The sequence below is a fragment of the Alicyclobacillus contaminans DSM 17975 genome (assembly GCF_000429525.1).
In the GTDB taxonomy this organism is placed as follows: Bacteria; Bacillota; Bacilli; order Alicyclobacillales; family Alicyclobacillaceae; genus Alicyclobacillus_A; species Alicyclobacillus_A contaminans.
The window spans coordinates 1-57,671 of sequence record NZ_AUCA01000014.1; the positions used below are offsets into that span (position 1 = coordinate 1).

General features: G+C 59.7%; 57 protein-coding genes and 1 riboswitch (1 of these 58 running past the window's edge). Of the genes, 53 read left to right on the forward strand and 4 right to left on the reverse strand.

Annotated features, from left to right (window positions below):
* Window positions 1-159: 159 nt before the first annotated feature.
* The 3 genes from G463_RS0107390 to G463_RS0107400 all read left to right on the forward strand — a co-directional run bounded on the left by G463_RS0107390 (window position 160) and on the right by G463_RS0107400 (window position 2,496).
* Window positions 160-768, forward strand: a complete 609-nt coding sequence (locus G463_RS0107390; RefSeq protein ID WP_026974656.1) for a hypothetical protein — start codon at window positions 160-162, stop codon at window positions 766-768.
* A 246-nt stretch (window positions 769-1,014) separates the two neighbouring features.
* A complete protein-coding gene (gene qcrB, locus G463_RS0107395) occupies window positions 1,015-1,686 on the forward strand; it encodes a menaquinol-cytochrome c reductase cytochrome b subunit (RefSeq protein ID WP_026974657.1) in 672 nt (223 codons plus the stop codon).
* Between the two features lie 48 nt (window positions 1,687-1,734).
* The gene (locus tag G463_RS0107400; protein WP_026974658.1) at window positions 1,735-2,496 is read left to right on the forward strand and encodes a menaquinol-cytochrome c reductase cytochrome b/c subunit; all 762 of its coding nucleotides are present in this window, start codon (window positions 1,735-1,737) and stop codon (window positions 2,494-2,496) included.
* A 36-nt stretch (window positions 2,497-2,532) separates the two neighbouring features.
* Here G463_RS0107400 and G463_RS0107405 read toward each other — a convergent pair whose 3' ends face one another.
* Both G463_RS0107405 and G463_RS0107410 read right to left on the reverse strand, forming a co-directional pair.
* Complete coding sequence (locus tag G463_RS0107405) at window positions 2,533-3,369, reverse strand: YitT family protein (RefSeq protein ID WP_035486194.1); 837 nt, start codon at window positions 3,367-3,369, stop codon at window positions 2,533-2,535.
* 55 nt (window positions 3,370-3,424) lie between these two features.
* Window positions 3,425-4,489: a YkvI family membrane protein gene (locus G463_RS0107410; protein WP_051322055.1), complete on the reverse strand. Its 1,065-nt coding sequence runs from the start codon at window positions 4,487-4,489 to the stop codon at window positions 3,425-3,427.
* 147 nt (window positions 4,490-4,636) lie between these two features.
* On the opposite strand from G463_RS0107410, the gene G463_RS0107415 reads away from it, so the two are divergent.
* Window positions 4,637-5,440 (forward strand): undecaprenyl-diphosphate phosphatase, encoded by an 804-nt coding sequence (locus G463_RS0107415; RefSeq protein WP_026974661.1) that lies wholly within the window; start codon window positions 4,637-4,639, stop codon window positions 5,438-5,440.
* Window positions 5,441-5,738: 298 nt separating this feature from the next.
* Here the strand turns inward: G463_RS0107415 and ylbJ are convergent, their stop codons facing one another.
* Entirely contained in the window at window positions 5,739-7,004 is a 1,266-nt protein-coding gene (gene ylbJ, locus G463_RS0107420) for a sporulation integral membrane protein YlbJ (RefSeq protein ID WP_026974662.1), read from the reverse strand.
* Window positions 7,005-7,207: 203 nt separating this feature from the next.
* Between ylbJ and G463_RS0107425 the strand changes: the two genes are divergently transcribed.
* The 14 genes from G463_RS0107425 (at window position 7,208) to G463_RS0107490 (ending at window position 22,406) form a co-directional block, all read left to right on the forward strand.
* On the forward strand, window positions 7,208-7,540 hold the full coding sequence (locus G463_RS0107425) for a nucleotide pyrophosphohydrolase (RefSeq protein ID WP_026974663.1): 333 nt from the start codon (window positions 7,208-7,210) through the stop codon (window positions 7,538-7,540).
* Window positions 7,541-7,607: 67 nt separating this feature from the next.
* Window positions 7,608-8,066 (forward strand): tetratricopeptide repeat protein, encoded by a 459-nt coding sequence (locus G463_RS0107430; RefSeq protein WP_026974664.1) that lies wholly within the window; start codon window positions 7,608-7,610, stop codon window positions 8,064-8,066.
* Window positions 8,059-8,874, forward strand: a complete 816-nt coding sequence (gene dapB / locus G463_RS0107435; protein WP_026974665.1) for a 4-hydroxy-tetrahydrodipicolinate reductase — start codon at window positions 8,059-8,061, stop codon at window positions 8,872-8,874. Before G463_RS0107430 ends, dapB begins: the two co-directional genes overlap by 8 nt.
* Window positions 8,875-8,891: 17 nt before the next feature.
* On the forward strand, window positions 8,892-9,302 hold the full coding sequence (gene mgsA, locus G463_RS0107440) for a methylglyoxal synthase (RefSeq protein WP_026974666.1): 411 nt from the start codon (window positions 8,892-8,894) through the stop codon (window positions 9,300-9,302).
* A gap of 47 nt (window positions 9,303-9,349) precedes the next feature.
* Window positions 9,350-10,480, forward strand: coding sequence for an N-acetyl-alpha-D-glucosaminyl L-malate synthase BshA (gene bshA / locus G463_RS0107445; protein ID WP_026974667.1), 1,131 nt, complete (start codon window positions 9,350-9,352; stop codon window positions 10,478-10,480).
* Window positions 10,480-11,769, forward strand: coding sequence for a CCA tRNA nucleotidyltransferase (locus tag G463_RS19290; RefSeq protein WP_051322056.1), 1,290 nt, complete (start codon window positions 10,480-10,482; stop codon window positions 11,767-11,769). Before bshA ends, G463_RS19290 begins: the two co-directional genes overlap by 1 nt.
* Complete coding sequence (locus G463_RS22800) at window positions 11,732-12,742, forward strand: biotin--[acetyl-CoA-carboxylase] ligase (protein WP_156900126.1); 1,011 nt, start codon at window positions 11,732-11,734, stop codon at window positions 12,740-12,742. The genes G463_RS19290 and G463_RS22800 overlap by 38 nt, the downstream gene beginning before the upstream one ends.
* A gap of 69 nt (window positions 12,743-12,811) precedes the next feature.
* Window positions 12,812-14,338, forward strand: coding sequence for a tetratricopeptide repeat protein (locus G463_RS0107460; protein WP_026974669.1), 1,527 nt, complete (start codon window positions 12,812-12,814; stop codon window positions 14,336-14,338).
* Window positions 14,339-14,411: 73 nt separating this feature from the next.
* Entirely contained in the window at window positions 14,412-17,273 is a 2,862-nt protein-coding gene (locus tag G463_RS19295) for an ATP-dependent DNA helicase (RefSeq protein ID WP_156900127.1), read from the forward strand.
* A 125-nt stretch (window positions 17,274-17,398) separates the two neighbouring features.
* Window positions 17,399-18,226 (forward strand): non-homologous end joining protein Ku, encoded by an 828-nt coding sequence (gene ku / locus G463_RS0107470; protein ID WP_245575724.1) that lies wholly within the window; start codon window positions 17,399-17,401, stop codon window positions 18,224-18,226.
* Window positions 18,227-18,269: 43 nt separating this feature from the next.
* Window positions 18,270-19,172, forward strand: a complete 903-nt coding sequence (ligD, locus tag G463_RS19300; RefSeq protein WP_051322067.1) for a non-homologous end-joining DNA ligase — start codon at window positions 18,270-18,272, stop codon at window positions 19,170-19,172.
* A gap of 68 nt (window positions 19,173-19,240) precedes the next feature.
* Window positions 19,241-20,062 carry an S-methyl-5'-thioadenosine phosphorylase gene (gene mtnP, locus G463_RS0107480; RefSeq protein ID WP_026974671.1) on the forward strand — a complete coding sequence of 274 codons (822 nt, stop codon included), beginning with the start codon at window positions 19,241-19,243 and terminating at the stop codon, window positions 20,060-20,062.
* Window positions 20,059-21,111 (forward strand): S-methyl-5-thioribose-1-phosphate isomerase, encoded by a 1,053-nt coding sequence (gene mtnA, locus G463_RS0107485; RefSeq protein ID WP_342663816.1) that lies wholly within the window; start codon window positions 20,059-20,061, stop codon window positions 21,109-21,111. The genes mtnP and mtnA overlap by 4 nt, the downstream gene beginning before the upstream one ends.
* On the forward strand, window positions 21,108-22,406 hold the full coding sequence (locus G463_RS0107490; RefSeq protein WP_026974673.1) for an amidohydrolase: 1,299 nt from the start codon (window positions 21,108-21,110) through the stop codon (window positions 22,404-22,406). The genes mtnA and G463_RS0107490 overlap by 4 nt, the downstream gene beginning before the upstream one ends.
* A gap of 23 nt (window positions 22,407-22,429) precedes the next feature.
* On the opposite strand, the gene G463_RS0107495 is transcribed toward G463_RS0107490, so the two are convergent.
* Window positions 22,430-22,630 carry a hypothetical protein gene (locus G463_RS0107495; protein WP_026974674.1) on the reverse strand — a complete coding sequence of 67 codons (201 nt, stop codon included), beginning with the start codon at window positions 22,628-22,630 and terminating at the stop codon, window positions 22,430-22,432.
* A gap of 91 nt (window positions 22,631-22,721) precedes the next feature.
* On the opposite strand from G463_RS0107495, the gene surE reads away from it, so the two are divergent.
* The 35 genes from surE to G463_RS19340 all read left to right on the forward strand — a co-directional run.
* Window positions 22,722-23,501, forward strand: a complete 780-nt coding sequence (surE, locus tag G463_RS0107500; protein ID WP_026974675.1) for a 5'/3'-nucleotidase SurE — start codon at window positions 22,722-22,724, stop codon at window positions 23,499-23,501.
* Window positions 23,501-23,671 carry a YpmA family protein gene (locus G463_RS22245; RefSeq protein ID WP_084171355.1) on the forward strand — a complete coding sequence of 57 codons (171 nt, stop codon included), beginning with the start codon at window positions 23,501-23,503 and terminating at the stop codon, window positions 23,669-23,671. The genes surE and G463_RS22245 overlap by 1 nt, the downstream gene beginning before the upstream one ends.
* Window positions 23,672-23,676: 5 nt before the next feature.
* Window positions 23,677-24,174 (forward strand): hypothetical protein, encoded by a 498-nt coding sequence (locus tag G463_RS0107510; RefSeq protein WP_026974676.1) that lies wholly within the window; start codon window positions 23,677-23,679, stop codon window positions 24,172-24,174.
* Between the two features lie 121 nt (window positions 24,175-24,295).
* On the forward strand, window positions 24,296-24,829 hold the full coding sequence (locus tag G463_RS0107515; protein ID WP_026974677.1) for a hypothetical protein: 534 nt from the start codon (window positions 24,296-24,298) through the stop codon (window positions 24,827-24,829).
* Window positions 24,826-26,370: an AAA family ATPase gene (locus tag G463_RS19305; protein ID WP_084171357.1), complete on the forward strand. Its 1,545-nt coding sequence runs from the start codon at window positions 24,826-24,828 to the stop codon at window positions 26,368-26,370. Before G463_RS0107515 ends, G463_RS19305 begins: the two co-directional genes overlap by 4 nt.
* Before the next feature lie 154 nt (window positions 26,371-26,524).
* Window positions 26,525-27,820 (forward strand): asparagine--tRNA ligase, encoded by a 1,296-nt coding sequence (asnS, locus tag G463_RS0107525; protein ID WP_035486203.1) that lies wholly within the window; start codon window positions 26,525-26,527, stop codon window positions 27,818-27,820.
* A gap of 93 nt (window positions 27,821-27,913) precedes the next feature.
* The gene (locus G463_RS0107530) at window positions 27,914-28,672 is read left to right on the forward strand and encodes a DnaD domain-containing protein (protein ID WP_026974679.1); all 759 of its coding nucleotides are present in this window, start codon (window positions 27,914-27,916) and stop codon (window positions 28,670-28,672) included.
* 126 nt (window positions 28,673-28,798) lie between these two features.
* Entirely contained in the window at window positions 28,799-30,256 is a 1,458-nt protein-coding gene (gene cls, locus G463_RS0107535) for a cardiolipin synthase (protein WP_035486204.1), read from the forward strand.
* A gap of 134 nt (window positions 30,257-30,390) precedes the next feature.
* Complete coding sequence (locus G463_RS0107540) at window positions 30,391-30,597, forward strand: DUF1657 domain-containing protein (protein ID WP_026974681.1); 207 nt, start codon at window positions 30,391-30,393, stop codon at window positions 30,595-30,597.
* A gap of 79 nt (window positions 30,598-30,676) precedes the next feature.
* Window positions 30,677-31,522: a DUF421 domain-containing protein gene (locus G463_RS0107545; protein WP_026974682.1), complete on the forward strand. Its 846-nt coding sequence runs from the start codon at window positions 30,677-30,679 to the stop codon at window positions 31,520-31,522.
* Between the two features lie 124 nt (window positions 31,523-31,646).
* Window positions 31,647-32,294 (forward strand): HlyD family secretion protein, encoded by a 648-nt coding sequence (locus G463_RS0107550; protein WP_026974683.1) that lies wholly within the window; start codon window positions 31,647-31,649, stop codon window positions 32,292-32,294.
* 66 nt (window positions 32,295-32,360) lie between these two features.
* Entirely contained in the window at window positions 32,361-33,953 is a 1,593-nt protein-coding gene (locus G463_RS0107555) for a DHA2 family efflux MFS transporter permease subunit (RefSeq protein WP_084171373.1), read from the forward strand.
* A gap of 29 nt (window positions 33,954-33,982) precedes the next feature.
* Window positions 33,983-34,231, forward strand: a complete 249-nt coding sequence (locus G463_RS0107560; RefSeq protein ID WP_026974685.1) for a hypothetical protein — start codon at window positions 33,983-33,985, stop codon at window positions 34,229-34,231.
* A gap of 239 nt (window positions 34,232-34,470) precedes the next feature.
* Window positions 34,471-35,166 (forward strand): response regulator transcription factor, encoded by a 696-nt coding sequence (locus tag G463_RS0107565; RefSeq protein WP_026974686.1) that lies wholly within the window; start codon window positions 34,471-34,473, stop codon window positions 35,164-35,166.
* Complete coding sequence (locus G463_RS0107570) at window positions 35,163-36,587, forward strand: sensor histidine kinase (protein WP_026974687.1); 1,425 nt, start codon at window positions 35,163-35,165, stop codon at window positions 36,585-36,587. Before G463_RS0107565 ends, G463_RS0107570 begins: the two co-directional genes overlap by 4 nt.
* A 9-nt stretch (window positions 36,588-36,596) precedes the next feature.
* Window positions 36,597-37,643, forward strand: coding sequence for a R2-like ligand-binding oxidase (locus tag G463_RS0107575; protein ID WP_084171361.1), 1,047 nt, complete (start codon window positions 36,597-36,599; stop codon window positions 37,641-37,643).
* Window positions 37,644-37,757: 114 nt separating this feature from the next.
* Window positions 37,758-38,093, forward strand: a complete 336-nt coding sequence (locus G463_RS0107580; protein ID WP_026974689.1) for an SCP2 sterol-binding domain-containing protein — start codon at window positions 37,758-37,760, stop codon at window positions 38,091-38,093.
* Between the two features lie 107 nt (window positions 38,094-38,200).
* Window positions 38,201-39,718, forward strand: coding sequence for a class I adenylate-forming enzyme family protein (locus G463_RS0107585; protein ID WP_245575725.1), 1,518 nt, complete (start codon window positions 38,201-38,203; stop codon window positions 39,716-39,718).
* 210 nt (window positions 39,719-39,928) lie between these two features.
* Window positions 39,929-40,693, forward strand: a complete 765-nt coding sequence (locus tag G463_RS21675; protein WP_051322058.1) for a L,D-transpeptidase — start codon at window positions 39,929-39,931, stop codon at window positions 40,691-40,693.
* Between the two features lie 114 nt (window positions 40,694-40,807).
* On the forward strand, window positions 40,808-41,821 hold the full coding sequence (locus G463_RS0107595) for a phosphodiester glycosidase family protein (protein ID WP_051322059.1): 1,014 nt from the start codon (window positions 40,808-40,810) through the stop codon (window positions 41,819-41,821).
* Window positions 41,818-42,570: a hypothetical protein gene (locus G463_RS0107600; RefSeq protein WP_026974692.1), complete on the forward strand. Its 753-nt coding sequence runs from the start codon at window positions 41,818-41,820 to the stop codon at window positions 42,568-42,570. Before G463_RS0107595 ends, G463_RS0107600 begins: the two co-directional genes overlap by 4 nt.
* 204 nt (window positions 42,571-42,774) lie before the next feature.
* On the forward strand, window positions 42,775-43,932 hold the full coding sequence (locus tag G463_RS0107605) for a glycosyltransferase (RefSeq protein WP_026974693.1): 1,158 nt from the start codon (window positions 42,775-42,777) through the stop codon (window positions 43,930-43,932).
* 198 nt (window positions 43,933-44,130) lie between these two features.
* Window positions 44,131-44,324, forward strand: a riboswitch (cobalamin riboswitch).
* 166 nt (window positions 44,325-44,490) lie between these two features.
* Window positions 44,491-45,309: a sirohydrochlorin chelatase gene (locus tag G463_RS19315; RefSeq protein ID WP_051322060.1), complete on the forward strand. Its 819-nt coding sequence runs from the start codon at window positions 44,491-44,493 to the stop codon at window positions 45,307-45,309.
* Between the two features lie 4 nt (window positions 45,310-45,313).
* Complete coding sequence (gene cobA, locus G463_RS19320) at window positions 45,314-46,102, forward strand: uroporphyrinogen-III C-methyltransferase (RefSeq protein WP_051322061.1); 789 nt, start codon at window positions 45,314-45,316, stop codon at window positions 46,100-46,102.
* The gene (cobJ, locus tag G463_RS0107620; protein WP_211227396.1) at window positions 46,096-47,772 is read left to right on the forward strand and encodes a precorrin-3B C(17)-methyltransferase; all 1,677 of its coding nucleotides are present in this window, start codon (window positions 46,096-46,098) and stop codon (window positions 47,770-47,772) included. Before cobA ends, cobJ begins: the two co-directional genes overlap by 7 nt.
* Before the next feature lie 20 nt (window positions 47,773-47,792).
* A complete protein-coding gene (cobK, locus tag G463_RS19325; RefSeq protein ID WP_084171365.1) occupies window positions 47,793-48,635 on the forward strand; it encodes a precorrin-6A reductase in 843 nt (280 codons plus the stop codon).
* A complete protein-coding gene (locus G463_RS0107630; protein WP_035486207.1) occupies window positions 48,592-49,236 on the forward strand; it encodes a precorrin-8X methylmutase in 645 nt (214 codons plus the stop codon). Before cobK ends, G463_RS0107630 begins: the two co-directional genes overlap by 44 nt.
* A gap of 15 nt (window positions 49,237-49,251) precedes the next feature.
* Window positions 49,252-50,346 (forward strand): cobalt-precorrin-5B (C(1))-methyltransferase, encoded by a 1,095-nt coding sequence (locus G463_RS0107635; RefSeq protein WP_035486241.1) that lies wholly within the window; start codon window positions 49,252-49,254, stop codon window positions 50,344-50,346.
* A complete protein-coding gene (locus G463_RS0107640) occupies window positions 50,327-51,583 on the forward strand; it encodes a bifunctional cobalt-precorrin-7 (C(5))-methyltransferase/cobalt-precorrin-6B (C(15))-methyltransferase (protein WP_026974697.1) in 1,257 nt (418 codons plus the stop codon). The genes G463_RS0107635 and G463_RS0107640 overlap by 20 nt, the downstream gene beginning before the upstream one ends.
* Window positions 51,580-52,293: a precorrin-2 C(20)-methyltransferase gene (gene cobI / locus G463_RS0107645; RefSeq protein WP_026974698.1), complete on the forward strand. Its 714-nt coding sequence runs from the start codon at window positions 51,580-51,582 to the stop codon at window positions 52,291-52,293. The genes G463_RS0107640 and cobI overlap by 4 nt, the downstream gene beginning before the upstream one ends.
* Window positions 52,290-53,078 (forward strand): precorrin-4 C(11)-methyltransferase, encoded by a 789-nt coding sequence (gene cobM / locus G463_RS0107650; protein WP_026974699.1) that lies wholly within the window; start codon window positions 52,290-52,292, stop codon window positions 53,076-53,078. Before cobI ends, cobM begins: the two co-directional genes overlap by 4 nt.
* Complete coding sequence (locus G463_RS19330; RefSeq protein ID WP_035486209.1) at window positions 53,078-54,199, forward strand: cobalt-precorrin 5A hydrolase; 1,122 nt, start codon at window positions 53,078-53,080, stop codon at window positions 54,197-54,199. Before cobM ends, G463_RS19330 begins: the two co-directional genes overlap by 1 nt.
* Window positions 54,196-55,614, forward strand: a complete 1,419-nt coding sequence (locus tag G463_RS0107660; RefSeq protein WP_026974700.1) for a cobyrinic acid a,c-diamide synthase CobB — start codon at window positions 54,196-54,198, stop codon at window positions 55,612-55,614. Before G463_RS19330 ends, G463_RS0107660 begins: the two co-directional genes overlap by 4 nt.
* Window positions 55,605-56,582, forward strand: a complete 978-nt coding sequence (locus tag G463_RS19335; protein ID WP_051322062.1) for a HoxN/HupN/NixA family nickel/cobalt transporter — start codon at window positions 55,605-55,607, stop codon at window positions 56,580-56,582. Before G463_RS0107660 ends, G463_RS19335 begins: the two co-directional genes overlap by 10 nt.
* A gap of 35 nt (window positions 56,583-56,617) precedes the next feature.
* A protein-coding gene (locus G463_RS19340) for a cobyric acid synthase (RefSeq protein WP_035486211.1) crosses the window boundary here: on the forward strand, window positions 56,618-57,671 show its 5' portion. 503 nt of this gene lie beyond the right edge of the window; the window shows 1,054 of its 1,557 coding nt (coding positions 1-1,054); it begins with the start codon at window positions 56,618-56,620; the stop codon falls past the right edge of the window.

A 57,671-nucleotide genomic window follows, 5' to 3' on the forward strand; every position in this document is an offset into this window, starting at 1 on the left:
CCTTACGCTTCGTGGAGTTTCATGAACCGCCGTATGCGGACCCGCACGTACGGTGGTGTGAGAGGACGGGGGCTAGGCGCCCCCTCCTACTCGATTACATCTGGCGCGGCTCAAGCGGGGTGGCCGCTTGACCATTTGCCGTGAAGGAGACAGTTGTCCATGCGCGTGCAGTACTTGTCGCCACATCAGTTGGAATCCTATCGACCATTTGTTGATACCTTAATCATAACGACCTATGCGCCATTTCCGCTCGATCCGGCTGTCCCTTGTGCTGCCAGCATGTGGATCGCCGACACATTGGCCCAACGCGTTCAAGACAATTTTGTCGGGCGGGCCAGCACGCTGCCGCTCGGGGTCAACCTTCAGGATATTTCCCCAGGCGCCCTGTCCGCGTGGCAGGGAATGTGGATTCATCCAGTCCGCGGCGCGCTGTGCATCGTCGACAGAACGCTCCTTCGTCCGTCGGTCGTGCACAGGGGGAAATTCCCCGTGGTGTACGCGGATTGGTGGCAGTGGCTTCGCAGCGCGGTGCCGACGCAGCGCTGGTCTGACGCATGGCTGTATCTGTGCATGGCGATCCAACCGTACAGACAGAGCGAGGAGAGACAGTACGCCGGACTGCCGCAGGAACGCTGCGAAGGCATGGCGAAGGAAGGAGGGAGGTTGTTATCGGCGATGGAAGATTGGTTGGTTCATCAGATATCCGTGCTCTGGCACACGATGGAACAGTCCGGAGAAAACGCGACGGAGTCATACCGAACATACTGAATTTTCGATTTAAATTGCTTGACACAAAAATCCACCGGGGGCTAAGATGATCTATGTGCAGCAGTGTTCGGCGGATTGGCAGAGAATGAAGAGAAACGCAACACCCCCGCCACGCATGGTTCGTTCTTACGAGAACCCTTGTGTAGGAAGCGCATTCATGGCGGTGTCGCGTACATCGAACTTTAGATTGGGGTTCAAGGCATCGCTGCACACGACGCTATCCGTACGGGGCAGGTGATGGGGACCGTGTTGAAGAAGGCGTATGACTGGATTGACGAGCGGCTGAACGTGACGCCACTGTGGAGAGATATGGCGGACCACGAGGTGCCCGCCCACGTCAATCCGGCCATCAAAATGTCGGCGTTTGTATACTGCTTTGGCGGATTGACCTTCCTCGTCATCACCACGCAAATTCTGTCAGGTATGTTCCTCGCCATGTACTACACCCCGGACATCACCAATGCGTGGTTCAGCGTCCGCTACATCACGGACGAAGTGCTGCTCGGCAATGTGGTTCGCGGCATGCATTTCTGGGGTGCGAGTCTCGTCATCGTGATGATGTTCCTGCACATGTTGCGCGTCTTTTTCACCGGTGCGTACAAGGCGCCGCGAGAGTTGAATTGGGTGGTCGGTGTACTCATTTTTTTCGTGGTGCTGGCGTTCGGCTTCACGGGTTATTTGCTTCCCTGGGATCAGAAAGCGTACTGGGCGACAGCGGTGGGCAGCCAAATTGCGGGATCTATTCCCTGGATTGGCCCCTATATTCAGACGCTGCTGGTGGGCAGCCATACGGTGGGTGCGTTGACGCTCACGCGCTTTTTCGCCATCCATGTGTTCTTCTTGCCCGCCGCACTGCTCGTGCTGCTGGCGCTGCATTTTATCATGATTCGAGCGCAGCACATCGCCGGACCGCTGTGATCATGGACAGTAGAGACGGCTGGATGACGTGGAAAAGGAGGGTGTGTCATGGCGGGCGGAGAACGAATTCCCGGTACACCCCGGTACCGTCATCATCTGGAGACGAACCCCGGAACCGAACCATTCTTTCCGAATTTTTTGTTGAAGGAATGGATAGTCGGCTCGGTGTTTTTGCTGGCATTCATGCTGTGGGTGGTCTTCAATCCCGTGGATCTGGGTGACCGGGCGAACCCCGACGACACCAGTTTCATTCCGGTTCCCGACTGGTATTTTCTGTTCCTCTATCAAATTCTGAAGTACTACCCGGGCTCTGATATTGTGGTCGGCACTGTGTTGGTGCCCATGGTTGCATCACTCCTGCTCGTCTTCGCCCCCTGGCTGGACACGTCCAAAGCGCGCCACCCGTTCCAGCGGCCGTTGGCGACCAGCGCGATGATGCTCACCACACTGCTGACGATTTGGTTGACCAATGAAGCGGCAGTTCAACACAAAGCCGAGTTGGATGCGGCCAGCGGCAAGGCTTCTGCGGGTTTGCCGGTGCTGCCGAAGATTCCGGCGTCCCAGATTCACCTGGTCAATACCAACATGCCCGGCTATAAGCTGTTTGAACAGACGTGCGCCAACTGTCACGGTAAGTCCGGAGAAGGCGGACTCGGGCCGCCGATTTACGCCATCGGGAAGTATTGGAATGCCAGTCAACTGAAGTCGTTCGTCAACAATCCGTCTGGCATGATGCCAAAAAACGGAACGTTGAGCAGTGATACGGAGGTTCAACAGGTGGTGGATTGGTTATCTCAACAGAAAGGTTGACGCCCGGCCACCGATTGCGAGCAATCGGTGGCCCGGTTATGGGGAGGGATAGGTGAACCCTTCTCCGAGGACCTCGTGCACGTCGTTGACGACGACGAATGCGCGCGGATCGATGTCGTGAACAATTTGTTGAATTCGTCCGACTTCCTCTCGCGCCACCACACAGTAGATGACGCGTTTTTCGGCACCGGTGTAGCCGCCGCTGGCGTCCAACAGGGTGGTTCCGCGCTCCAATTTGGCGTGAATCGCTTCCACAATCTCCGAGTGTTTGTCCGATATGATGTGAACGGCTTTTCCCGCTTTGACGCCTTCAATCACGAAGTCAATCACTCGACTGGAAACAAACAATGCGACCAGGGAGTACATGGCCACCTCACGGCCGATGATGAAGGCGACCATGCCAATCACCAGCACATCGATGGCAAACAGCGTCTTGCCCATGGAGTAGCCGTACCAGTGCCGAACGAAGCGGGCGATGATGTCCGCGCCTCCCGTGGTGGCTCCGGCCCGAAAGATGAGGCCGAGCCCCAGTCCGGTGACCACCCCTGCGTAGAGTGCCCCAAGCAGGTGATCCGGCGTTGGCAATTGCAAGTTTGCCGTGAGGCTGCTGAACAGGGAGACGGCCACCACCCCCACGGTGGTCCGGAGGATGAAATCGTGGCCAAATTTCTTCCACGCCGGGATGAGAAGCGGAATGTTCAGAAGGAAGAAGGTCAGTCCGAGCGGCCAGTGAAGCTTGTACAGAAGCAGGACGGAAATGCCCACAAATCCGCCCTCCGCCAGGTGGTTGGCGACAAGAAACGCGTTAAGCCCGACGGAATAAATCAGTCCACCCAAACCAATCAAGAACCATTTGGACCAGCTGCGCAGCATCAGGCTTCCTCCAACAAGCTCAGAGTACGGTTCGCGGCTTCATTATACGGAAGCCCTACGCGGTAGGCAACTTTTCCCTGGGCCACAGCAGAACGAGCACCAGGAACACGCTGATCCAGCCAAACACCCCGTACACGTGGGTCACGAGCCGGGTGAAACCCACCTGGCTGCCGAGATAGGCCAGCAGCAACAGGATGGCTGTGGTGCCCGCGAGCCGGCGACCGGTTCCCTGGGAGAACTGGGCCGCCACGCTGTACACGTTGCCGACCAGCGTCGAGTAGATTTCCCCCCAGAGCACCAACAAAAACAGCCACTGCCAAATGGAACCGATTTGGCCCGCCACGCGGGCCATCGGGATATCGAGCTGCATGACGTCGGGATAATTCGCGAACAGAGCGCCCGTGACCGCAAACAACATCACTCCAAGTCCCGTGGCACCAAGGGCGGCTCCGGTTCGCAGTGTGCGCAGAGACGGAACATTGGCCCCCAACGGAATCAGAACGCCGGTGGCGAGACCGATGTTAAACGCCACGTACAGGATGGCGGATACGACGCTGAGCAGGGGAGGCCGCTGACTCAACTGGGCGCCCGTGGCCCAGATGAAGCCGGGAGTTGTATGGTGCAGCACATGCAGTCCAGCGAACAGCACGAATCCAATCATGGCCGGCACAATCACGGTGTTGGCAGCGACAATGCCACGCATGCCGCGCACGATGGTGAAATAGGTGACGACCATTGTCAGCAGAGCCCCCCACTGAAAGGAGATGTGCAAGCTCTGTTGAAAGAGCGCACCGGCTCCAGCAATCATAGCCACCGTGACCCCGAATAACATGATGGACAGAACCACGTCCAGCACCGTACCGACGGTTTCGCCGAACAGATGACGGTTCAATTCCCGATAGGAACGGGCGCGCAGCACGTGTCCCAGGTACATGACCCGGTATCCCAGCCACGCAAACAATACTGCGGCCAGAGCAATGGCGAACACCCCCGCCGTGCCGAACCGTCCAAAAAACCGAAAAATCTCCTGTCCTGACGCAAATCCGGCACCGACCACCGTCCCGATGTACGTACATCCCACCTGGAACGCCAACCACGCGCTTCTGATCCGTTGTCCCATCCTCGTGCATCCCCCTCACTTCACCATATGGTCCTGTCCACCGGTTGATGAATTTCGCCGGCCATCGCATGCCCCGGGGCGTTCGCAAATATAGATGAAGCGTACGGGACAAGCGTCCGTGCATCACAATGCGAGAGGAGGAGGACAATGACCGTATGGCAAGCGGCAATTCTCGGACTGGTGCAGGGGGTGACGGAATTCTTACCCATCAGCAGTTCCGGCCACCTCGTGCTGCTGCAGCAGCTGTGGCACATGTCGAACTCTGGGTTGCTGTTCATCACCTGTCTGCACCTGGGAACGCTGGTTGCGGTGGTGTGGGCATTTCGGAATGAAGTGCGCTGGTTGGTGACCCACCCCAATGACCGAATGGTGCGCATGCTAGTCCTGGCACTGGTGCCAACCGCCTTGATTGGCGCAGTATTCGAAGAACTGTTCGAGGATCTGTTCTCAAGCGGCGTAACCGTTGGCTTTGAATTCATCATGACCGGCGTCGTCCTGTGGTGGATGGACACCGCCCCGTCCGGACGCAAATCCGACGCAGAGGTGACGGCTGCGGACGCCCTATGGATTGGCGCGTTGCAGGGGGCCGCCATTCTGCCCGCCCTCTCCAGGTCCGGCCTGACCATCGCGGCTGGGCTCTGGCGCGGTTTGGATAGGGAGGCCGCAGCGCGATTCTCATTCCTCCTGTCCATTCCGGCGATTCTCGGCGCCACGGTGGTGGAGATGGACGATCTGTTTGAAGATCCGAGTCTGTGGGCCGCCACGCCGTGGTCCGCCGTGGCCCTTGGAACCCTGGCTGCCGCCGTCGCTGGTTACGCGGCGGTGAAAGGGACCATGTGGCTGCTCCGCACATCGCGTATGCGCATGTTTGCCGTCTACGTCTGGGCCGTGGCCCTGTTCGTGCTGGCGGATCAAACCCTCGTACATCGGTGGTTTCCGCCACTGTGGTAAGCCCCGCGCGCAGGGGATTCCCTTCATCGTTCGCATACATGGTCGCACATGGTGCCGAAGCGGTTCCGCTGGGAACACCTTCGGCACCCGTGCGTAGGGGCAGAGGCTTTCGGGGGTGCGGTCGGTACCCGGATGGGCGATGGACGCTGGAACGTGGTGCGTGCGCGTCCGAATCTTCCTCCGTGCACACGAATTTTCGTGATAAATACGTGATAAATAAAGGGAAAGCGGGTTGGCATCGGCCAATCCGCTGTTGTTCAAAGGTTTCGGTTGTGCAACGGATACGCGAGGGACGTCTCTAGGACCGGAGCTTGGCTCTCCAGGCAATCACCCGCACCCGGCGCACCAGGTGCACCGCGACGGACACCAGGAGGAGACCCGCAGTTAGCCAGACAAAAGAGGTCAATCCCGCTCCAACAACACGCCACCAGGGCGCCCCGGCGGCCGCCGCCTGTGTCGATGCGAACACGGGCAACGAGGCCGAGACAGCATGCAGCGCCGTTTTCCCCAATCCAAGCGCCCACAGCGCGTACGTGAAGACGACAGCCAGCACGGCGTGTAAGAACCTCGCCAAGAAATACGGACTCATCCGGATGTCGGTGCTGGTGATGACACTCGCCACCTGTGCGTGCACGGCGAGACCGCTCCAACCGATGATGCCGCCGACAATCGCCACGCGCTGGATCAACGGAGCTGCCTGTTGAGCCGCCGTTTGGGCGCTCCCGATATCAATCTCGAGCAAACCGGCGAGGGTCGGATTGATGAGACTGCTGTGCACGCCCAACAGATGGTACAGGAATGCGATGGGCATTCCAATCACCGTCAGCACGCCGGAGAGGTGCATGACCTCAATCATCACAGCGAAGAATACGATGAATCCACAAATCATCAGAATGGTCATCATGGATTCAGTCACGGAGTCGCGCAGCAACTTGCCGAAGGGCCGGCCATCCTCCTGGCGCGCCACGAACACTTCGCGAAACGCTCGGACGAAAATGTTGGTGTTCGCGTGCTGGCCGCTGGTCGGAGTCGGTTCACTGCCGCGTCCCCACAGCTTGAAACTCACACCTACCAAAAACGCAGCGATGTAGTGGGCGAGGGCAATCAGCGCGCCGAGCTCCGGTGACTTGAACATGCCAACGGCAACCGCTGTGATCATGAACAGCGGATCCGCCGTGTTCGTGAACGCGAGCAGTCGTTCTCCTTCAATTCGCGTGCACATGCCGGTTTCCCGAAACCGGGAGGTGATGACGGCGTCCATCGGATAGCCGGCCGCCAACCCCATCGACAACGCGAACGCCCCGGCCCCAGGCACGCTGAACAGGGGGCGCATCAACGGCTCAAGCAGGACGCCGAGGCCGCGAACCATTCCCAGTCCCAGCAGCAGTTCGGCCAGAATGAAAAAGGGCAGCAGGGAAGGGAAAACGATGTCCCAAAACATCTTGAGCCCGGCAATCCCAGCGTCAAACCCCTGCTTTGGGTAGACGACCAGAGCGACAGTGAAGACAATCACGGCGATTCCTAGCAGATACGTGGTCCACTGGCCCTTTCGCTGTTGACTCACTCTATCTCATCTCCTTTTGTCGCAGCCGGGCCTCGCACCTGTCCCGGTCAATCAGTACATCATATTGTGGTCGGAAAGGGTTTATGTACAAGGCCCCGGGCGCTTGTTGACCATGACGGCGAAGGCTTCTTGGGCGGAAGGATGTGCCGGTTGCAGGGTTCCGGTATAATAAGGTACAGATGCCGAATGAGTGAGGTTTCGACATGACCCTATCTTTGCAGGACATGCAGCGTCGAGTGGACGCGTATATTGGTCAATTCCAGGAAGGATATTTTCAACCCATGACCCTGGTTGTTCGGTTGGTTGAAGAGCTCGGGGAACTGGCCCGCGAAGTCAACCACGAGTACGGGGAGAAACCGAAAAAGCCCACCGAGCTGCCGGGCAGCATCGCGTTGGAATTGGGAGATCTTTTGTTTGTCATTACGTGCCTCGCCAACCGCCTCAACATTGATCTCGAAGCGGCGTTCAACCAGGTGATGCACAAGTTTGAAACGCGCGATAAAGACCGCTGGACGCGGATATCGAAGGAAGAATGATCTTTCTTGGGCCCGGGTACAAACTGTCTTCGCATCGTCCACATAGGATGGACGTGAGGTGAGACCAATGCCCGACAGCCCATGGTTTCAAACGGCTTGCGCCTATTTGTTTATCCGGGACTTTGACCGCGCATTGAACGCGTTTCGACGCGCCATGGAAGAACACCCGGATGACCCGGACTGTTATTTCCACGCGTCCATCACCGCACTCCGGAGCGGCCGCTTGGACGACGCGGAGCGGTGGGCCGCTGAAGCCCGCCGTTTGTCTCCGCAGGATTCGCTGTATGAGGCGCATTGGCAGCGGGTGCAGGCGGATCGATTGGTGGAACACAGTCTGCGGGCGTGGAGAAACGGTCTGACGGAGGATGCGCTGCGCTTGGTTCAAAAAGCGCTCGAGCTCAATCCGCTCAATGACCAGGCGCGGATTCTGGAAGCGGAATGGATGTCACCGAGCCCTGGCGCCATGCGGCGCGCGGGAGGTGATTTGGACATGAATCTGAGCACATGGAGAGATGACGATGCCTGAACGTGAGGCACCCATACGAATTGCGGTGGCTGGCGCCAACGGAAAAATGGGGCGGGAAGCGATGGCGGCCCTCTTGGCCCAGCCGAGGTTTGAGATTGTCGCCACATTGGTAAGAACGCCGGCGGCGTTGTCGGACAAGCCCTGGACCGAATACGCGGACGCGGAACAACTTCTCGTACAGAAGCATCCGGATGTATGGCTGGATTTCACGGACGCGGACAGTGTGGTGGGGCACATCGATCAGTGCGTGGCGTTCGGCGTGCGGCCCGTCGTCGGAGCGACAGGATACACGACGGAGGACATCCTGCGCTGGGACGAGCGTTTGCGCGCGAGCGATCTGGGGGGCATTGCGGCGCCCAACTTCGCCATCGGCGCGCTGCTGATGATGCGGTTCGCCAGTGAAGCTGCGCGTTTCTACGAGCGCGCGGAGATTGTCGAGTATCACCACGATGGCAAGAAGGATGCTCCATCCGGCACCGCGCGGCGCACGGCGGAACAAATGGCGGCCCAGCGGACCGAGAGCGCGACGAACGAGCGCCTTGCCTTCGACGGGGTGTACGAACGCAGAGTCGCTGCCGTGGAACAGCCCGCACGGGGGCTGTTTGTGAAGGACATTCCCATCCACAGTGTCCGCCTGCCGGGCTTGGTGGCCCATCAGGAAGTCATTTTCGGCGGAACGGGGGAGGTTCTGACCATTCGCCACGACTCGCTGTCCCGCAGCAGTTTTATGCCGGGCGTTGTCCTGGCCTGCACACGGGTGATGGAATTGCGCGGAATGACGTACGGTTTGGAGCATCTACTCTGGTAGGACGGGGAGGAGTGCGCATGAACATTGCGCTGATTGCACACGACCAAAAGAAGGACGACATTGTCAACTTCGCCATTGCGTACCGGCATCTCTTCGCCAAGGCTAATCTGTATGCCACAGGAACCACGGGGATGCGCATCGCGGAAGCCACCGGGCTGAACCTGCGTCGCGTGCAGTCGGGGCCCCTCGGCGGTGACCAGCAGATTGGGGCGAAGATTGCGGAGGATCAAATGGATCTTGTGATTTTCCTGCGCGATCCGCTCACAGCCCAACCGCACGAACCGGACATCACCGCACTGCTGCGATTGTGCGACGTGCACAACATTCCGGTCGCGACCAACCTGGCGACAGCGGAAGCCTTGCTGCGGGCGCTGGAACGCGGCGACCTGAACTGGCGCAACGCCGTCCGGGATCCCGCCGGTGATTGAGGCCAGTCAGGCGTCCCAGAGGGCGCTTGCGACGTGGAGGTGTGAACGTGCGGATTGGAATCAGCTGTTATCCGACCATTGGCGGATCGGGCGCGGTGGCAACGGAACTGGGCAAAGCACTGGCGAAAAAGGGGCATCAGGTGCATTTCATCGTCACCGATGTGCCGTTTCGCTTGGGAGAATTTCACCAAAACATCTACATACATGAACTCGACACCATGTCGTATCCCGTCCTGCGAACCCCGCCCTACGATTTATCGTTGGCCGCGCTGATGGCCGATATCGTGAAAACATACCAATTGGATGTGCTGCATGTGCACTACGCGCTGCCGTTTGCGGTATGCGCGTTTTTGGCGCGTTCCATTGTGAAAGGTCATCGATTTGGCGTGGTCACCACGCTCCACGGGACCGACGTGACGGTGCTGTCCCAAGACAAAGCGCTGTACGAAGTGATTCGGCTCGGCATTGAACAGAGCGACGTCGTGACGGCGGTGAGCCAGCATCTGGCCATGCAAACGAAAGCGTTGTTCCGCTTGGACAAAGAAATTCGGTGCGTGTACAACTTTGTCGATCCGGATGTCTTTCATCCACAGCGAGATGCGTCCATGCGGAACTGCTTCGGCGCACAGGGGGGCAAAAAGCTTCTCCTGCACATCTCGAATTTCCGACGGGTGAAACGGATTGACGATGTGATCCGCGTGTTTGCCGGCGTCCGAGAACGGATGCCTGCGAGGCTGCTGCTGGTCGGGGAGGGGCCCGAGTTGCCCACTGCCCGCGAGCTGGTTCACTCTCTGCGGCTGGCCGAAGACGTGGTGTTTCTCGGCAAGCAGGATCAGGTGGCGCCCATTTGTGCAGCGGCCGACCTGTTGCTCCTGCCCTCGGAAAAAGAGAGTTTCGGCCTGGTGGCATTGGAAGCCATGGCCTGCGGCGTCCCCGTGGTGGGAACCAGCGCCGGAGGGATTCCCGAGGTGGTCCGCCATGGAGAAACCGGCTACCTGGCCAATGTGGGCGATGTTCCAACGATGATTGATTACGCGGTGCGCCTCCTGCAGGATGCGGATCTGTACCGGCGTTTTGCCGATGCATCTGTTCGCCGCGCCAGGACCGAGTTCCATCTGGATGGACAGGTGGCTGAATACGAGGCCATTTATGCGTCGTTGTGTGGAGGCCGTGCGTAATGCGTTACCCGTGGCCGCCTGAGGTTCTGTCTGTGCTCCAGCGCCTCGAGTCCGCCGGATACGAGGCTTATCTGGTGGGAGGATGCGTCCGCGATGCCCTGCTGGGCCGCGCTGTCCACGATTTCGACGTGGCCACCAACGCGCACCCGGACGCGGTGTTGGCCGCGTTTCCCCGCGTTGTTCCAACCGGGTTGCGGCATGGCACGCTGACCGTCTGGGCGGGCGAAATGCCCGTGGAAGTGACGACCTATCGCAGCGAGTCCACCTACACGGATGGGCGGCACCCGGATGCCGTGGCGTTTGTGGATTCGTTGCCGATGGACCTGGCCCGGCGGGATTTCACCATTAACGCCATGGCCATGGATCTGCGCGGCTGCGTGGTCGACTGCCACGGCGGCCGACGCGATTTGGAGCGACGCCTCATTCGGGCGGTGGGGGAGCCGAAACGGCGTTTTGCCGAAGACGGACTGCGCATTCTGCGCGCACTTCGATTCGCCGCGCAGTTGACGTTCGCCATTGAACCGCGCACCTGGGAGGGCATGCAGGCGGAAGCCGGACGCTTGGTTCACGTATCCGCAGAACGACTGGGCGTTGAATTTTCCAAAATGGCCGCGGCCAATTGGGCCGCAATCTGCGATGCCCTCGCGGAAAGTCGAATCTGGGATTACCTTCCGCGTCCCGTGCAAAGACTGCGCCAGAGTTGGCCGTCGCTCCGGCGGACGGCGGCAGCGTTGGTTCAGTGCTATCCGCAGGAAGTGCCGGAAGCGGACAGAGCCAGCGAGATGATGGCGCTCTGGTGCCTGTGCGCCGGATGTGACGAAGCTGCGGCGCGGCATGTGTGCCGCGCGATTCGCTGGTCGAATGCCCGAATGCGGTTGGCGGTGGACTTTCTGCGGCTGTTGCGGTCGGACGTCCGGCAGTGGGATCTCTTGACCTGGCGCGAACAGCTGCTGCAGCACGGCGCCCATCGGGTGCTGCGCGCCTGCCTGCTGCAGGACGTGCTGAAGGACGACGAGCAACCGGGCACAGCGCGGTCAGACGTGTGTCGGCAGTACATCGCCAGTCAACCCATCTGGTCAGCTCGGGAGCTACAGTGTTCAGGCCACGACCTGTTGGCCCTCGGCGTTCGCGGGCAGCGACTCGGCGAGATCAAAACTGCATTGCTGCGCCAGGTATTGATGGGTCGTTTGGCAAACCGGCGAGATGTGCTGCGAGAAGCAGCGAAGAAATTGACGGAAGGGAGGCGCGAGGATGGGGACGGACAACATCCGCATGACCGAGACGGGTGATGTGCGCCAGCAGATTCTCGAAGTGCTTTTAAAGGAAAGGGACGCGTTCATCTCCGGCAATGAACTCAGTCAGCGCACGGGCGTGTCGCGGACCGCCGTATGGAAACACATCAAAGCGTTGGAGACCGCGGGGTTTCGGTTCGCCTCGTCGACGCGGGTGGGTTATCGACTGACGGAAGTCCCGGATCTCTTGTTTCCAGCTTTGGTGGCGGAACGGGTTCCCGCCGGGCAGCATATCGGCCGAAAGGTGGTCTGGTACTCGGAGGTGGACTCCACCAACCGCGTCGCTGCCGATTGGGTTCAGGAGAACGCACCCCACGGAACGGTCGTGACCGCCGAGACACAGACGGGGGGAAAAGGACGCCGTGGTCGCGGCTGGTTTTCTCCGGCGGGCGGACTTTGGCTCAGTGTCATTTTTCGGGCGCCAATTCCCGTGCGCGTGGCCGCTGATCTCACACTGCTGACTTCTGTCGCGGTGCGGCGGGCCATTGTTCAGGAGACAGGGCTCCCCGTGCAGATTAAGTGGCCCAATGATCTGCTGCTGCACGGCAAGAAAATTTGCGGCATCCTTGCGGAAATCCGAGCGGATGGAGAAACCCTGCAACACGCGGTGATTGGCGTCGGATTGAACAGCAACATTCCCGCCGCAGCGTTTCCCCATGCGCTGACGGACTATGCGACATCGTTGGCCGCGTACAGCGACCAACCTATTTCCAATCTACAATTGGCCGGCCGCCTATTCTCGGAATTGGAACAATTGTTCCAAGGACTCATTCTGCATGGACAGGGGTTTGGCCACGTACTGGACGAGTGGCGTGCCGCGAGCGCCACGCTGGGACGCCGGGTGCGCGTACAGACCCCTCAGGGTTTGGTGGAAGGCGTGGCAACCGACATCAACGCCGGCGGGATCCTCTACGTGCGGCAGGACAATGGCCTCGTGGTGCCGATTCACAGCGGGGACGTGCTGTTCTAGTTCGTCCGACGCTCACCTGTATAATCCTGCACTGGAACACCGCATGCTAGAACAGAGGAGGGGGATGCGGTGTTCGAACAAGGCTTTGCCACACTCTTTCGAGCGGTGGACAGGATTCAGGCGCAGATGGAGACGGCCGATCCCGGTCTGCGCCGGTACCTGCTGGAAGAACTCCTCTGTATACAGCAACTCGGCGAGCGCTGTATCGACGGTTGGATGACGCTCGATGAAAAGATCGCGGAACTCGTCGAAATGTACGGATCGGACGTCCCGAAGGCGGAGGAGAGCGAATGGTCCGCTGATTTCAAGCCGCTGGAGGCCCACCAATCCACCTCGCCGAGTCGAACCGACGCCACGCTGAGCGCAGCGCCGAACGCCGAAAAGGATGATTGGATGGAGGCGGCGTTCGACCTTTCCAACCCCGTCACGCTCGCGTTTCGCAAAGGTCTTGCGTATTACGATCTGTATATGTACAGCAATGCGGCGGATTCGCTCGAACAAGCCGTCGCCCGCGAGGACAACCCGTTGGTCCGCCTGTATCTCGCGGCCAGCTATACCGCAGCGGAACGGTATCCAGAGGCCCTTGAACAAATTGAACGCGTTCGGAACCGGACGGCCGAACCACTGTTTCTGGCAGGCGCCGACGAATTGGAGGCGTTGGCCTGGTTGAAGCTTGGAGACCCGGCGCGTGCTGTGGCGTGCTTGCGCCGCGTGGCGGATTGCCTGCCGAAGTACCCAGACGTTTGGTTCAACCTCGGTGTGGCACACATTCTCCATCAGAAGCTGGACGAGGCGCTGGACGCGCTAAACCGCGCGGTTCAGATGAATCCGAACGACATCGAGAGTCTCCGGTTGCTCGGATACGTGCATCTGCGGCGAGAAGATCACGAAGCGGCGCTGTTCGTCTGTCAGCAAGCGTTGGAAGGCCAACCGCTCAATCCGTCGCTGCTTGAGTTGTTGGCCGTCATTCAACGGGCGGCGGGACAGTGGTCAGCCTGCATTCGAACTTGCCGGAAGCTTTTGGATGTGAATCCCACGTCCGGGCCGGCACATACCTTGTTGGCGTGGGTATACATGCGTATGGGCGATCTCCCGCGTGCGGCCACCGTTCTCAAGCGGCGAATCACCCTTGGCAAGGATTGCCCGGATGCGCTGCTTCAATTGGGTCTGGTGCATCTGATGCAAGGGGACGTGGAGCGCGCGGAAGCGGAGTTGGCGCGGAGTTTGGCGCATGTGCACCACAGGTCGTTGGCCTGGATGGGCCTGGGCCGCTGCAGCGCGCTTCAGGGGCGGATGAACCAAGCGCGAACCCGTTATCTCCGGGCGATGCGCGAAACACGAAAGCCGCTGCGACGTCTGGCCATGTACAGTTACGCCCGGCTCTTGATGGAATTGGGCCAGTATGAACAGGCGGAATCGTACCTGAAGGGGGCGGCGCTGCTCGGCCGCCCAAACGCGGCCGTCTATCTGAGTCTGGCCGAGTGCGCCCGAGTTCTGGGTCGGGTGTCCGAGGCGGAACGATTACATCAAAAGGCGCTGAACTTTGGAGCGGATCCCAAGCGGGTTCCATCCGCCCAAGGCAGCGAATCTTCCTGAACCCAATCAGCCCACGTCGGAAATCAATTTGCTACAATGGTTGCATGCATTTCTGACGAAGGGGCCGCACGGATTGAAACTGACCATCCTGTTTATCCATACATCGGAACACGACCGCGAAACGCTCGAAAGCCATCCCAGCGTCCACGCGCCGAATGGGGCTCCGACGGTGTCCGCAGCGACGTGGGAGGACGGACAGTGGACGGCCGCGATGGATGGGCTTGGCGACACATCCGAAGGTGGTTCACCAGACGATGTCCACGCTTGGTTGCCGAAACTGCTCTCTCATCTGGATCACAGTTGGATTGTGGGCGTTCCACGGGATGTCGCCCGCACGTGGTTGAATGAGGTGTGCGACGCGGAGGGCTATCTCTATCCTGACGACAGCCACTGGCTCGACCTCCGGCAGCTGGAGCAAATCCTGTTTCCCACCGTCCACGATTCGCATCCCGGTTCATCGCTCACCGACGCTGTGTCTGGGATATCTGGCGACGCCAATGGTGCGCTCGCCGCGTGGCAGGAACGGGTGGATATGCTGTGGCGTAAGTCGGTGGCGCTCCCGTCGCTCACGCTTCAGCACCTGGCCCACCTTGGCGGCCTGTTGTCTCCGGCCATGGGAGCCTGGTTCGGCGCTGCTGCGGAGTGGCGATTGGCCGAGATGGGTACCCAGCTGCCGCCGCACCTCGAACACGCGCATGACATCATTTACACCCGTCCGAAACCGGAAGAAGCGTCCGGTCGTGACGGGAAGTCCGGAGACAACGTGCAAGCGGCGGACGCGGAGGACCTCTCCGTCGACGCGGATGGCGCCGACGACCTGACGACGGCATCCATGCGACTGTTGTCGGAGGACGGGCCGCTGACCCGCGTGCTCGACGGCTTTGAGGTTCGACCCGGGCAGGCACAGATGGTTCAGGCGGTGGCGGACGCCTTGGCGGATGCGCATCACCTGATGGTGGAAGCGGGCACCGGCACCGGCAAATCGCTGGGCTATCTCATCCCGTCGGCTTTATTTGCGCAGACTCATCAAACCCGCGTGGTGGTGTCCACGCACACCATTTCCCTGCAGGACCAGATTGCGTTGCGGGACTTTCCCACGCTGCGGTCGGTCCTCCAGACGCCCATTGAGTTGGCGGTGTTCAAAGGACGAACGCATTATGTCTGTCTGAGGAAATTGCGACAGGAAGCCCTGGCGGCCGACATGACCTGGCGAGCGGATGACGTGGAGGCCGCCATGCGCATGATGGTGTGGCTCACGGAAACGGGTGAGGGAAGCCGAGAGGAATTGAACCTCGAGGGGATTCGAAACGATCTGTGGCCGCGTGTGCAAAGCGAAACGGAAACGTGTATCAACAAGCGATGTCCGTTTTTCAGGCCCTGTTATTACTTTCGCGCGCGAAGTCGAGCTCACCAGGCGCAGTTGGTCGTCACCAACCACTCGCTGGTGCTGTCGGATTTAAAGGCGGAACATCGGGTGCTTCCCAAGTATGACCACCTCATTCTCGACGAAGCTCACCACCTGGAAGAACAGGCCACCAAACAGCTGGGTGAAGAGGTGCACCAACTGCAGTGTGCCCTGCACCTGCAGCGGTTGTATCGGGACAATGGACGGCACGGCCAGGTGGGCGAACTGTTGAGTAAACTGTCGGGCATCGATGTGGAGAGCCGACGCGCCCTGCCTGCGCTGGAACGGTTGGCCGACAGCCTGCCCGAGATTCGGAGGCTCATGGATTCCACCTTCATTGCGCTCGGTGAGTTGGTGCCGAACGGAGAATCAATGGTGCGCGTAACGGAAGAACTCATGGACGTCCCAGGCTGGCAGGCGTATGCCACGCTCTGTGAGGAATTGGCGCGGCAGATTCAGCAGCTCGATGTGGAATGCGCGAACCTCTCCGACATCGCAGGTCGGGAAACGGATACCGAGATGGCGGGGAGGTTGCTGGACACCGTCGGGTTGCTGCAGGACTTGCAGGCAAAGTTGACGGTGCTCTGCAGCGCCACGGCTCCATCCGAACATTGGGTGGTGTGGGTGGAGGTGCACCGCCTGAACGAGCGAACGTTCGTCAGCCTGCACCGGGCGCCCGTGAACGTGGCGCGCCTGCTGCAGGAGAGGTTGTTCGGGGAGAAGCGGAGCGTCGTGCTGACGTCAGCCACGCTGTCGGACGGCGGATCGTTTGATTTTACGAAACATCGGCTCGGGCTGACGCAGGCAGCACAAAGTGGACGCCTCGCGACCCTGACGGTGGCCTCTCCCTTTCGGTACCGGGATCAGGCCCTGCTCTGCGTGCCGACGGATGTTCCCGAACTGGCCAAATTGTCTCCGTCGGAAGCAGCGGTGTGGTTGAGTGAGTCCCTGTATCAGTACGCCGTGGTGAGCGAGGGGAGGATGCTGGTTCTATTTACCAGCCACGCGATGCTGCGCGCCACCGCGGAGACGATACGTGAACCCCTGTCCCGGCGCGGATTGCAGCTGTTTGCTCAGGGCGTGGACGGAAGCCGCAGCTTCGTGCTGGAGGCGTTCCGGAAATTCCCCAAATCGGTGTTGTTTGGGGCGCAATCGTTCTGGGAAGGGATTGATCTACCGGGAGACCAATTAACCACACTGGTCATTATTCGCCTGCCCTTCGCGCCGCCCACGCATCCGGTCACCGTGGCCCGCCACGAACGGCTGATGGCGGAAGGCCGCAGTCCATTCTTTTCCGACAGCCTGCCGGAAGCGATTGTTCGATTTCGACAAGGCTTCGGACGATTGATCCGAACGGTCCGCGACAAGGGCGTGGTGGTGGTGATGGACAAACGTATCGTCACCTCGCGCTACGGGCATCGGTTCCTACAGAGCGTTCCGGATGTTGGCCGCTGTATCGGCCCCGAACGACAGGTGGTGCAGCGGATGCGGACATTCTTACAAACGGAAGCCACAGTCACCTCCACGTGAATGGTGCGCGGTGGAGCAGTGGAGCCATGCGGATGCAACAACTTCCGGCATGGCTCCTCGTATTTTTGCCCACATTATCATCGAGGAATGTCTGGGAGAACAGGGGAGATGGCACCGTGCACACCATGTGGAAAGGATCCATCAGTTTTGGCTTGGTCAACGTGCCCGTGCGCATGTTCGCCGCAACAGAGTCCAAAGATGTGAAGTTTCGGTATCTGCACAAGGAATGCAAAACGCCCATCCAGTACACGCGGACCTGTCCCCGCTGCAATCGTCCCGTCGAATGGGATGAGATTGTACGGGGCTTTGAATACGCCCCAGATCAGTATGTGGTGTTTGATCCAGACGAGCTGTCGGCCGTTCAACGCAAGCGGTCTCAGACCATTGACATCGTCGATTTCGTCGAACTGACCGAGATTGATCCGGTGTATTACGACAAAACCTACTACCTCGCTCCGGAAACGGCCGGCGTTAAAGCATACCGGCTGCTGGAACAGGCGATGGGTCAGACCCACAAAATCGCCATCGCCAAGACAGTGTTGCGCAACCGCGAAACGTTGGCGTGTATTCGGACCGGACCAAACAGCGTCATCATAATGGAGACCCTGTACTGGCCAGATGAGGTGCGCGGTGTGGAGGAACTTCCCAATCTCCGTGCGGAGACCCAAATCACCGCTCAGGAATTGACCATGGCTGTCACGCTGATTGAGCAGATGTCGACCTCGTTTCAACCCGAGAAATACGTGGATGAACATCGGGCTGAGCTCGAGCAGTTGATTGAGCGGAAGGTGGCCAATGACCATGTGACGCAGCCGCCGGCCGCCGCCGCGCGAGCGGACAACATCGTCGATCTCATGCAGGCATTGCAGGAAAGCTTGAACCAAAAGCAGGCAGCGTCTTCGAAGAAAAAGGCGGCCGCCAGCACGCGCCGTCGCACCAAGAAAACTTCGTGAGGACACAGGAGAATCGCACCCGTTTGGTATGGGAGTGACCATCATGGAATTACCCGCAGAGCATCCCGTGCGCATCACACATCCGAAAAAGGTGCTATGGCCAGAGGCGGGCATCACAAAACTCGATCTGCTCCGCTACTATGCGCAGGTCGCACCCGCGCTGTTGTCGTGGCTCCGCGACAGACCCCTCACGGTGATCCGTTACCCGAATGGCATTCACGGCCATTCGTTTTTTCAAAAGGACGCGCCGCAGGGCAGGCCGGAGTGGGTCAGGACGCATGCCGTGTGGTCCGAAGAGAAACGGCGACATATTGACTGCGTGATTGTGGATTCGGTGGCGACGCTCTTGTGGCTCGGCAATCTGGGGTGTCTGGAGCTGCACGTGGGGTTCACGACAGCGGCACGGCCCGAGGAACCCACTCACGTTGCCTTTGATCTCGATCCGTCCGTCCCCGGTTTCGAACCGGTTCGCACGGTCGCCCTTGGCCTGCATCAATTGCTTCAACGACTGAACCTTCCCAGTGTGTGCAAGACCTCCGGTGCATCCGGCCTACAGGTGTTCATCAAGCTGGCCGAAGGTCACACGTACGAGCATACGCGCGTGTTCACGCGCGCCGTTGCCGAATATCTCCAGCATCAGTTTCCTTCCCTGGTGACATTAGAGCGTCTTACCCGAAACCGCAGACACAAAGTGTACGTGGATTATCCGCAACACGGCCGCCACCGCACGCTGATTGCGGCCTACAGCCCGCGCGCCGCCGAGCAGGCCACCGTATCGACCCCGCTCTCGTGGCGGGAACTCGAACAAGGCGCGCTGCCTACCGACTACACGCTTCGGAACGTGCCCACCCGGCTGAAATTGACGGGCGATTTGATGACCCAATTGGAACCCGTGTCTCTGCGCGACATCTCCGCGTACCTGGAACGCGCCGGCGTTTTTTCCTGAACGCTGTGGAAGCCGACCGGGCCTTCACGTATAATCGGATGAAGAAGACGGGGAGGAAGGGATTACGCTTGTCTGTAAAATTTGCAATCATCGGTGGTACCGGCGTATATCGGCAGGACATGCTGGAAAATGCGGAGACCACCGTGTTGGATACACCGTACGGGCAAGCTCAGGCGACGCTCGGTACATACCGCGGCAATACCGTCGCGTTCATGCCGCGGCACGGGACGGGACACAGCATTCCGCCGCACCGCATCAATTATCGCGCGAATCTGTGGGCACTCAAATCGTTGGGCGTGGAACAGATTTTCGCGACTGCCGCGGTCGGTTCACTGCAGTTGGATGTGGCCCCCGGCAGCCTGGTCCTGGTCGACGACTTTCTGGATTGGACGAAACAACGAACTCAGACATTTTTTGAAGATGGACAAGTGGTGCACGTGGACATGACCGATCCGTACTGCAACCGTCTGCGTAGTCACCTGCGCAATACCGCGCATGAACTCGGTCTGTCGCTGCACGACGGGGGGACCTACGTGTGCACGGATGGTCCTCGCTTCGAAACCCGTGCGGAGATTCGAATGTACCAGTCGCTTGGAGCTGCGGTGGTTGGTATGACCACCGCGCCGGAGGTTGTCCTGGCCAAGGAGCTTGAGATGTGTTATGCGACCGTGGCCATGGTCACCAACTATTGCACGGGAATCAGCCGACAGGCGTTGACCGTTGACGAAGTGGTGCAAACCATGAACGAGAATGCCCATCAGCTGCAGCGCCTGTTCTTCACGGCCTTGGAAACCATCGATGCAAAGCGGGACTGCAGCTGTGGCCACGCCGTGGCTGGGCAGATGCCGCTGACCGGAGCCAATGCCAGCGAGCAGGAGGGAAGACATTGACGTTGCGAGCCATTCACTGGACGGGAAATACCTTGGAACTGCTGGATCAAACGCGGCTCCCGCACGAGGAGGCGTGGATTCGCTGCAATCGGGCAGAGAATGTGGCCACAGCCATTGTGGACATGAAAGTTCGCGGCGCGCCGGCGATTGCCATTTCCGCCGCCTACGCTGTGGCGCTGGAAGCCATCCAGCATCGGCATCTATCCGTCGCAGCGATGCGCGAAGCGCTGATGCAGACCATTGAACGGATGTGTCAGACGCGGCCCACCGCCGTCAACCTGTTCGCGGCGATGCGCACCATGTCCGACGTGGTGCAGTCCGAAGTGACGGACGCGGACGACCTGCTTCAGCGGGTGGTGTCCACCGCAGAACGGCTCGCGCAAGAGGACGTCAAAACCAATCGCGCCATCGGCCGACACGGCGCCGAGCTATTTCTCGGCCCAGTGCAGGTCCTCACGCATTGCAACACCGGATCACTCGCCACGGTGGAGTACGGCACGGCCCTCGGAGTCATCCGCGCGTTGGCCGATCAGGGCCGCTTGACTCACGTGTACGTGGACGAGACGCGCCCGTACCTGCAGGGAGCCCGGCTGACCGCATATGAACTCAGCCACGAAGGGATTCCGCACACGCTGATTACCGACAGTATGGCCGCGCACATGATGAAACAGGGCAAGGTGGACGCCGTGATTGTGGGGGCAGACCGGATTGCGGCGAACGGTGACACTGCCAACAAGATTGGAACGTATGGCTTGGCTGTGCTCGCAAAGCACCATCAGATTCCTTTCTACGTGGCCGCGCCGCTCAGCACGTTTGACATGAAGACGCTGTCTGGCGAGCAGATCCCGATTGAAGAGCGCCGCGGCGAGGAAGTCACAGAGCTCGGCGGCGTGCGAATTGCCCCTGTGACCACACGGGCGGCCCATCCGGCGTTCGATGTGACACCGCACGAACTGATCACCGCCATCATCACCGAAGTAGGCGTGATTCATCGACCGACCGAGCATTCGGTGCGGGAGACATGGATGAAAGCGGGGGATACGGTATGAGCCAATCCGTTCTGATGGAAGTGGGCGCACTGATTCAGTCGGCCGGGCAAGTGATGCACGAGCCGGCGTATTTGTTGATTCGAGACGGCATCATCGCCGAAGTTGGGCGTGGACGATATGCTGGGCCGCGCGAGGGTTTGACAATCTATCGGAGACCGCAGGCACTCGCCATGCCGGGGTTGGTGAATGCGCACGGACACGCGGCTATGACGTTGTTGCGCGGTGTCGGCGACGACCTGCCGTTGATGACATGGCTGGAGGAGCGCATGTTTCCCAATGAAGCCAAGCTGACCGAAGATGCCATCTATTGGGGCACGCTGTTGGCCTGCTGGGAGATGATTCAATCCGGAACCACCTGTTTCACCGATATGTACTTTATGATGCACAGCGCAGCGCGCGCGGTGGAGGAGTCTGGTCTGCGAGCGGTCTTGTCCTGGGGGATGGTGGGCATGGACGCCACATCGTATCAGCAGGGGATTCGCAACTCCCGGGCATTCATCGGCCAGTGGAACGGGCGGGCCAACGGTCGTATCACTACCACGCTGGGACCCCATGCGCCGTACACCTGTCCGCCAGACCATCTGGCGATGGTGGCAGAGTTGTCGGCCGAATTGGATGTGCCCATCCAAATTCATCTATCCGAGACCAAGGTGGAAGTGGACAACAGCCTGCGAGACTACGGGCGCTCCCCCATTGCGCACGCAGCCGCTTGCGGTTTGTTCGAGCGCCCCGTGTTGGCCGCGCACTGCGTGCATGTGTCCACGGAGGACATTGACCTATTGCTCCAACACGACGTGCGCGTCGCCCATAATCCGCAGAGCAACCTCAAGCTCGGTTCCGGAGTGGCACCTGTAGTCGCCATGAAGCAGGCGGGCCTCACGGTCGGACTGGGTACGGATGGCGCCGCGAGCAATAACAATTTGGATATGTTTGAAGAGATGCGGCTCGCCGCCACGCTGCACAAAGGTGTGCTTCAGGACGCCACCGCCATCCCCGCAGCCACCGCGTTCGCCATGGCGACCGAAGACAGCGCGCGCAGCGTGTTCTTGCCATCCGGTCACGGTACGTTGACCGCGGGGGCGAAGGCGGACATCACACTGTTGGATTTGAACAGCACGCACTTCCAACCCACGTTTGACCTGCTGTCGAACGTGGTGTACGCGGCCGGGGCGGATGACGTCACAGATGTCTTCGTCGACGGACAGCCGCTGTTGCTTCATCGCGAGCCCGTCACGCTGGATACGGAACGAATTCGCTACGAGGTGCGCGCCATCCAGGAGAAACTGTTGCGGTAACGGGATTCAATGGTGGCGTTGGCTCAGGCTCGAAACAGGGAATTGCGCAGCCCCACGTGCACGGTTGGGTGATTCAGGCAGAGTGTGCAAGCCAACGCCTCCAGCCACAGATCCCGCTCGGCGCAGCGCATCAAACCGTCCTCCGGTGACGTGTCATGTGCGGCTGCACCGGGTGCGGTGGCGTCGCCTGTGTTCGATTTGGTGCGAACAACCCGTATCGGCATATGACGTGCACCTCCTCGCGTAATACTCGTAGTATCCGCGCGGTGATTGTGCATCATGTCGGCGGATTGATGGCAGGAGAGGAGACAATCCATGCGAATACTGATCAGCAACGATGACGGCATCCATGCGGAAGGGATTCGCGCCCTGGCCGAAGCGGTGCACAGTCTCGGTGAAGTGGTGGTGGTGGCGCCGGATGTCCAGCGCAGTGCTTCCAGCCACGGCATCACACTGTTTCAACGCCTGTACGTGGAGGAAGTCCAGCTCGGCATCCCGGGTGCAACCGCGTATTCTGTCTCCGGAACGCCCGTGGACTGCGTCAAGTGGGCGGTGGCCCAGTTGGGCCAGCAGCGCCCATTCGATTTGGTGCTGTCCGGAATCAATGAAGGGCAGAATTTGGCGACGGATGTTCTCTATTCCGGCACATTGGCCGCCGCCGGGGAAGGCGCGCTGCACGGTGTGCCCGCGGTTGCTTTCTCCCTGACTGGACCGCCGTTTCCCTATGCGGACGCGGCGGCAGCGGCCCGGCGCATTGTGGATGCCGTGCTTTCGGTGCCCTTTCCCCCCGATACGTTTCTCAGCGTCAATTTTCCGGCGAAGGACATCGCATCCGCGCCCTGGCGGGTGGTTCCGTTGGGAGCGCGCAGCTACCAGGATATCTTCGCGCAGCGCACGGACGAGTCCGGGCGGGTGTATTACCGGTACACAGGCGAAGCGCTGGACGAGAACGCCGCGTCGGAAACGGATGTACATGCTGTCAATGAAGGGGCCATCAGCATCACGCCGCTGACGTACCGTTTTACAAACGAAGCGATGATTGCTACGCTGAAGATGACCTTGGGAACACACTCCGATGGACGGGTGAATTCATAATGGACGACAAGATGACTGTGATAGGTACCCATGTCTGCACAGCCACGGACGATTTATATCAGCTGGTGGATTTCTTGAACCGGAACTTGAAAGACAAGAACGTAATCTTCGGATTGTCGAAACATCAGGAACAGGAAGGGAAGATGTTGCTCACGTTGTATCGAGCATAGAGGCCATGAGCAAGTGGAGAATCTGGTTTTGGAGCGTGTTCGTCGTCATTTGTATGGTGTTGATTGCCCTGGTCAGCGCGATTTGGAACAATTTATCGAGTGAGTGGAACGTGGAGGAAGTGGCCGCGCAGGCCGCTTTAAACCAATCTCCCATCGACCACATTCTGCGACACGACGTGTTCACCGGTGCAGATGTCCAAGAGGTGTTTGTCGGCACCGACGCGTTCGGTCGGACGTGGGATGTGTTTGTGTACGGATCGCCATTTCAGGTGCACGCGGTTCCGGCGTCCACGGTTCTGTCTCCAGATGCGATTTTGAAGCGCACGGCTGTCGCAGCGCTGCATCCCACAGCCGTACACCTCGGCTATTTGGATGCCGGCGAGCAGCGCAAGCTCAACACATCGACGCATGTGGTGTATGAAATCGAGCACCGTAACAGCAAAGGATTGATTTTCTACACGTACGTGGATGCAACGTCCGGTAAGTTGTTAGCTACGTATTAAATCCTACGCGAGTCGTTTGACAGGACAGGGTCCATGTCAAAGGAAATATGTGCTGTCTACATAACGTGACTGACATGCTATACTGATTGCGATATCCTGCGCGCAAGGAGGCGGTGAACTGTTGACACGCATACGCCTCATTCCGGTAGTCGTCATCGCCTTGGTCAGCCTGCTGGTTTTGTTCGGCGGCTGGTGGGCATATCGAAAATACAATGTCATCAATCCCTTGACGGAATCGCTTCAGCATGTGACCGGCGTTGAAAGCGTACAGGTCAATCCGAGCAGTCCCAGTTCCATTTCGATTCAACTCGGTCCCGTGACGGACCTGCAAACCACCTATCAAACCATCTCCCGTGCCGTGGAGCAGGTGTTTGGATCCGGCTCCAGTGTGGCGATGACCCTTGAAGATCATCGAGACGCCGCACTGACGAATATCTACGAAACAGATATGGCGCCCATCCTTGCGGAAGCCATCCAAAAGGGTGAGTATACGCAGATGGTTGCGATGATCCAGCAGAAGGCGAAGCAGCTCCACGTCACGGCGAAAGTGAGCATGGATGATCAGAACATCTACCTGCAACTGCAACAGGGCAGCTACTATTTGTACCACGTGCGTCGTTATTCCGCACTTCAACAGGGAGGTGGTGTTGCGTGATCAAGGAGTGGCTGGTCGGAGTTGGCTTGGCGGTACTGATTTTTCTGGGGATTTTGGGCCTGAACGTGCTCCCCATTTTCTTTCTGGTCGCCGTATCGGTCGCTTTGTGGTACGTCATGGACAGGCGATCCGCGGCCCCCACGGCCGTTCGCGAGGCGTCCGTGCGGCCGCGCGTTTCGTTTGACGAAATCGGCGGTCAGGAACATGCCAAGCGCGAATTGATGGAGGCGCTCGACTTCCTGAAGTATCGGGACAAAATCAAGACGCTCGGTATTCGCCCTTTGAAGGGGATTTTGCTCACGGGACCTCCTGGCACCGGAAAAACCCTGATGGCCAAAGCAGCGGCGACGTATACCGACTCTATCTTTCTTTCCGCTTCGGGCAGCGAGTTTGTGGAAATGTACGTGGGCGTCGGTGCGCAGCGCGTGCGCGATCTGTTTCGCCGGGCGCGGACACAAGCCAAGAAAGAGAACAAGGACAGCGCCATCATCTTCATCGATGAAATTGATGTGCTCGGTGCGCGGCGCGGTCAGCACAGCCATCAGGAATATGACCAAACGTTGAATCAGCTGTTGACGGAGATGGACGGCATGTCCACCACGCAGTCTCCGCTGGTGCTGGTGATGGCGGCCACCAACCGTCCCGATATGTTGGACAGCGCGCTGTTGCGCCCAGGTCGATTCGACCGGCAGATCAAGGTTGACCTCCCGGATAAAGAGGGACGGTTGCACATCCTGCAAATTCAGACCAAAGACAAGCCGCTGGCCGATGATGTGAACCTGGAGCACATCGCCAAGGAGACCTACGGTTTTTCCGGGGCCCAGTTGGAGTCGTTGGTCAACGAAGCGGCCATCATCGCACTGCGACAGGAGAAAACGCAAATTACGCAGGAGATGTTCCGAGACGCGGTGGACAAAGTATTGATGGGCGAAAAGACCGGACGCAAGCCGACCGACGAGGAATTGCATCGCGTGGCCGTCCACGAAATCGGGCACGCCATCGTCAGTGAGTTGATGCGCCCGGGAACGGTCTCTCACATCACCATCGCGCCGCGCGGCAACGCGCTGGGATTCGTTCGCCAAATTCCAGAAAATGATCGGTATTTGTACACCCTGGAGCAGCTTCAGCAACAGATCAATGTGGCACTGGCCGGGTGTTTGGCGGAGGAATTGCACTACGGCAACCGCAGCACGGGTGCGCAAAACGACTTCATGCAGGCGTCTTCGCTGGCGAGGACCATGGTGAAATGCGGCCTGTCCCGCATTGGCATTGTGGACGAAGAGAACCTGCCCGACACCGTGCTCGACACGGAGGTTCGATATATCCTCGGCCAACAGGAGCAGGCGACGCGCGCACTGCTGCAACCGTTCAAGCAGCACATCGCGGAGTTCGCGCAATCGGTGGTGGCGGAAGAGAGCGTGTCGGGAGATGCGTTTCGGGCGTGGCTGCAGCAGGTTCAGCAGTCCGCCCGGGTGGACTGGGCGGTGCCGCTGCCGGCGGGCTTCCACGAAGCGAACGGGACGGCCGTCCCGTCCGCTTGACCAATTGTCATATGATGCGAGAGAGGCAGCTTCGGACGTCCTTTTGGACGGCGCCGGAAGCTGCCTCGGTGTGTTTTCTGGACGGCCGTCGCTGTTCACGATGGGCGTGGGTTTGATATAATTCGAGGGACTGACGTATCTGGAGGGAATCTCTGTGTATCCGGTGACGACGATTCAAGAAATAGGACAATTTGTTGGACAAACCGTAACTTTGCGCGGCTGGTTGTACAACAAGCGCTCAAGCGGCAAGATTCAATTTCTGCAGGTCCGCGATGGAACGGGCGTCATTCAATGTGTCGCGGTCAAGAACGAAGTGGGCGACGAGATATTTGAAAAGTGTTCGAAACTGACCCAGGAGACCTCGCTGGTGGTTCACGGCACCGTCCGCGCGGACGAGCGGGCTGCCGGTGGCTATGAAGTGACCCTGGTGGATGTGGAACCGGTGGGGGGATCGGTCGATTATCCCATCACCCTGAAGGAACACGGTGTCGATTTTCTGTTGGATCACCGCCATTTATGGATTCGCACGCCGCGGCAACGCGCCATCCTGAAAATCCGCGCGGAAGTACAGCGCGCGATGGCGGAGTTCCTCGATGCGGAAGGATTCACGCGGGTCGATCCGCCCGTTTTAACGCCTTCCTCCGCCGAGGGTACCACCGAACTCTTCCACATCAAGTACTTCGACGAAGATGCGTACCTCACGCAGAGCGGCCAGATGTACATGGAAGCTGCGGCGATGGCTCTGGGAAAGGTGTATTCCATGGGCCCCACCTTCCGCGCCGAACGCTCGAAAACCCGGAGACATCTGATTGAATTTTGGATGATTGAACCGGAGATGGCTTATTTCACACACGAGGACAATGTGGCGCTGCAGGAGCGGTTCGTGTCCCACGTGGTTCAGCACACGCTGAAGCACTGCAGCCGCGAGCTGGAAACCATCGGTCGCGACGTGAGCAAGTTGGAGCGCGTGACCGCGCCTTTCCCGCGGATGACGTACGACGAAGCGGTGGAGTGGCTGCAGAAGCAGGGCCATGACATTCAGTGGGGCGACGATTTCGGCGCGCCGCACGAAACAGCGCTCGCGGAGCAATTTGACCGCCCGGTGTTCATTGAGAGGTACCCAACCGCGCTCAAGGCGTTCTACATGCAGCCGGACCCCGCGCGGCCAGAGGTGGTCCTGTGTGCAGACCTGCTGGCACCGGAGGGCTATGGCGAAATCATCGGCGGCAGCGAGCGCATCCATGACTACGACCTGATGAAACAGCGGTTTGAGGAACACCACCTGCCGGAGGCATCGTACGGTTGGTATTTGGATCTGCGCAAATACGGCAGCGTGCCCCATTCCGGCTTTGGCATCGGCTTGGAACGGACGGTCGCGTGGATCTGCGGTCTGGAACATGTGCGTGAAGCGAACCCGTTCCCGCGCATGCTGTATCGTCTGTATCCGTGAGAATGCTCCGCCCGAGCAACCGCCTGGGGTTCGGTCGACCAGGCGGTTGTTCCGTTTCGTGATATACTTCATGTATGCGGGAGGGAATGCGGAGTGAAACCGTCGGAGAGAGAGAATGCCAACGCGGATTTTCTGGGAAGTCCATTCTTGTCGCTGCCGCGCGAGTTGATGAAGCGGTACCCGGAATTGAGCATTGGTCCGGCGGAGTTCTTGGTACTCCTCCAAATCATCACATCCATTCAGGTGGATGGGGTCGACTTTCTGACGCCGCAGGAACTCGGTCAGCGGTGCGGCATGGATGCCGACGCCACGGCTGTGCACATGGAGCGGTTGGTGGAACGGGGGCTCCTGTCCATCGGTGAACGAATTGATGACCAACAGACCCACAGCGCTTACTTTGACCTGAAGCCGCTGTGGCAGCGGTTGCGCGGACGAGACCCGCTGACTTCGCCGGTACGGGAGTGGCGCAAGGACGCCATCACCTTGTTCGAAGAAGAGTTTGGGCGTCCATTGTCCTACATGGAGTGCGATCAGATTCGCCAGTGGATGGAACGGGACGGCCACCCGGAATGGTTGATTGTGGAGGCCCTGCGCGAAGCGGTCTTTGCCAATAAATTCAGCTTTCGGTATATCGACAGAGTGCTCTTCGACTGGTATCGCAACGGCGTGCGCACCAAAGCAGAACTGGAAGCGTATCGAGAGAATTACCGCGAGCGCGCCAAGAGTCGAGCTGAGACCGCCGCGTCTCAGGCCTCCAGGTCGGCGGATAAACCGAAAGCGGGGAAAACGCCGAAAAAACCCCAGCACGATGAACGCTATTCCGCCTTCTACCAGTTGTTCCCCGACAGTTGAATCCACAAAGCACGAGATACGGCCGGTCGGCGATGCCGGCCGGCTTGTTTGTATTCTCGTCGCCCATACATAACCCACGGCCCCGAAAGTCATCCTATACGGAGAATGGGACTGGAGGGATGGCCTGTGCTTTGCGTCGCGTTGTACATCATCCAGGCGATGCTGTTGTGCAGCGTGGCCGTCAGGGACGTCAAACATCCGGTGCGTGCACTGGCATGGCTTATCATCGGCATCGTACTGCCGTTCGTCGGAGTGGGGCTCTACTTTGTCCTGTACCGGCGCCTACCCGCCCAAAGCCGCAAACAGACGGGCGAGTCGCCGGGGAAACCGGATTCCACCGAGGTGCCCCCAGCCATTTCCACACCATCCGGTCGCAATATTTGTCGTATTGTCACCCATATGACCCGCGCGCCGGCCGTGCCGGCGGAATGCACCGTTTACAGCGATGGACGGGCGATGTACCACGCGTTGCTGCGCGCGTTGCGACAGGCGAGGCACAGCATCGATTTGGAATTTTATATTTTCCGCGCGGATCATATCGGCATGCGTGTTGTGGATGTCCTGTGCGAACAGGCCCGTGCAGGGGTTCGAGTGCGGTGGATCCGCGATGGCGTCGGCAGCCGATCGCTGCCAAAGGCGGTGGTGGACCGATGCGAAGCGGCGGGCATCCGCTGCCGCGTCTTTTACCCGGTTCGCTTTCCTTGGCTCAGCCCGCGCTTGAACCGTCGGGATCACCGAAAGATTGTGGTGGTGGATGGCGAGCGAGCCTTCGTGGGCGGTATGAATATTGGCGATGAGTACACCGGACAGAAAGATGACGTGGGTCGTTGGCGCGATACGCATCTCCACATCGTGGGCGGCGGTGCGTGCCGCGAGCTCTCGCGCGTGTTCGAACGCGCCTGGACCCTGTCGAGCGAAGAGCGAAGGCGGAATAACCCATCACGCCATCCGAGGGCCGTGACGGATAGGCTTGCGACGGAATTCTCCGCGGAGGTCGCCCCGCCGGCGCACCGGCCGCCGCCATCCTCCACGCATCAGGGGTGGGTACAGACGGTCGACAGCGGACCCGACTATCCGATTCCATCCGTACGCAACCTGTTTTTCGCGGGCCTGACGCAGTCCGAGTCATCGGTGGATATCATCACGCCCTATTTCATTCCGGACACCGATCTGCTCACAGCCATGAAGGTGGCCGTGCACAAGGGGGTTCGCGTTCGTCTGCTGGTACCGGAGCAGCCGGATCACGCGGCGGTGGGATACGTCTCCAGAACGTTTTATCCGGAACTGCTGCGGGCCGGCATCGACGTGTATCTGTACCAAGAAGGCGTGCTGCATGCGAAAGTGATGATCATTGACGGAGAAACCTGCGTGCTTGGCGCAGCAAATTACGACCTGCGGTCGTTCCGCACCAACTATGAGGTATGCCAGGTGGTGTACAGCCAAGCGCTGGCGAATTATCTGGAGCGTCAGTTTGAGGCAGATCTGCAGCGGAGCACACCGCTGAACGCGCGCTGGCTCGCGAACATCCCCCCTTGGCAGCGGCCGGTGGAGCGCGTGGCTCGACTGTTTGCGCCGCTGCTGTAACGGCGTCCACGGCACGGTGCGATTTACAGGAATCTCCTGATTACATCCCACCCGAGTCGGGTAACTGTTAAATGGCGCAGCAAATCGTTGACTGCGAATCCGGTGCGCCAAGATCTTCGACAGGGGGGTCCATCATGACGGTTGCAACCCAGGTGAAGCAAACATTGGCCGGCCTCAAGAGCGCGCAGGCAAGTTTGGAGACATTCGCACTGCAAACCCAAAACCAGCAGGCAAAGCAATGCTATACGGATGCGGCCAATCAGACCCAGGCCATCATCACGTCGTTGGAACAGCGGGTTCAGCAGCTGGAAGCGGAAGAACCGCAGTATCAAGGATTCTGATGCAGTGTGAGCCCTCGCCGCCGGTGAACTGGGGCGAGGGCTCGCCTGGCTTCACGGGGAAACGAGGGGTGAGACATCCGTGCAACCATTCGGTCTGTTGTTGATCCGCACCATCGTCGCGTTCGTACTGACCGTCGCGGCCGGCCGCTTCTTGGGCCAACCGTTGAAAGTGTTGGCGGGTATCGGGCTTGCGGTGATGGCCGCGTGGACGGTGGTCAACCCCGGCGGATCGGTCTACTACGGATTGACCGCCATAGTCGCTTGGACGCTGCTCTATGTCGCCGTCCAGTACCTCACGCTGAAATCTCTTGGCTTTCGAAACCTGGTCTCCGGGAAGTCCACCCCTCTCGTCGCGGGCGGAAAGGTATTGGACGAAAATCTTCGCAAGTCGAGGATGACCGTGGACGATGTGGTGTCCATGTTGCGCGCAAAGGATGCCTTTAAACTGGCCGACGTTGAATTTGCCGCCATGGAGCCGGACGGAAGTCTGAGTGTCCTGCTCAAGTCGGATGTGCAACCGTTGACGCCCAAATCCACCAACCTGTCCATGGCAAACGAGCCAGCGCCGGCGACCGTGATTGTCGACGGAGAGGTCTTGTCAGATGCCTTGGCCAACCTCGGATACACCAGGGCGTGGTTATGGGAGCAGATACAGGCCAAGGGCGCCCATTCGTGGAATGACGTGTTCCTGGCCCAGGTGGACGGCCGGGGCAATGTGTATGTGGACCTGTACAACGATTTGCAACCGCAGCCGCCGGATCAGCCGGATCCTCGTCGCGTGGTGTTGGCCAACTTAAAAAAATTTCAAGCCGATTTGGAGTCGTTCAGCCTGCAGACAGCCAACCCCTCCGCGAAAGCCGCATACGCAGAACACGCCCAACGTCTGGCGCAAGTCATCCAACGTTTGCAGCCGTACCTGCGGTGACGCAATCCCCCCATCGCACCTACGGCTGTGGGCCGCCTCCCGAAAAGTCGCTTGACTTTTCGTCTTCAGCAATAAACGCTTTAGTGGGTAAAATAATCATTGGCCGAACGGGAGGAAATTCTTCGTGAGCACTCGACGACTATTGGTATTGAATCTGGTCATCATCTTGCTCATCGTTGTGGCTGGATTCGTCGGTTATTACTTCTACAACCAATCGACCCTGTACCTGAAGACGGACAACGCCCAGGTCACCGGGCAACAGGTGACGATTGCCGCACCCGCGACCGGCAAACTGGTATCCTGGAAAGGAACCAATGGCGCGACATTCAACGCGGATGACACCGTTGGGACGGTGGAAGTGCAACAGAACGGGAAAACGGTGGATATCCCCGTGACCATTCCCGCCAACGGGACGATTGTGCAAAACTCAGCGGTGCAAAACGAAATCGTGGCGGCGGGAACGCCCCTTGCATACGCCTATGACATGCACAACCTGTGGGTGACGGCCAACATCAAGGAGACCCAGATCACGGACGTGAAAGTGGGGCAGAACGTGGACGTGTACGTCGATGCCGATCCGGGCGTGACCATCAAGGGAACCGTCAGCAGCATCGGCCTCGCCACGGCGAACACGTTCAGCTTGTTGCCGCAGTCCAATACATCCGCGAACTACACGAAGGTGACGCAGGTCATTCCGGTCACAATTTCCATCAGCGGCAGCCAGGGAGAACTGGTACCAGGCATGAGCGCAACGGTCCGGATTCACAAATAAGGGGTGTCGGCCTTGGCAAAGCACGAAGTGAGGACAACCAAAGCGCGTGAAGCGCCCAACCACAGAATGGTCATTCTCATGGTTCTGTTGTTGGGTGTGTTCGTGGCCATCCTGAACCAGACCTTGCTCAACGTCGCGATACCGCACCTGATGACGGCGTTCAACGTCTCGGCGGACACGGTGCAATGGCTGTCCACCGCCTACATGTTGACCACCGGGGTGCTGGTGCCGCTCAGCGCATTTTTGATTGGCACTTTCACCACCCGGCAACTGTTCATCATATCGATGGTGCTGTTCACTGCGGGATCGTTCATCTGCAGCATTTCGCCGACATTCGGCGTCATGCTGCTGGGACGCATCACGCAGGCCGCCGGCGGCGGTGTGATGATGCCGCTCATGATGACGGTCATTTTGGATCTCTTTCCACCGCAGACGCGTGGGAAAGCGATGGGAACGATGGCGATTGCTCTGTTTTTCGCGCCGGCCATCGGTCCGACCCTGTCCGGCTGGATGATAGAACACTGGAGCTGGCGCCTGTTGTTCTACGTTGTCATCCCCATCGCCCTGATTGACCTGGTGATGGCGGTGTTTCTCCTGCCCAATGTGGAAACGCCGGGGAAAAAGCCGAAACTGGATGCGTGGGGGGCCATCACGTCCATCATTGGCTTCAGCACGTTGTTGTATGGCTTCAGTGAGGCGGGCAGCAAAGGATGGAGCGATTCGGTTGTCATCAGTTCCATCTCCATCGGCGTGGTGTTCGTGATTCTGTTCATCGTTCAGGAAGTCAGATCACAAAACCCCATGCTGAACCTGCGCGTGTTCCGCTTCGATATATTCACGTTGACGACGGTCGTGGGCGCACTCATCAACATGGCCATGTTTGGAGCCATGATACTGACGCCCATTTACATGCAGAACATTCGCGGCTTCACGCCGCTGCAATCCGGCTTGGCCATGCTCCCGGGAGCGCTCTTGATGGGTATCATGTCGCCCATCTCCGGAGCCCTCTTTGACCGCTTGGGCGCGCGGCCGCTCGCCGTCATCGGCTTGCTCATCACGGCCATCACCACCTGGCAGTTCACGAAGTTGACCAGTGACACGTCGTATGCGCACGTGATGTGGCTGTACACCTTCCGCATGTTCGGGATGTCTTTCATCGCCATGACCATTCAGACGGCGGGGCTGAACCAGTTGCCGAGAGAATACTACAGCCACGGTACGGCGGCATCGAACACGGCGCGACAGGTGGCATCGTCGCTGGGGACCGCCATTCTCGTCTCGGTCATGACGACGCGGACGCAGGTTCATTATGCGGATTACCAGAATGTCGTGACCATCAACAATCCGCATTTGGCTCAGAACCTGGCCATGTTGTCTCAAGGTTTCGCAGTCAAGATGGGACTGCCGACCGCTGCGGGTCAGAGCGTCACCGATTACTTGCTGTACAGTCTAGCCATGCAACAATCGACGATTGAAGGGATTAACGACGCGTTCTGGTGGGCGACCATCGGAACCATCATCGCCCTGATTCTGTCGCTGTTCATTCGTCGCGTGAAATTTTCTGCCGTACGAACACAGCCACCGAAACCAGCCATTGACGACAGCGCGCCGCGGAAGTATCTCAACGAAACGAGAGCCGATGCCGCCGCAAAAGTGTAAACGCAGCCGCGGGGAGGGGGTGAAGGGATTTGGCATTTGTGATCGGCTTCACCGCCCTGGTGGTGGTGGTTGGCGCCATACTCATCATCATCAATCTCAAAGCGGCCGCCCTGGACGAAGAAGACGCGCAGCAGCAAGCAGCTTCACCCATCCTGCTGCCGCCGGGGTCCCAGTCTGACCAACCAGGTGCACCCGACGACGGGGAGAATCCCCGTCGCGCGCCTGACCTCTCAACGCATGGTGAGCTCGGCGACGGCGTTTTGAACCAAAAATCCTAAGGGTACCAGACTCTCCAAATTACCATGACCTTCCCCGGCGCTACGCCGGGGCGGCATGCCCTTTCTTTTTTTCAGATCTTGCCAACCACTTCTCATCAATGTCTAATGTGCTTGTCATACCCTCCCAAACAGGGCACCCTGAAAGTATCCATCAGATGAAGGCTCGGTCCGAACGGCACGTTGCCATCGGTGGCCATCGGGCCGGATACAGGCATGGGACACGTGACGGAGGAACAGACATGAGTGACCGATACCGAATTCTCGTGGTTGAAGACGAAGAAGACATCGCCGAATTCCTGGCGATGGAATTTGAGTACGAGGGATACGCTGTGACCACGGCGCTCGACGGCCGCGAGGGATTGAAGCTGGCGCTGGAGAAGTCGTGGGATATTATTTTGTTGGATGTCATGCTGCCACACATGAGCGGCATGGAAGTGTGTCGGCGGATTCGCGCCGTCAGCCAGGTACCCATCATCATGTTGACGGCTCGAGGCAGTGTGCCGGATCGGGTGGCGGGTCTGGATGCGGGTGCAGACGATTACTTGCAGAAACCGTTCGCCATTGAAGAATTGTTGGCGCGCATCCGAGTTTTGTTGCGCCGGAGCCATGGGCCCGCGCACGAAAGCCCACTGCTGACCTGCGCGGATTTGTCCCTGAATCCGGCCACGCGAGAGGTGGAACGTCAAGGGAAATCGATTCACCTGACCGCCCGGGAGTTCGACCTACTCGAGACGTTCATGCGCCATCCCAATCAGGTGTTGACACGGGACCAGTTGCTGGAACAGGTGTGGGGATATGATTACAGTGGGGAGACCAATATTGTGGATGTTTACGTGAGATATGTCCGGCAAAAAATCGATGTGCCGTTTGACTTCCCGCTCATCCACACCGTGCGGGGCGTTGGCTACATCCTCAAGGGGTCTGGCGGCCAGTGAAACTGAAAATTGCTGTGCTCGCCGCATCGGTTCTGTTCTGCATCCTGGTTGCACTCGGCGGCTTCATCTACTTCACCGTGTACACGCGCGTGACGTCCATCCAAAACAACGAACTTGCCAACACGGCGCAAAGCATCGGACAGTATTATTCTGCCCATGCGCAGGCCGTCCAGGATCCGAGCGCAAGCCAACACCTCTACCGGTGGCTGGCCCAGTACAGCCGACATGACCAAGACGTCGTTCTGTTTGACAGCCAGGGCAACGTGGTGGCCGCCGTGGGGCGGGACAACCTCCCCGCAGTCGTCGCCCGCTTCCGGCCGGTGGCGAGTCAGGAGCAGAAGACGTTCGCGTTGGACAGCAACCAACAGGTCACCTACACGGTCATCCCGGTGATGAACGAATCCGGAGCGAAACGCATCGGCTGGGTGGTGTTGGCCTCTGATGCGAGCGCCATTCAGGAGTACATGGAGTCTCTGCTCACCGTGCTTGCGGTGGGATGTCTCGGCGCCGTCGTGCTGGCGGGGTTCGGCGGGTACCTGATTGCTGCGGCCGCACTGCGCCCCATGCATCAACTCATTGAGGTGGTGGAAGGCATTGAAGCGAACCGCCTGAGCACACGGGTTCCCCATATCAATAGCCGAGACGAGGTGGGACGGCTCGCGGCGACGTTCAACAACATGCTCGGGCGCATTGAACGCTCGTTCGCCCAGCAGCGTCGATTTGTGGCGGACGCGTCCCACGAAATTCGAACGCCTCTCACCACCATCCTCGGTTACACAAACCTCCTGCGACGGTGGGGCAAGACGCGCCCAGATGTCCTCGAGCGCGGAATTCATGTGATTGCCAAGGAATCGAATCGCCTTCTACGGTTGTCCGACGACCTGCTCCTGCTGGCGGGATTAGAAGCGACCACGACGCAGTTGGTATCGGAACAACGAGCGGAGGTTGACTCCATCGCAGCGGACGTGGTCGAACAACTGAGTGTCGTGTACCCGGACGTCGCTGTGGACATGAGTCTGGCGGCTGATGCGGAGGTGCGCATGACTCCGGAACATCTGCGGCAGGTGCTGACGAACGTGATGGCGAACGCGCTCAAGTACACCGAAGCCGGCGGACAGGTCACGGTCCAGACGGAGCGGACGCATCTAGACCGGGTTCTTATCACCGTTGCCGATACCGGCATGGGCATCCCTGCAGAAGATCTCCCTCATGTCTTCGAACGTTTCTATCGCGCGGACAAATCCAGAGAGCGCAAACGGGGGGGCAGCGGACTCGGGTTGGCCATCGTCAAGGAACTGGTCGACCATTACGACGGATCCATTCAGATGGAGAGCCAGGTCGGCGCGGGGACTGTCGTTCGCATTGAACTGCCGCTGGCCGAGGCTGCCGCATCCGCTGCGGGGCGCCCGTCCCCCCCATGAAATGGGGGGATGCGCGGTAAAAACCCCCGTATTCGGGGGATTCACGTCGGCAGGACCGGACACTACACTCGAGATAAGGGTGATACGGATAGGCCGAAGGCGGTCCACTTCACGGTGGGAGAGTGCGTATCCATGCGAACCATGCAAACTGTGACGGAAAAAGGGTTGGATCACTCCATTTTGCCGATGCGGCTGTACCACAAAGCGAAGAAACTCGGAATTTGGGATCCGAGGGATATCGACTTCACAAAGGATGCGGAGGACTGGGCAGGGTTCAGCGACATTCAGCGGGCCATCCTTTTGCGCCTGTGCAGTTTGTTTCAGGCGGGGGAAGAGGCGGTCACGCGAGATCTGTTGCCGCTGATTCGGGCCATTTCTCTTGAAGGAAGACTGGAAGAAGAGATGTATTTGGCGACCTTTCTGTGGGAAGAAGCCAAGCACACGGAAGTCTTTCGCCGATTCTTGGATGAGGTGGCCTGTGAGAAGAACGACCTCACGGCCATGCATGGCCCCAACTACCGGGCCATTTTCGACACCCAGTTGCCCGCGTCGATGGAGCGCCTCATCCACGACCCATCTCCGGCTGCGCAGGCGGAAGCCTCGGTAACCTACAACATGGTCGTCGAAGGCGTGTTGGCGGAAACCGGGTACTACGCGTTCTACAACATGCTGCAGGCGAACGGAAAGATGCCTGGCCTGCTGCGGGCCATCGGCTATTTGAAAAAGGACGAATCACGTCACATCGGCTACGGAACCTACCTGTTGTCAAGGCTTATCAGTGAACAAGACGAGATTTGGCAAGTTGTTCAACGCCGGATTCAGCAACTGATGCCGTACGCCGTTGGCGTGGTATCCGAACTGTTTGAAGTCCTCAACCAACAGTTGGACGCCGTCGCGGCAGCCGGTGAAGAGCTCTTCGAACTGGACCAGCAGGACTTCATGAACTATGCCATGAAACAGTTCCAATCGCGTATGAATGTATTGGAGCGCGCCCGCGGAAAATCGGTGGATGAGATCTACCATGTCAGCGAAGCAACGGTCGGGGTGCTCGATTGACACATTGTCACTGCGATCCTGCCGTTCACCCCATCCGGTACGAACGCCGAATTCCAAACTCGGCGATTCGATACATCGCATGAATCATGGACCCATTCAGAGAGGAGCATGGCAATGGCGAGCACGAAAGAGATTTTCGACAAGATTCGCGAAACGTTGTCGGCAGATCCAGGCGCCGCGGGCGGCCTGGAGGCGGTGTATCAGTTCAACCTCAGCGGAGAGGACGGCGCTGTATACCAAATCATTCTGAAAGCTGACTCGGCGGACGTAGCGGAAGGCACCCCGGCGCCAGCCGATTGTACGCTGGAATTGACCGCGGACGATTTCAAAGCCCTGGTGGAGGGCCGCCTGAACGGCATGAACGCCTTCATGAGCGGACAACTTCGCGTCCTTGGGGATATCGGCCTGGCCATGCGCCTGGAACAGGTGCTGAGTGCCTACGCACAATAATCCGCGCTATATCCTCGACTCATCATTGGCCGCACCTGACGACGGGTGCGGCCGTATTGTTGGGCGTGATGCTCAAACGGCGAACGACAGGAGGGAGCATTGTGAATATGGTTCAGCTGTTGGAACACAATCTCCAAACATACGGTGAGTACGTCCATCTGATCTACGAGGGACAATCGTTTACGAATATCCACCACGACCGAGTGTCATCCCAATGGGCACATGCTTTGCTCAACCTGGGTGTGTCCCGGGGCGATCACGTGCTGCTCATGCTGCCCAATATTCCTGAGGTTTTCTGGGCTTACAGCGCCGTGGTCAAGACGGGAGCCGTCGTCATCCCGGTGATGCCGCTGTTGCAGGTGGACGAAGTGCGGCATATTGTCCAGGATGCGCATCCCGTGGCCGTGTTGACCTCGGTGCTGTTGGCCGACAAGGTGTCCCAGGCGGTTGCAGCGTCCGGTGACATGGCACAGGTGCTGTTGGTGGATGACGAGGAACCTGCTGGCCTCCCTGGGCTATCCTCCCGTTGTTCCACCGAACGCCCCGAATTGTTCGTCGAGGACGACGCGGTGGCCGTCATCCTTTATACCTCTGGCACCACGGGCCGTCCCAAAGGCGTCGAGCTGACGCATCGAAATCTGTACAGCAATGCGCGGGCAGCGGCCACACTGGCGGAGAAATACAAGTTGAACGCGCCGCAGCGCACTGGCCTGTTCGTATTGCCGTTGTCGCACGCCTTTGGCTTCACCATGATGAATACTTCGATTGTGCTCGGAGAGCGAAACGTCCTGTTGCCCCACTTTCAGCCCCAACGGGTTTTGGAAGCCATCCAAACCTATCGGGTAACTCATTTCTCCGGTGTTCCCACGATGTTTCGTTCGATGTTGGCGTATCCAGACGCAGATAGATATGACGTGTCGTCTCTGACGCTTTGCATTTCTGGATCAGCGCCCATGCATGCTTCGGAAATCACGGCATTTCAGGACAAATTTGGCGCGACCATCTACCAGGGTTACGGCCTGTCCGAAGCAGCGCCCATCGTTACAGCCCCCCATTTCGACAAACCGCACAAACCGGAATCCGTGGGGCTGCCGCTGCCCGGTGTCGAAGTCCGAATTGTGGATGAGACAGATACTCCGGTCCCAACCGGAAAGGTGGGGGAACTGGTGGTGCGCGGGCCGAATGTCAGCCCTGGTTACCACCGCCTTCCTGAAGCGACGAGGCAGGTTTTCAAAGATGGCTGGCTGCACACGGGCGACATGGCCAAAGTCGACGACGAAGGTTATGTGTACATTGTGGATCGGAAAAGGGACGTGATCATCCGGGGCGGTTTCAACATCTACCCGCGAGACGTGGAGTTCCTGTTGAACCAACACGATGGCGTGAGTGAGTCGGCCGTCATCGGGGTACCCGCAGAACCAATGGGCGAAGAGGTCGTGGCGTTTGTTGTCAAGACGCGGCATCCGGACGTCACGGCCGAAGAACTGTTGGCGTATTGTCGGGCGCACCTGGCGAAATATAAAACCCCGCGGGAAATTCGCTTCGTAAGTTATCTGCCGAAAAACTTGCTGGGCAAGGTCGACAAGAAGCAGTTGCGTCAACAAATCTCTGTCACGTCCATCTAGATACAAGGACGCACCCTGCCAGCATGGAGTTCTATGAGTTCCACCACCTTCGCCGTTCGCGTTGCTGTCGAATGACGCGGACGGCGACGCCAGTCGCCAATTTTCGCGAATTCATGGTACAAGCTCCACAAAAAATCGTGTACACTACAAAAGAAGCGGCAACGTGCGCATTCCGTACGGATAATTTCTTCATCGAAAGGACTATCACACATGGATTGGAAGACACTCCGCGTACCCGCGACACTCACGGCCGTTGTAGCCTGCTTGGCCACGGGCATCAATCTGTGGTGGATGCCAGCCCATTCCGCAACGCCCTCTGCCGATACGGCGCAAGCCACGCCACTCTCCAGCGGGGCTTACGATACATCCGTCTATCATGCGGCGTTGGTCCAAGGTACGTCGGCAACCACGTTCGACAACTGGATGCAACCAGGACAGCTCTCCATGGAGACTCAGTTGCTGGGTCTGCGTCCTGCCAAGGCGCCCTCTCTGCCGCCTTCACAACGAATTCCGTATGATACACCGGTCGGCCGCGGTTTCGACTGGTCCGCGCCAACTGGGGGACCGTACCCTGACATCCGGAACGACCACAATCTTTGGATTGACGCCTCGCTGTCGCAGCAACGCATTCGGATTATGAATGGAAATCGAGTGATCTACACCATGATCACTTCCTCCGGTTTGGACGGTCCCAACACCTACACACCGACCGGAACCTATTACATACAAAACCGAGGTACATGGTTCTATGAACCACGGTTTCACGAAGGGGCCGAGTATTGGGTGTCGTGGAAAGGCTGGGGCCAGTATCTGTTTCACACGGTGCCCATGGACGCCAATCACCATATCTTGCCGACGGACGCTGCTCGGCTGGGCGTCAAAGATTCCCATGGGTGTTTCCACCTGACCATCGCAGACGCCAAGTGGATTTATGACAATATCCCAACAGGCACCAAAGTTGTCATCCATCTTTAATGCATCCATTCAACGAAATCGTATACAATGTGATGATAGATTCATATGCAGTGGGTTCGTATGGTCTCCGGCGAACACCGCTGCATTTCGTTGAATGGAAGAGGTGGACCGTTGGTGACCACACCGTTGGAGTCGAATGTTGTCGTCGCCCCAACGCGGCCAATTCGGCGACGAGTGACGAAAATTCTTAAGCGCTCTGCGCTTGTTTTGCTCTGCCTGATGTATGTTGTGGTGTCAACTGCCGGTTTGGCCCTGTATGGGCCCTTCGACAATATTCGGCGAACCATCATCGGCGCAGTCTTGACGAGTTCACACCCGTGGGTGATTCGGCCGTTTTTTTCTGCGGCAACGCTGAAGAAATATTCACCGGTATCCATCGATAAGATGTCCACCGGTTCGATGAATGTCAATGACTACTCGAACATTCACAACAACCAAATCGAAGTGATCCCGATTCAATCCGACAAGTACACGGGTTGTCTGCTCGTGATTCACGATCCAAAGCGGGTCCACGTCGCCGTGACTCAGCATTTGGGCAACATCGGCGAGACGGTCTCGCAGATGGTCAAGGATGCTCACGCCATTGCCGGGATTAACGGCGGCGGTTTCTTCGACGGACAGGGGCATGGAACGGGCGGAGAACCGATGGGCCTGACCTTTTCGCGGGGAAAATATATTGCCGGAAACAAGAGCGGTGCCCAGCCCGTTATCGGCATCACCCGGACGGGGGCACTGATTGTTGGCAAATATACCTATCAGGAATTGCAGAAACTGGGCGTGCAAGAGGCGGTGTCGTACGGCCCCGAACTGGTTCGCGACGGTAAGCCGTATTTGAGCTCGAGCGACGGTAGTTGGGGAATCGCACCGCGCAGTGCCATTGGTCAACGCAAAGATGGCTCCATCCTGTTGCTCGCGCTATCTGGACGCGGACACGGCGGCATCGGCGCGAGCCTGATGGACTGTCAGGACGTCATGCTCGAGTACGGCGCTGAAATCGCAGCGAATTTGGACGGTGGATACAGTTCCGAACTGTACTACAACGGTCAATTCTTGGTCGCACCCTCCAATCCTCTGGGCGAACGGTATGTGGCCACCAGTTTCGTTGTTGACGGGGAGGGGAAGGCGTGACCAAACATCGCAAGCGCCGTCGCACCCATGCACGTCCGCGCCGTCGTTGGAAGTGGACGATGGTCGCGACCGCGTTCGTCCTGCTGACCGGAGCGCAATTCATGGCACTGCACCGATTGGATCAGTATCTCGGGCCGTCGAACACACCGCCTCCGGAGGATACATCATCGAAACCGCAGCCGCCGAAACAGGCGCCCCCGGCTCCAGCGGACGCGGTGCTTTCGAAATACAGTTCGGACAAACAGTACATGGCATATACAACGGCGGACCACCAATTGATTGTTGAGGACGCCAGCGGCACGCTGAACCAGATTCCCGTCGAAGGCCAGGTCACCTACATGGAGTGGCTGGGATCATCGGGAACCCTGCTGTATTTCGTTCAGGGCACCTATCTGACCGCCTACCTGTTGCAGGCGGCCGCCGAAAAACCGGTCATGATTCAGCAGTGGTACGGGGGATACAGAACGGTGGTGGCGACGTACTTCTCACCGTATCTGGAATATTTGTACATGGAGTTGCAAAACGGCCAAATCGACGAAGTATACAAATATGACGCCGTGTATGGAGTCATCGCCTTGCCTCTGCCACAGGTGCGCATACGGGATATTCAATACGATGACAAATCTGACATCATGACCCTTCACGATACTGCAGGCAACGTGTGGACGTATAAAAATGACAAACTGTATCTGAATGGCGGCTTGTACCAAGCAGTGACCACAACACGCACCTCCAGTGCTCGTCGCTAGGATGCCCTCCTCAGCGAGGGGCTTTTTTTTTGCCCGTACCCCCGCTTTCGATGCGTTAAGCCCCCTCACGCAATTCTAATGATCTCTCAGGGAAGCTTAAAGATCTGAGGCCTACACTGACAGGCGTATGAGTCGTTTCGCCCACCACCACGCAGGACGAATCGCCTGATTAACAACAACAGTATGATTGAAGGAGACTTTCGGATGAATCATTGGCTCACGTTTGGAATGTCGAATTATCAGACCTCAGGATTCTCCGATACCTCTCGGCATATGACACACGCGTTCGCCGGACGCCGTCACTATGTGGAGCCGCCGAAACCCATCACCGCCTGGAAACGCCTCGATGGACACGTGGTTCGTTGGGATTATGAATCCATCGAAGATGTGAATCGATTGATTCCGCCGTTGCCCATCCCAAGTCGCCTGGACAAGTTTGGCGTGGGCGCCGCGCTGCAAGCGAAACAGTTGGACAGAGTGCTCTCTACCATCATTGGCACGGCGTGGCGAGAGAACACTGTCGCCTACGTTACCAATTGGACGCCTCAATTTCAGCCTTTGATTGAAAAACTGGCACCGAAGTTCCTGGTGTTTGACATCGTGGACGACGTGCTGTCATTTCCATACCGAATGAACAAGGAACGGACAGAGGCTGCCTGGAGCAAATTGGCCGCGCAGGCAAACCTGGTGGTCGCGGTGTCCGAGACACTGCAACAGGACGCCATTCGTCGGTGGCAACGACCGGTGCAGGTCTTGTCGAACGCCGTCGACGCCGACCATTTCTCTACGCCCTCCCGCAACGTACCAAAGGGGGTTCAGCATTCACCGGTGCCGCGCGTCGGATTCGCCGGCTCCATCAACCACTGGTTGGACTATGAACTGATTTTGCACATGGTCCGCGCACACCGGGGGGTCTGCTGGTATTTCGCGGGCCGCCGCGGGCATTTTGGCGACGTTGCGACCCAGCGAGCGCACGACGCAGTGTTCGCCGAACCGAACGTCCATTATGTGGGCGAACTTTCGTATCATGAACTGCCTGGCTTTCTGCATGCGATGGACGTGCTGTGGCTGCCCCGAAAGGCCAATCGGGCCAGCGCGGCGTCCAGCCCCCTGAAACTCTTTGAATATCTGGCCGTGGGTAAGCCCATTGTCGCGTTGGGCGTCCCGGTGCCAAAGGATGTGGAGCGACTCATCTACCATGTGGAACATCCAACGCTGGAAAACTTCGAGGACTGCTTCCAACACGCCATGGCGGAGTACAAAGGGGAGAGCCCCTCGCTCTGGGAGTCCCGGCGCCATGCCGCCGGTCAACGAACGTGGAAACAGCGGGTGGAAGCCGTGATCGACGCCCTGATGACCTGACCCGGCGTGGGGTAAGGGCAGGCGGGAGAGTTCCTCTGCCCCCCCTTGCCAATCCCAACTACATCCTCTATCATAAAGCCAAATGGGAAAGCTTGTTTTCCCATGTTCGGTGATCAGAACCGTTGATGCACTCAGCGTCCGGGGAGGTCACCGCATAACGGAATATCGCGGAAAAGGTGTTCTTCGCACTGGATGTACGGAATCACGAGCATGGGAGGCTCTGGTCCGTCGCCGGTGCGCAAGAACTGAAAAGGGAAACCGGTGAAAATCCGGTGCGGTCCCGCCACTGTGAAGGGGAACAGCCATTGTACGCCACTGAGCCCGACGGCTTGGGAAGGCCATGGCGCGTGATGAACCTGAGCCAGGAGACCTGCCTTTTCTGAAACACCACTGACACATCGTCTGCGGGAGCGGCCGCTGTGTCTGGAACCTACGGTCGATAGGGAGGTGTTTGTGGCGGCTTCTTGTCGTTTACAGGCACTCTCGTCTTCGAGAGTGCCTTTTTTGACGAGTTCCGTTCCGAACCCTTCCTCCTGACTGACACAAGGAGGAATGTACATGAGCGAAGTGACGTTGCTGATTGGTCATGGCAGTCGTGATGCCGAAGGGAACTCTGAATTCTTGCAGTTCGCAGACAACGTCCGCCAGCAGTTGCCCCAACAACAGGTGGAAGCGTGTTTCCTCGAATGGTCCGAACCCTCCATTCCAAGTGCACTGGACCGCTGTGTGAAGATGGGAGCAGAGCGAATTGTCGCAATCCCCGTCATCCTGTTGGCGGCATCCCACGTGAAACAGGAAATTCCCGACATTCTCAGCGAAGCGCAAAGCGCCCATCCAAATCTGCGGATTATGTACAGCCAGCCGCTCGGCCTCCACGACAACGTTTTTCAGTTGCTGCAACAGCGTCTGCAGGAACACTTGCAAACGCTGTCCCCGCACAACTTATCGGAGACAGCCGTTGTTCTCATGGGGCGAGGAAGCAGCGATCCGGAGGCAAACAGTGAGTTATATAAACTCGGCCGCAAACTCTGGGAGCAGTTCCCTCTCCGGACTGTCGAAATGTGCTTCACCGGGATTACGGAGCCGCGGGTACCGGAAGGGATTGAACGCGCCATCCGGCTCGGCGCAAAGCGCGTGATCGTGCTGCCGTTCTTTCTGTTCACTGGCGTACTCATCAAACGCGTGCAGCACCTGTTGACGGACATTCAATCGCGGAATCCCGGCATTGAATTGTCAATGGCCCCCTACTTTGGCAACCATCCTCTGTTGGTTGACACCGTCATCGCGCGTCACCGAGAGGCGGTGTCGGGAGACGCGCTGGCCGCTTTTGGCCCACAGACTGGCCGTGATCTCGCCGCAGCGGGCGGGGCGGTGTGAGTCAATGAGGGGACGGGTATTTCTCATCGGCGCCGGGCCCGGTCACAAAGGTCTGTTGACCCTCCGCGCCATCGAGTGTCTCGAGCTGGCGGAAGTGGTGTTGTACGACCGCCTGGTTTCACCCGAGGTTCTGGCGTGTATTCCCGAAACCGCCGAACGAATCGACGTCGGTAAATCCGCCCGCCATCACCGCATGGAGCAAACGGAGATTATCCAGCGCCTGATTCAGCATGCGGAGGCTGGCCGCACGGTGGCTCGTCTCAAAGGGGGCGATCCGTTCGTGTTCGGCCGCGGCTCGGAGGAAGCGCAAGCTCTCGCCGAACGCGGAATTCCCTTCGAAATTGTGCCAGGCGTCAGCTCGGCGATCGCGGGCCCCGCGTTGGCGGGCATTCCCCTGACACATCGGGGGATTTCCACCGGGTTTCACGTCGTGACGGGACATGAATGCCTGGATTCCGCGGGAACGCCATGGCCGCTCCTGGCGGCCTCCAATTTGACCCTGGTCATTCTAATGGGCTTGGGTCGACTGGAAACCATCGTGGAACAACTGATTCGCCACGGACGGTCGGCGACAACGCCTGCGGCCGTCATCCAGGAGGCCACAACCCCGCGTCAGCGCGTGGTGGCAGGCACGCTGTCAGACATCGCCGAGCGCGTCAGGGCTGCGGCGATAGAGCCACCGGCACTGATTGTGGTGGGGCAGGTCGTAGCCATTCGAGACCAGCTGGGTGGGCTCGTCGAAGCGGTGGGGACGCCGCAGGTCACATCAAGGATGGGGGGCGATGGATGGTGATGGGATGCATCTACGTGGTCGGCTTTGGACCGGGGAGTGTGGAGCATATCACCGCGCGGGCCCGCGAGGCCATCGCGGAAAGCAGCGCCGTGATTGGCTACAACACGTACGTCGACTTGTTGGCTTCGCTCGTCGCGGACAAGGAAATTGTCCGGACCGGGATGACAGAGGAAGTCAGTCGCGCGCAGCGCGCGGTCGACCTGGCGATGGGCGGCCGCACCGTGGCTGTGATTTCAAGCGGCGACGCGGGGCTGTACGGTATGGCGGGATTGGTATACGAGGTGTTGATGGAACACGGGTGGCAACCAGGGGACAACCCGACGGTGGAGGTCATTCCCGGCATCTCCGCCATTCACTCGTGTGCAGCGCTGCTCGGCGCGCCCATCATGCACGACGCTTGCACCATTAGCCTGTCAGACCACCTGACGCCCTGGTCGGTGATTGAGCAGAGACTGGAGGCCGCCGCCGCGGCGGATTTTGTGATAGCCCTGTACAACCCGCGAAGCGGCCGCCGTACGCGGCAGATTGTCGAGGCGCAGCGCATTCTGCTCAAATATCGTCGGCCGGATACGCCGGTGGGACTGGTCAAGAGCGCGTATCGCAGCCGCCAGCAGGTGGTGCGCACCACACTGTCCGATATGCTCAACCACGAGATCGGTATGCTGACAACTGTCATCATCGGGAATCAATCCACGTTCTATTACGGGGACCTGATGATCACCCCACGGGGGTATCAACGCAAGTACACGCTCGGCGAAGCGACCCAGCGCCTGCGCCCGAAAGATCGGCTGAAACCCGAGAACGAACCGTGGGCCCTGCCGCAGGCCCCTCGGCAAACCGATACGCATCCAGGGCATCACGCTGGAAGCGGAACTACGGCGCCGAATACACCGCGAGCCTGGGCTGAGGCGGCACTGGCCCAGCTCGAACGTCGCGCGGATCCGAAACCGGCATTGTCGGGCACGCCGCCTGCAGAAGCAGTTTCTGCCATCCCCGTCGCTCATTCATGGCCCAACGCGCAAACTCAGATTCTCGAGGTGGCCGTCAGTCCAGGGGTGGCGAACAAGAAGTTTCTTCCGAGTCAACTGCTGGTGCTTGCGGACTTGGCCGGATCGACCGGTGAGATTGAATACACCACCGCGCACCAGCTGATTCTGCGCGTGGCAACCGACGACCCGGAGCACGTTGTCTCGCAGCTGCAGGAGGCTGGGTTGACCGTTCTGCCGACAGGCGACGTGGTCAAAGTCAAGGCCTGCGACTTTTGCGACGGAGAAAAAGCGGATGGCATTCCCTACGCGGAGACCATCGCGAGACGCCTGGCGGGTCTGTCCGTGGAAAAGGAACTGCGCATCGGGTACAACGGGTGCGCCATGTCCTGCTACGGGGCGGTGACGGAGGACATTGGCCTCGTCTTTCGCAAAGGCAAGTTCGATCTGTTCCTCGGCGGCAAGACCACCGGGCGTAACGCGGGGCCGGGGCAGCGCGTGGCCGAGGGCATTCCCGCGGAAGAGATGCCGGACTTGTTGGAGCGGATTGTCCAGCGGTACCGCCAGGAGGCCTTTCCCGGCGAACGATTTCACAAGTTTTTTGCGCGTGTGGGTGAGATTGAGGGTTTCTCCCACACGTCGCAGCCACAGACCATCGCCGTGGACAGTCCCTGCGGCTCGTGACCGGAAAGGAGGTGCACCCCATGATTTTTCTGTTGGCCGGAACCAGTGACGCGCGAGCGCTGGCGCAGGTCATTCAACACGCCGGGTATCCGGTGCAGGCAAGTGTCGTCACAGAGCATGCCGCGGTCGCGCTGCGAACGGCTGGCATTCCGACGCGGGTTGGGAGACTGGACGTCCAAGGCATGGCGGACGCCATGTTCCAGGCCGGCGCCCAGGTGGTTGTGGACGCCAGCCATCCGTTTGCGGAAGAGGCCCACCGAACCGCGATGGCCGCAGCAGAAACCCTCGGCATTCCGTACATCCGGTTTGAACGAACCGGCAACGATGGGCAGCAGGGAGTGCTGTGGGTGGACAGCTATGAGGACGCGGCCAACGTGGCTGCGGAGAAAGGGGGAAGCATCCTGCTGACGACCGGTGGCAAGACGCTGCCCGTGTTCGCGAAACGCCTGTTGAACCAGCCCAACCTCCGGCTCGTCATCCGCCTGCTGCCCCGCGTCGACAACTTGCAGATGTGCGCCGAACTGGGCATTCCGCAGGAGAATATCGTCGCCATGCAAGGGCCGTTCTCGTATGAACTGAACCGTGCGCTGTATGCGCACTTCCGGACGACCCTGATGATTACGAAAGACAGCGGAGAGCCCGGTGCCGTGGATGAAAAGGTCCAGGCCGCGCTCGATGCAGGCGTGGAGGTGGTGGTCATTCGCCGCCCCAAGCTCGACTACGGAATCTGCCATTTCTCCGTGGACGCCGTGATGGCCGAACTCGCCAACCATCTTCCGTTGCCAAAACCGCTCATGGAAGAGAAAGGAGACGGAAATCATGTCGCAGTTTCGACCCGCAACCACCCAGCCTCAGGCGATTGAGGACCGGAGCTTTCAGATCATCGCCGAAGAACTCGGACCGCATCCCTTCACGACAGAGCAGTTTCCCGTGGTGCAGCGGGTGATCCACGCGTCCGCGGACTTCGAGCTGGGCCGCAGTCTGGTGTTTCATCCCGATGCGGTCGCCGCAGGAATCACCGCCATCCAATCCGGCAAACAGATTGTCGCCGACGTGCAGATGGTGCAGGCGGGCATCAACAAGTCGAGGTTGGCAAAGTACGGATCGGACGTGCACGTGTTCATTTCCGACGAGGACGTTATCGCAGCGGCCCGTCAGGAGAACACCACGCGGGCGATTGTCGCCATGCGCAAAGCGTGCGCGCTGTACCCGGACGCCATTTTCGCCATCGGCAACGCGCCCACCGCGCTGCTCGAGCTGGTGCGGTTGGTCCAAACCGGACGGGCGCAGCCCAGTCTGATTGTGGGCGTCCCCGTCGGGTTTGTCTCCGCCGCCGAGTCCAAAGATCTGCTGGCGGCGGTGGACATACCGTTCATCACCAACCGCGGCCGCAAGGGAGGCAGCCCCGTCGCCGTGTCCATCGTCAATGCGCTGTGCCTGCTCGCCGACCGAGAAGGCAGGTGAGCGGGCGTGTCGGAAATGCTGGATGTGCCGGCTGGGCCGCTGCGCCACGGATATACCACAGGCGCCTGCGCCACCGCCTGTGCGAAGGGAGCGCTGCTCTCTCTCATTCAACAACGGGCCGTGCGGGAAGCCACCATCTGGATTCCCGCCGGCCGGTGGGTGACGTTCGCCCTGCACGACGTCACCTACACCAAGAACACCGCCGCAGCCGCGACCATCAAGGACGGCGGGGACGATCCGGATGCCACCCACGGCGCCACCATCGTGGCAACGGTGTCCTGGTTCTCGGAACCAGGCGTAACGATTGACGGCGGTATTGGCGTGGGGCGCGTGACCAAGCCGGGCCTGCCCATCCCGGTCGGCATGGCGGCCATCAATCCGGTGCCGAGGCAGATGATTCAGAGCACCGTGGAGGAGGTGCTCGCGGCGTACGGCATCGAGCGCGGCGTGCGCGTGGTGATCTCCGTCCCGGACGGCGAGGAGATTGCCAAAAAGACCATGAATGGGCGGCTCGGCATCGTGGGGGGTATCTCCATTCTCGGAACGCGAGGCATCGTGGTGCCGTTTTCCACATCCTCGTACAAAGCCAGCATCGCCTACGCCGTGAATGTGGCTCGGGAACAGGGGGTGCGCTCGGTGGTTCTGACAACGGGCGGACGCAGCGAGAAATTCGCCATGCAGATGTACCCCGACCTGCCTCTGGAGGCGTTCATCGAAATGGGGGATTTTGTGGGCTTCGCCGCGAAGCAGGCGAAGCGGGCCGGCATGCGGGAAATCCGTTTCGTCGGCATGTTGGGTAAGTTTTCGAAAGTTGCTGCAGGTATCATGATGGTCCATGCCAAACGTGCTGCGGTGGATTTTGCGCTGCTCGCAGAACTGGCCAGAGAGGTCGGCGTGCCCGACGACTTGGCGGATCAAATCCGGACGGCGAACACCGCCAATCAGGTGGGAGACTGGCTGCTCGAGTGGGGCTACCCGGAATTTTTTCGCGTGTTGGCCAAGCGCTGTTGTGAACAGGTGGCCTCGCACATCGGCGGCGGACTCCGCATCGATACCTGTTTAACCACACTCGGCGGAGAGGTGTTGGGCAGTGCAGACTACAACCCGTAATCGACTTCTCGTGATTGGCATTGGCGACGACGGCGAGCAGAGCCTGTTGCCGCGGGTGCGCGAAAAACTCAACGACGCGGACATTCTGTACGGCAGCGAACGCCAGTTGGCGCTCGTCTCCGCAGAGACGTTCGCGGGGGAGCGCCGGGTGCTTCCGCGCCCGCTGCAGAAGTTCCTTTGCGACATCAATCAGCTCAATGAAGCGTGCTCCGTGGCCGTGCTGGCCAGCGGTGATCCGTTGTTCTATGGCATCGGTTCCACGTTGATTCGCGCGTTGGGCCGCGACCGAGTGGAGGTGTGGCCCGCGCTCAGTTCCGTTCAACTGGCGTTCGCGCGGGCTGGGGAGGCTTGGCAGCAGGCGCGGCTGCTCAGCGTTCACGGCCGCCCGCTCACAGGATTGGCCCAGCGCGTTCACGGCGCTAAATCCGTCGCCCTGTTGACCGACGGCATCCATACGCCGAATGCCATCGCCAAGTATTTGCTCCATTTTGAGATGACCGAGTACGACATGTTCGTCGCGGAGCGCCTCGGAAGCCCAGAGGAAACCTGCGCGTGGTACAGTCTGGCCGAAGCTGCCGACGCCGTGTTCGATCCGCTCAATGTGGTCATTCTGAGTCGGCGCGCGGATGCCAGCGCCCCATCGTTTCACCTCGGCGTGGACGATGCAAAATTCGCGCAGCGCAAACCGGACAGGGGACTCATCACCAAGCGAGAGGTTCGCATCGTGAGTCTGTCCGAATTGCGTCTGCGGGCGGGCGATGTCCTGTGGGACATCGGCGCCTGCACGGGCAGCGTCGGGATTGAGGCGATTCTCCAGCAACCTGAGGTGGAGGTTTACGCGGTCGAGAAAAACGCCGAGGACCTCGAAAATCTGCGCGTCAATCAAATCACGTTCCGCACCGACTTTGTCGCCGTTCACGCCAAGGCGCCCGCCGGCCTCGACCAGTTTCCCGATCCGGACGCGGTCTTCATCGGAGGCAGCGGCGGTGAACTGAGGGAACTGCTCCACCTGTGTGCAACGCGGTTGAAGCCAGGTGGACGCATTGTGGTCAACGCGGCCACCTTGGAAACTCTGGCGACCGCCCATCAGACCCTGTTGGAGCTTGGATTCGCCGTGTCCGTCACAATGCTCCAAACCGCGCGCAGCAAACCCATTCTCCAGTTCACCCGACTGGAGGGCATGAATCCCGTGTACCTGGTCTCGGCCATGCGGAAGGAAGCGGGGGATGGCGCGTGACCTCAACCTGCGGAACCCTCTACGGCATCGGCGTGGGCCCGGGAGACCCTGAATTGATCACGGTGAAAGCGTACCGGTTGCTGCAGACCTGTCCGGTCATCGCCTACCCGAGAAAGCGCAGCGGCAGCCGCAGCTACGCCGCCGACATTGTGGAGCAGTACGTCGACCGCCAGACCAAGACGATGCTTGGACTCGTGTTTCCGATGACGCGCGACGAGACAGTGTTGGAACAGTACTGGAACACCACCGTTCAGTCGCTCTGGGAGCATTTGCGGCAGGGGCGGGACGTGGCCTTTGTCACTGAAGGGGATCCACTGCTCTACAGTACGTTCATTCACGTCTTGCGGCAGATGCAAGCGCAGCATCCGGAAGTACCGGTTGTCTCGGTACCTGGTGTGTCTTCCGTCAACGCGGCGGCCAACCGCCTGGGGCTGCCCCTCGCAGACGGCGATGAATGGGTGGCCATCGTGCCGGCAACCGATGATCGGGACGCGATGCGGGACGCCCTGCTGCGCAACGACTGCGTGGTGTTCTTGAAGGTGGCGAAAGTGCTGTCCACCATCCTTCAGCTCTTGGAAGAATTGGACATGGTGGATGGCGCGTTTGTGTGCAGCCATGTCACCTCCGCCCGCGAACGGATCTGGCGCAACGTCCGCGAGGTCGCCCAGGCGGAATTACCCTACTTAACCTTGATGGTGGTGAAGCGATGACAGACGCAGCAAAAGTATATCTGGTGGGCGCCGGCCCCGGCAGCCCAGATCTGATCACGGTGCGCGGACTCCGATTGCTCCAGCGGGCGGATGTGGTGGTCTACACCGACAGCCTGGTCTCCGAAGAACTCGTCGCCGAGGCCAATCCCGCAGCCGTCGTGCATCGAAGCGCCGGCATGATCCTCGAAGACATCATCGATGTGATGGCCGACGCAGTGACTGCGGGTAAGGTGGTGGTGCGGCTGCACACGGGCGATCCGGCCGTGTTCGGCGCAACCCTGGAGCAGATGGTCAGACTTCGGCAACGCGGCATCCCCTACGAGATTGTCCCCGGTGTCAGTTCGGTCTTTGCGGCGGCGGCCATCCTCGAAGCGGAGCTCACCGTTCCGGAGTTGACCCAGACGGTCATCCTCACGCGGATGGGCGGGCGAACGCCCGTACCCGAGCGGGAGCAGTTGCGCGACTTGGCGGCGCATCACACGACCATTGCGCTGTATCTCAGCGCGACGTTGGCCAAGCGAGCGGTGGACGAACTGTACGCCGCAGGCTGGGCGCCCGACACACCGGCGGCCGTCGTCCAGAAAGCAACCTGGCCGGATGAGAAAGTGGTGCGAACCACCCTCCGCGACCTGGTGCGCGCAATGGGCGACGCACACATTACGAGCCACGCCATGATTCTCGTGGGTTGGGCGCTCCATCCAGCGTTGCGGGACAATCCGGCCCACCGGTCAAAGTTGTACGACGCCTCCTTCACCCACCGATTCCGGCGGGGGGTGTCGCGATAATGCGAGATGCCACAGCGGCTGTGGTCGCCATCACCAAACACGGAACGGCCATCGCCCGGCGACTCCAGGATGCCCTGCCGGACGTGGACGTGTACTATCCAGCAAAATTCGCGGCCGGAGACGAACGGGAACGCGGTATCCATCTGTTTGAAGGGTCGGTGGTGAACCACGTCCCGGAACTGTTCCGTCAGTACCGGGGTCTGGTCGGGATCTTCTCGCTCGGCGCCATGGTTCGTCTGATTGCACCCCTGTTGCGCGACAAGAAGTCCGATCCGGCCGTGGTCGTGGTCGATGATCGCGCGGAACACGCCATCAGCGTGCTGTCCGGACACCTCGGCGGAGCCAACCGGCTCACGCAGCGGGTCGCCTCCGCACTCGGCGCAAAGCCGGTCATCACCACCGCGTCCGACGTGAATCGGACGTTGGCGGTGGATTTGTTGGGGCAAGCGCATGGCTGGGTCATTGAAAACTTTGATCAGGTCACGACGGTCAGCGCGGCGGTGGTCAACGAAGAGCGCGTGCACATCATTCAGGAGGCGGGCGAGACGGATTGGTGGCCGTACGAGAACCCTCTCCCGCCGCATTTGCGCGTGTTTTCCTCGCTGTCCGAAGCACGGCAAACGCCGAGAGACGCAGCGTTGCTCATCACGCCGCGCCTGCTCGCGGCTGAGGAGTCTGCGGAGTGGCTGCAGCGCGGTGTCCTGTATCGGCCGAAGGTGCTCGTGCTCGGCATCGGCTGCAACCGCGGAACGGACGTCGAAGAACTGGACCAGGTGATCCGGGACACGCTCCTGGCCCATCGATTGTCCATTCTCAGCGTGCGAAACGTGGCGACCATTGACTTGAAAGCGAACGAAGCCGGGTTGTTGGCGCTGTGCGAACGGTACGGTTGGCCGCTCGTGACCTATCGCGCGGAACAGTTGAACACCGTGCCGCTGCCGCACCCGTCGGAAACGGTGTATCGCTACGTCGGCGCCTACGGAGTGTGTGAACCCGCAGCGCGGTTGTCAGCCGGAGCCGATGACTGGCTGGTGGAAAAAGTCCGCCGGGGAAACGTCACCTTGTCCATCTGCCAGGTGCCGTTTCTCGATGAGCGGCGCAAAGGAGCACAGCCAAGATGATGAAACCGAGATTGATGATTGCCGGTACCCACAGCGGTGCGGGAAAGACCACGGTGACCCTCGGCCTGATGGCCGCCCTGCGCCGGCGCGGGTACCAGGTGCAGGGATTCAAGGTGGGGCCGGACTACATCGACCCGAGCTACCATACGGCCATCACCGGCAGACCGTCGCGAAATCTGGATCCGTGGATGATGGGCGAGGCAGCGGTCCGCGAGGTGTTTCACCGCGGCAGCGACGACTGCGATATTGCCGTTGTGGAAGGGGTCATGGGGTTGTTCGACGGCCGCGATCCGCGTTCGGACGAAGGCAGCGCGGCCCACGTCAGCCGGCTGCTCGATATCCCGGTGATACTGGTCATGGACGCGGCGAGCATGGCGCGCAGCGCGGCTGCCGTGGTGCTCGGCTTTCAACAGATGCAGCCGACGGTGCCGTTGGCTGGGGTGATTCCCAACCGCGTGGGTGGGCAGCGGCACTACGAACTGGTGGAGACAGCCATCTCGTCGGTCAGTTCGGTCCCTGTGTTTGGCTACCTCACCACACACCCGGAGCTGCAGCTGCCGGAACGCCACCTCGGCCTCATTCCCGCCCTGGAGCGCGGTGAATTGGAGGACCTGTTTACCGCGTTGGCCGCGGTTGTGGAGGAAACGATAGACGTCGATGGCTTGCTCGCAGCCGCCCGTCGCGCCCCCGCTCTTGCGCCGGTGGATCCGGTATTGTTTCGACCGCCTGCGGAACGGCCGCAGGTCACCGTGGCCATCGCGCGCGACCACGCGTTCAACTTCTACTACCCGGAAAATTTGGAGTTGCTCGCCTGGCACGGAGCGGAGTTGGTCGAATTTCGTCCACTGGCCGGGGAGTGCATTCCGGATGGCGCCGACGGCGTCTACTTCGGCGGGGGGTTTCCGGAAGAGTTCGCGGACCAGTTGAGCCAACATAACGCGCTGCGGGCGCAGCTTCAGCGGCTTGCTGCCGACGGCATGCCCATTTACGGGGAGTGCGGAGGTTTCATGTATCTCACGGCTTCGCTCACGGACAGGCACGGCCAAAGCCATCCGATGGCCAACCTGCTGCCCGCCAGCGTGCGGATGCAGCATCGTCTGCAGGCGCTCGGCTATCGCGAAGTCACCGCGCTGACCGACAATCTGTTGTTGGCGGCTGGAGAACAAGCGCGCGGACACGAGTTTCACTATTCCACCGCGACCATGGATGCGCCGAACGCATGGCCCTACGCCTATCACAGCCAGGGGCTGCGCGGCAGCGGGCGCGAGGGGTACGCCAGGGACAACATCCTGGCCGGATACACGCATTTGCACTTTGCATCGAATCCCAACCTCGCCCCGCGGTTTGTTGCAGCCTGTGCTGCGTACCGTGCCCGGCGACAGTCGGATGGAAAGGAGTGGCCTGGATGCGAATGAGACACCCATCGCGCGGACTGGTGGGGGGTGTCGTCCTGCTGCAGGTGTTGACCGTCGCCGGGTTGTTCATCCTGTGGGAACACGCACCTTCCCTGCTCGCCGTGGGGATGGTGGCCTACACGTTCGGTCTGCGCCACGCGGTGGATGCGGATCATATTGCAGCCATCGACAACACCACGCGAAAGCTGGTGGGCGAAGGGAAACGCCCGTTCTCCATTGGACTATACTTTTCTTTGGGCCACTCGTCGGTCGTGTTTGTGCTCACCCTGCTCACCGCGGTATCGGTTCAAGCGTTCGCGGCCGCAGGGGCGGCCGCCGAGCGAATTGGGTACATTGGAACCATCATCTCGGGACTCTATCTGTGTCTGGTCGGAGCCGCGAACGTGGGTCCGTTTTGGCAGTCGGTCCGCGCCTTGCTGCGCGGCGCCGGTACGGAAGGGATGGGGGCATCCGGTCGAGGAGGACTGTGGTCGAAAGCGTTTGACCGGGTCCTCCGGTCGATTCCCGATGGACCGCACATGTTTTGGGTGGGGCTTTTGTTCGGGCTCGGGTTTGAAACCGCGACCGAGATTGCACTGCTCGCCATCTCTGCTTCCTCCGCCGCTCGCGGTGTGCCCATCTGGCAGGTGATGGTTCTGCCGCTGGCGTTCGCCGCGGGCATGAGCCTGGTGGATGCCGCCGACGGCGTGTTGATGACCATGACGTACGAATGGGCTCAGGCCAGCCGGCGGACACAGCACGTCTACAACGCCATTGTCACGGGGTTGTCCGTGATGGCCGCGTTTGGCGTGGGCACCGTGGAATGGCTGCAGGTGGCGGTGAACGGGCGGACTACGGGGGTGCCCTGGTTGGATGGATTGTTGCGCATCCCGTTCGGCTGGCTGGGGGCGGGCATTGTCGCCGTCTTCGCCGTTCTGTTTCTCTACCTGGCTTGGCAGAGAAGAGTCGACCCATCTCCGGAATCATGACGAACAAGCGAACGAGTGTGAAGGAGAGGACTGCGATGGCATCCAGTGTCATGGTGATGGGCACCGCTTCCAATGTGGGCAAGAGCATTCTCTGCACCGCTCTTTGCCGCATTCTCCACGAGGATGGGTACAGCGTGGCGCCGTTCAAGGCGCAGAATATGTCCCTCAACTCTGCGGCCACGCCGAGCGGGCGGGAGATTGGACGCGCGCAGGCGGTCCAGGCGGAGGCCTGCGGGATTTTGCCGAATGAGCACATGAACCCCGTGCTGTTGAAGCCAACCGGCCGCCATCAGACGCAGGTGGTGGTGCAGGGGAGAGTGTATAAAACCACCTCGGCCAGGGACTATTTGGAGAACCGATTGGATGACGTATGGGAGGCGGTGGTGGACAGCTACCGCTTCCTGGCGGACAGATACGAATGGATTGTCATTGAAGGCGCTGGCAGCCCGGTCGAAATGAACCTCAAGCCGAGAGACATCGCCAACGTCCGCACGGCGGAGTTGGCCGACGCGCACGTGCTGTTGGTGGCGGACATCGACCGCGGCGGCGTGTTCGCCTCCATCGTGGGTACGCTGCAGCTGCTCGAGCCAAGCGAACGCGCCCGCGTCAAGGGCATCATCATCAACAAATTTCGCGGAGACCGTTCCCTGTTTACCGACGGGATTCGCTGGATTGAGTCCTACACCGGCGTCCCCGTGCTTGGGGTGCTGCCCTTTCTGCCCGACTTGAACATCGAAGCGGAGGATTCCGTCGCATTGGAGGAAGCGCGGTATCGACTGCCGGCAGCGGATGGCGCCGTGCGTGTGGCTGTGATTCAACTGCCGCACATGGCCAATTTCACCGATTTCGATCCGCTCTTCCTGACCCCCGGCGTGACCGTCCGTTTCGTGCAAACTCCAGCAGAGCTCGAGGACGTTCACGCGATCATCCTTCCCGGCAGCAAGGACACGCTGATGGATGGCCTGTGGCTCCAGGAAACCGGCTTGTCCGCAGCGCTCGCTGAACGGCGGGCCGCTGGCTGCCACATTGTCGGGATTTGCGGTGGATTTCAGCTGCTTGGTCAACGGATTCTCGATCCGGACCACTGGG

Coding starts and splice junctions, on each gene's coding strand:
- G463_RS0107490 (WP_026974673.1), top strand. CDS start 21,108: ATGAGCCAATCCGTTCTGATGGAAGTGGGCGCACTGATTCAGTCGGCC.
- dapB (WP_026974665.1), top strand. CDS start 8,059: ATGCCTGAACGTGAGGCACCCATACGAATTGCGGTGGCTGGCGCCAAC.
- G463_RS0107585 (WP_245575725.1), top strand. CDS start 38,201: ATGGTTCAGCTGTTGGAACACAATCTCCAAACATACGGTGAGTACGTC.
- G463_RS0107415 (WP_026974661.1), top strand. CDS start 4,637: ATGACCGTATGGCAAGCGGCAATTCTCGGACTGGTGCAGGGGGTGACG.
- mgsA (WP_026974666.1), top strand. CDS start 8,892: ATGAACATTGCGCTGATTGCACACGACCAAAAGAAGGACGACATTGTC.
- ku (WP_245575724.1), top strand. CDS start 17,399: ATGTGGAAAGGATCCATCAGTTTTGGCTTGGTCAACGTGCCCGTGCGC.
- G463_RS0107405 (WP_035486194.1), bottom strand. CDS start 3,369: ATGCTGCGCAGCTGGTCCAAATGGTTCTTGATTGGTTTGGGTGGACTG.
- surE (WP_026974675.1), top strand. CDS start 22,722: ATGCGAATACTGATCAGCAACGATGACGGCATCCATGCGGAAGGGATT.
- G463_RS22245 (WP_084171355.1), top strand. CDS start 23,501: ATGGACGACAAGATGACTGTGATAGGTACCCATGTCTGCACAGCCACG.
- G463_RS0107575 (WP_084171361.1), top strand. CDS start 36,597: ATGCGCGGTAAAAACCCCCGTATTCGGGGGATTCACGTCGGCAGGACC.
- G463_RS0107555 (WP_084171373.1), top strand. CDS start 32,361: ATGGTCATTCTCATGGTTCTGTTGTTGGGTGTGTTCGTGGCCATCCTG.
- G463_RS0107605 (WP_026974693.1), top strand. CDS start 42,775: ATGAATCATTGGCTCACGTTTGGAATGTCGAATTATCAGACCTCAGGA.
- G463_RS0107495 (WP_026974674.1), bottom strand. CDS start 22,630: ATGCCGATACGGGTTGTTCGCACCAAATCGAACACAGGCGACGCCACC.
- G463_RS21675 (WP_051322058.1), top strand. CDS start 39,929: ATGGATTGGAAGACACTCCGCGTACCCGCGACACTCACGGCCGTTGTA.
- G463_RS0107410 (WP_051322055.1), bottom strand. CDS start 4,489: ATGGGACAACGGATCAGAAGCGCGTGGTTGGCGTTCCAGGTGGGATGT.
- cobJ (WP_211227396.1), top strand. CDS start 46,096: ATGGTGATGGGATGCATCTACGTGGTCGGCTTTGGACCGGGGAGTGTG.
- cobK (WP_084171365.1), top strand. CDS start 47,793: ATGATTTTTCTGTTGGCCGGAACCAGTGACGCGCGAGCGCTGGCGCAG.
- ligD (WP_051322067.1), top strand. CDS start 18,270: ATGGAATTACCCGCAGAGCATCCCGTGCGCATCACACATCCGAAAAAG.
- cobM (WP_026974699.1), top strand. CDS start 52,290: ATGACAGACGCAGCAAAAGTATATCTGGTGGGCGCCGGCCCCGGCAGC.
- G463_RS0107510 (WP_026974676.1), top strand. CDS start 23,677: ATGAGCAAGTGGAGAATCTGGTTTTGGAGCGTGTTCGTCGTCATTTGT.
- G463_RS0107635 (WP_035486241.1), top strand. CDS start 49,252: ATGCTGGATGTGCCGGCTGGGCCGCTGCGCCACGGATATACCACAGGC.
- G463_RS0107540 (WP_026974681.1), top strand. CDS start 30,391: ATGACGGTTGCAACCCAGGTGAAGCAAACATTGGCCGGCCTCAAGAGC.
- G463_RS0107400 (WP_026974658.1), top strand. CDS start 1,735: ATGGCGGGCGGAGAACGAATTCCCGGTACACCCCGGTACCGTCATCAT.
- G463_RS19335 (WP_051322062.1), top strand. CDS start 55,605: ATGCGAATGAGACACCCATCGCGCGGACTGGTGGGGGGTGTCGTCCTG.
- G463_RS19290 (WP_051322056.1), top strand. CDS start 10,480: ATGCGTTACCCGTGGCCGCCTGAGGTTCTGTCTGTGCTCCAGCGCCTC.
- G463_RS19315 (WP_051322060.1), top strand. CDS start 44,491: ATGAGCGAAGTGACGTTGCTGATTGGTCATGGCAGTCGTGATGCCGAA.
- G463_RS0107430 (WP_026974664.1), top strand. CDS start 7,608: ATGCCCGACAGCCCATGGTTTCAAACGGCTTGCGCCTATTTGTTTATC.
- G463_RS19330 (WP_035486209.1), top strand. CDS start 53,078: ATGCGAGATGCCACAGCGGCTGTGGTCGCCATCACCAAACACGGAACG.
- cobA (WP_051322061.1), top strand. CDS start 45,314: ATGAGGGGACGGGTATTTCTCATCGGCGCCGGGCCCGGTCACAAAGGT.
- G463_RS0107630 (WP_035486207.1), top strand. CDS start 48,592: ATGTCGCAGTTTCGACCCGCAACCACCCAGCCTCAGGCGATTGAGGAC.
- G463_RS22800 (WP_156900126.1), top strand. CDS start 11,732: ATGGGGACGGACAACATCCGCATGACCGAGACGGGTGATGTGCGCCAG.
- G463_RS0107390 (WP_026974656.1), top strand. CDS start 160: ATGCGCGTGCAGTACTTGTCGCCACATCAGTTGGAATCCTATCGACCA.
- G463_RS0107425 (WP_026974663.1), top strand. CDS start 7,208: ATGACCCTATCTTTGCAGGACATGCAGCGTCGAGTGGACGCGTATATT.
- G463_RS0107565 (WP_026974686.1), top strand. CDS start 34,471: ATGAGTGACCGATACCGAATTCTCGTGGTTGAAGACGAAGAAGACATC.
- G463_RS0107660 (WP_026974700.1), top strand. CDS start 54,196: ATGATGAAACCGAGATTGATGATTGCCGGTACCCACAGCGGTGCGGGA.
- G463_RS0107580 (WP_026974689.1), top strand. CDS start 37,758: ATGGCGAGCACGAAAGAGATTTTCGACAAGATTCGCGAAACGTTGTCG.